This window comes from Corynebacterium sp. HMSC076C10, from assembly GCF_001812455.1.
Classification (GTDB): Bacteria; Actinomycetota; Actinomycetes; order Mycobacteriales; family Mycobacteriaceae; genus Corynebacterium; species Corynebacterium jeikeium_D.
On sequence record NZ_KV809164.1, the window covers coordinates 1 to 55570 of the forward strand.

Genomic DNA, 55570 nt, shown 5'->3' on the forward strand with positions numbered 1-55570 from the left:
CTGAAAGTCAGACACACTTTTTGCTACTTAACCCGCAGTATTGTTGCAGCGGATTTTGGTTTTTAGGGCGAGCTAGCGCACCTTACCTAACTAAGTCCCGAGCCGACGAACCTCGCAGCCAGAGACGAACCTAGCGGAACAGGCCGGTGAGCCCATGATTATCTTCGCTTGGCTGCTCTTCCTGCTCCGATTCCGATTCTGTCGGCTCGCCGGAGGTTGTCGGAGTCGTTGAAGTATCGGGCGGCGTGGAAGTATCAGAGGTCGTCGAGCTCTCCGTCTCACTTGTCTCCGTTGTGCTCTCGCTCGGAGTCGTCGGCTCAGGTTCCTGAGGCAGTGGCTCAGTGGTCGTCGGAGTAGTGGAAATCCACATTTGCTGCGATGTCGGGTTCGAGGGGGTTTGCTGCAGCACCGTCCACACTTCCTGCTCGCCGACTTGTGCGCATTCAAGATTCTGGCCGTTGGCGCTCATTCGTATTTCCCCGGTCTGGTTCGGGCACAGCTGCCCGATGCGCGGCGTACCGCCTTCTCGAACCTTTGGTCCCGTCGTTGTCGGCGAACTCGTCGTCGACACCGTAGTAAGTTGGCTTGACGACGAGGTTTGCGTCGCGGCAACCTCCTCGCTTTCGCTGTTGGCGCAGCTGGTGGCCGTGGCTGCGAAGGTGAGGAAGCAGCAGGCCAGCGCCAGCTGCCGGCGGTTCTTGCGCCGGACGGCAGTGAGTTTAGGGTGCTGTACGGCTGACAGCTGAGTTCGCGTATTCACATCCATCTCACTTTCTGGGCTTCTCGGGCCTGCGTCGCGTGGTTTAATTCTCGGCTTTCTGGGGCGGCGTCTCCTGAAAAACCACTGGGGGTGCCAGCTATAGGGGAACTTGCCGAGTTATTGGCAAGGTAGTTGCTGACACCCAATAGATAGGTTGATTCAACCGGCAACTATACAGTCAACTTTTCGATTTGCATACTGGATGCTTCTAATCGTGGCAGAACGGGTGCGGTAGGGAAAGGCAATTCGTCTGTGAAGTCATAAGTGGTTTTGATAGCGTGTGTCCCATGTATCGGCGCACCCCGAATCGATTCCCCGTAAAGAGTAATGCGGATTTGTTCGCTCGGCGCAGTGGCGCGTGGATACTGGATTCGTTCCTTGTAGGAATCTTTGTTGCCATCATTGTGGCACTTGGCAAACTTGCGTGGGAAGCAGCCATGGCGAACTGGGCGCTGCCGAGTCCGCCAGAGTTCAGGATTTTGTATGGTGTCATATTCCCAGCTGTCTTTTTCTTTGTGCGCGTGGTTGCAGAGGCTCGCGGTGAACAGACGTTTGGTAAAAGCGCATTTTTGCTACACGTTGTTCCAGCGCGGAAAGCAGACTCTGGGGCAACTCCGTTCGAAGTCGCTCAGCCAGAGGGAACATCGGAGCTCGAATCAGGAGACGATTCTTGGCACAGAGGTTGGCGGGCAGCGGTACGTAATTGTTACCTATTGTCGCTGATTTTCTTGCCTACGGGTTTTGAGCCAAACGTTGAACTGTTTTTTGGTGTCCTGATGATTTGGGTTGCTGTTTGCCGCTGGCACCCATTCGACTGGTTGGCAGGAAAACGCGTCGTTGTTGAAAGGCGTAGCGAGCGCTAACGTTCGAGCAAGCGTCAGGCCCTGGCTCTTTCCTCCTCGGCCTCAACCTCAGCGTTGAATTCTCGTTTAGAAGACTGCCACTGGTCTTCGGTCATACCGATACGCCAGTAGCCAGAAATGGAAACGTCTTTCTTCGGGATCTCAGATTCGACGAAGAGGAAGCGGCGCAATTCCTTGATCATCTCGGCGACACCGTGGATGAACCAGCTAGTTTTCTTACCTTCTGGAATGCCCGCCTCGCGCACTGCGCGGGATAGCTCTGTGCCGTGGGTTGCGCCGTTGCGGAGGACCCAATGGACTTCCACACCCTCTCGGGTTGGGAGCTCAAACTTCCGACCTTCGGACTCGATTTCGATGTATGCGGTTGCGGTCGTGCCTGCTGGGAGGTGCTTCAGTCCGGCGCTGATAGCTGGTGCTGCGGACTCATCGCCGGCGAGTACAAAGTGTCCATATTCTGCCGTAGGCCTCCATGCGCCACCTGGCCCTAAGAAGCCGAGCTTGTCTCCGATTTCGGCTACGCGTGCCCAAGGTCCAGCCAGGCCGGAATCGCCGTGGGTGACGAAGTCGACATCGAAGTCGCCGGTTTCGGAGTCCAGATTAATCAGAGTGTAGGTGCGGGTGATTGGCAGTTTATCTCGCGGTTGTTCGGCGCGAATTTGCGCAATATCGAACGGCCAGGAGTAATCAGCGTCTTCTGGCACAAACAGTAACTTGATGTAATGGTCGGTAAACTCCAGCTCCTTGCCCACAAATGCAGGCGAGTTCATGCTCAAACGAACAAGGTCTGGGGAAATCTGGCGACGTCCAGTAACTGTTGCCTCGTGTGCCTTACGGGGCTTACGCTTCGGTGCTGCTGCTTTAGCTAGGCCAGCCATAGTTGTCACTGTCCTTCAACAAGTCTTGGGCTGTTTTGTACTGGCGGAAGTCTACACGCCACGTGATTAGGTAAGCCTAACACAAGTGTTTCTGGAAATTGCTGGGTGATGCGTTCTCAGGAGGGGGCGTAGTGGCCGGTCGTGAGAAAAACAAAGAACCCTCGCGCCCTATATGTAAAAGGTCACGAGGGTATTTGTGCCCCAGAGAGGAATCGAACCTCCGACACCGGCTTTAGGAGAGCCGTGCTCTATCCACTGAGCTACTAGGGCAATCATCTTCCGGGTAAAACAGCCGTGAAAACACATTCTCGGCGGCCGGAAAATTACTTCATCACTTTAACGCATCTGCGAGCTCTAGTGGCAATTGGGTCCTCGACCTGACACGCAAACATGCAGGAAGCTCGCTATTACCCCCATGTGCTTTTGTGCTCGGCGGTGCCGCCCGGAATCTGGCTAACATGGTTTATAACGAGCGACTTTCTTGCGCTTGCGGTCGCAACAGCGCTACTTATTTTCCGGTCGCTGTTTTGGAGGAGGATGACAATATGATTAAGCCAACTTTCACGGATGTCAACGGTGTCAAGATTAAGTGCTCCATGACCACGGACTCGGACAAGCCGCACCTTTTGGTTTCGCGCATGGAAGATGATGGCTCTTTGACTCCGATTCTGGAGATGAACGTGTACGACTCCAAGTACATGGCCAACGCTTGCGAGATTTACTTGAAGCAGGCCGCTTCGGCTAACCTCCAGGGTTCGATGGCTGGCCTGTCTCCAGATGAGATGGCTGAACAGTTCGGTTACGAGGGAGATCCGACCAATCACTAGTCGAAACGACGCCGCCCGCACTCAGGCCGAGAGCCCTGTATACAGCGGATATGTCGATGTAGACGTCATCGGAATCGGCGCCGGTAGTCCGAGCCACATTACGCTCGAGGCTATCGGCGCTCTTGCTGATGTCGACGTAGTTTTTGCTCTCGACAAGGGTGATGCCAAAGCGGACTTGTTGGCTGCGCGACAGGCGATCGTCGATAAGCATGCGCCGCATGTCGAACTCGTTACCGTTCCCGACCCGCCACGTGACCGCACGCCCGATAACTACGGCGCAGTCGTCCGTGACTGGCATCAGCGCCGTGCAGAGCTGCTTGCCGACGCCTTCGTCGCTCACCTCGGACGAGAGGGCAAGCGCCGCGGTGCGTTCTTGGTCTGGGGTGACCCCTCCTTGTATGACTCAACATTGCGGATTTTGCAGCGCGTCCGCGACCTTGGGCTGGACGTGCGCTCGCGAGTTATCCCCAGTGTGACGGCGATTTCCGCGCTGACCGCAGCGCATGGAGAGTGCCTGAACCAGATTGGTAAGCCGGTATTGATTACCACTGGTCGGCGCCTGGGGGAGCGTGCGCCTGGCATGGATGCGGTGGTGATGCTCGATGGCGGTGCAGCCTGGCTCGAGCACGCGGACCCGGAGGAAGAGATTCTCTGGGGTGCATTCCTGGGAACGGAGCTGGAGACGCTCCGCCGTGGTCGCGTTGGCGACGTCGGCGAAGAGATTGCGGAGCTGAAAAAGAAGCTCCGTGCGGAGCACGGTTGGATTATGGATATCTACCTGCTGCGTTCCGGCGCCTAGGACTGAGCAGTCGCAGCGGTGCCAGTTCGGCTAGCTGACTTTCTTGCCCAAGAAGCCCTCTGCCCATCGGTGGAGGGCTTTTTCGGCGGCTTCGACGCCGTCGGCGACGGTTACCTTGGTGAGGACCTGATCGTCGTTAGGCAACACGCGTGCGGGATCGCCTGCGGGACGGACGGTGATGCTGACGTGGTCGGCATTGATGACCTCGACGGTTGCTAGTGCGAGCATCTCGACGTTCGTCTGCTCAGCAACCGCAAAGCGGTAGGCGGTGTCGTTTTCCCACTCGGTGGTGGAGTTCCGAAGGAACTCGGCGACGGAGTCAGGGGCCAATTCTGTGAGTAATTGGGTTGCGACCGGGGCGTCATCGACGCGGGAATCGTGGCGCAGGGGACGGCAGTAGAAGCGGCCGGCATTTACTTCCATGGGTTCCATACCGTCCACTCTAGACGTCCTGAACAGCGTTTAAGGGCGCCGGGGGAGGGGCTGAAAAGAATCAAGCGGGGCGGCTGCGAATCCCATCGCAACCAGCCCCGCTTAGAGCTTTAGAACTACTTCAGTTCCATCAGGACATCGCCCTTGCCGACACCCGAGCCAGCCTCGGTAGCCAGACCCGTGACAACGCCGTCCTTGTGAGCCTTGACTGGGTTTTCCATCTTCATGGCCTCAAGGACAACCACGGTGTCACCCTCGGAGACTTCCTGGCCTTCTTCGACGTTGACCTTAATGACGGTGCCCTGCATCGGAGCAACCACAGCGTCACCGGAAGCAGCCTTCTTGGAACCGCCAGCGCGCTTCTTCTTACTCTTCTTCTTGGCACCAGCGTTGCCGCCACCCAGAGCCAGGTCGCCCGGCAGGGCTACCTCGACGCGGCGACCGTCGATCTCGACGACAACCTTCTGAGCCGGGACGGTGTCGGTGTCAGCGTCGGAGTCACCGTCGTACGGAGCGATTGGGTTATCCCATTCCTCTTCAATCCACTTGGTGTAGACGTCAAACTTCTCGCCATCGCCGACAAACGCCGGGTTCTCCACAATGTGGCGGTGGAACGGAATGACCGTTGCCAGACCTTCAACCTGGTACTCGGACAGGGCACGAGCGGAGCGACGCAGAGCCTCTTCGCGGGTCTCGCCCCAAACAATCAGCTTGGCCAGCATGGAGTCGAACTGGCCGCCGATGACGTCGCCCTCCTTGATGCCGGTGTCCATGCGGACACCCGGGCCGGATGGTTCGACGTACTTGGTGATGGTGCCCGGAGCCGGCATGAAGTTGCTGCCGGCGTCCTCGCCGTTGATGCGGAACTCGAAAGCGTGACCGTGCATCTCCGGGTCTTCCTTGATGGACAGTTCCTTGCCTTCAGCAATGCGGAACTGCTCGCGGACCAGGTCGAGGCCGGTAATTTCCTCGGTGACCGGGTGCTCCACCTGCAGACGGGTGTTGACCTCGAGGAAGTTGATCAGGCCGTCAGCGCCAACCAGGTACTCAACGGTGCCGGCACCGTAGTAGCCAGCCTCGCGGCAGATGTCCTTAGCGGACTGGCGCAGGCGCTCATCCTGCTCCGGGGTCAGGAACGGAGCAGGTGCTTCCTCGACGAGCTTCTGGAAACGACGCTGTAGCGAGCAGTCACGGGTGGAGGCGACGACGACGTTGCCGTGCTTATCAGCGAGAACCTGGCACTCGACGTGGCGTGCCTTGTCCAGGTAGCGCTCTACGAAGCACTCACCGCGACCGAAGGCGGCAACGGCCTCGCGGGTAGCGGACTCGTAGAGGTCAGCGACCTCTTCCATCTTGTGTGCGACCTTCATGCCGCGGCCTCCGCCACCGAAAGCGGCCTTAATGGCGATTGGCAGACCGTGCTCCTTAGCGAATGCGACAACCTCGTCTGCATCCTTAACCGGCTCCTTGGTGCCTGGAGCCATCGGAGCGTCAGCCTTCAGCGCGATGTGACGAGCGGTGACCTTGTCTCCCAGGGCGCGGATGGACTCTGGTGACGGGCCAATCCAAATCAGGCCAGCGTTCTCAACAGCCTCAGCGAAGTCGCCGTTCTCCGACAGGAAGCCGTATCCCGGGTGGATGGCATTAGCGCCGGACTTCTTTGCGGCGTCCAGAATCTTGTCGAAGACTAGGTACGACTCAGCGGAAGTGGTGCCACCGAGAGCAAAAGCCTCATCCGCCATGGTCACGAAAGGAGCGTCCGCATCCGGCTCAGCGTAAACGGCGACGGAAGGAATGCCGGCGTCCTTCGCAGCGCGAATAACGCGAACGGCAATCTCGCCACGGTTGGCGACGAGAACCTTCGTGATTTTTTCAGTGGTCTGCTCGGACACGAAATCCTCCATTTTTCGTGGGCACCCCGAGAATTGGCCCTCGGGGCAAGGTTGCGACAGTCATTTGTAGGAATCACAAGCAGCACTGCAGTTAACTGAGTGGTGAACCGCAATGCGGTTCACCACGCGGTAGCTAACAGCGTGTGACCCAATGTCTCCATTGTGTCACAGGTGCGGTAAGCAACCTCTTTTTGCTCGCTACATAAGGGGGTAGGGATTGTGGTCTTGAGCAGCGTTCAAGTGGTCATGGGGGCAGCTGAAGTGGCTATTTTCCGCCCAAAAACCTAGGTTTGTGGTTAAAATTATCACCCAAGAGTGCAAGAGCCGCCCCCTTGATTGGGGGCGGCAGGGGGAAACTAAATCTCCGGTGTAGCGTCAGCCGCTGACGCTGGAAAAACGGTGGGGGAAGCGCCCACCGGTTGCGTCGATCGCCTACAGGCTTCCCGGCTCCGAACCGTGGGCAATGGGCATGCCAATCATATTGCCCCACTCAACCCACGAGCCGTCGTAGTTGCGAACATTCTCGTGGCCGAGCAGGTGGTGCAGTACAAACCAGGTGTGCGCGGAGCGCTCGCCGATGCGGCAGTAGACAATCGCCTCATCTTCAAATTGGACGTGCGCGTAAATCTGCTCGAGCTCTTCGCGATCGCGGAAACGCGAGTTCGGGTGAACGGACTGATTCCATGGAATGTTTACCGCGGTTGGAATGTGGCCACCACGCAGGACGCCTTCCTGTGGGTAATCGACCATGTGGGTTCGTGCACCGGCATACTCCTCCGGAGTGCGCACGTCGATAATCGGAGCCTTTCCAATGAGCTCACGTGTATCGCTGAAGTAGGCGCGCAGTGTCTTGTCGTCGCGCTCGACGACAGGGTAGTCAGTGCGTGGGTAATTGGGGACCTCGAAGCTCGTGTCTCGTTCTTCAGTCATCCAGGCATCGCGGCCACCGTTAAGCAGGCGCACGTCGGGATGCCCAAAAAGCTCGAAGACCCAGAGTGTGTAGGCGGCCCACCAGTTGGACTTGTCGCCGTAGATTACGACGGTGTCATCGCGCGAGATGCCCTTCTCGCGCATGAGCTCGGCAAAGCCTTCGGCGTCGATATAGTCGCGGCGCACGGAATCGTTAAGGTCGTGATGCCAGTCGATGCGAACCGCGCCCGGAATATGTCCAATGTCGTAGAGCAGTGAGTCCTCATCGGATTCAACAACGCGCAGACCGGGAGAGCCCAGTCGGGCAGCAAGCCAGGAGCTAGAGACGAGGCGCTCAGGGTGGGCGTACTGCTGGAACTGGGGGTGCGGGTCGTGCGGAACAGCCATCGGATACTCCCTTGGCGCAAGTTGGGTGGGTGGGACTTTCTGACGTTTATCGTCAATTGCATATCTAGTTTACGGGTCGCGTGGCGAACGGCGGAATAGTCCCCAGTGTGAGCGCTTTCCGACGGCAACAATTGCGTCCGCGGCCACCCTGGGATACGCCTCACAGTTGGGGGTAAAAGCAGTGTTTTCAGCGCGCTTGGAGTCCAGGTAGTGCCCTAAAATTTAGCTGAGAGTTAGCGCAAAAACTGTGTTGATTCGTATCACTGGAAAATGGGCTGAAATGGGCTATCTGCCTGGGTATTCGCTGCGTTACGGAGACAATTGAGTGCCGGAAGTCCATGTATTTTCTTAAAAGGAGTGCCTGTGCACAAGAACATTGTTGTATTCGAGATCGAGGGCGGCTCGGACAAGTACTTCGACGGACACCGCAAGGACACCATGCCAATCGTCAACGCTATCCGCGAAGCCGGTTGGTCCGCTGAGGTCGTCTACTACCGACCGGAGTGGAAGGACGACCTGTACGACTACGTCTCCCAGAACTTCGACGGCTACATCTCCCGCGTAAACCCGGGCAACATCCCGGGTGGCGAGAGGGGCTACTTCGAGCTTCTGACCAGTCTCTCGGTCGCTGGTTTGGTTGGTATGTCCACCCCGGGCGAGATGATGGCCTACGGCGCAAAGGACGCACTGGTCAAGCTCAAGGATACTGACCTGGTTCCGTCTGACACCGCTGCTTACTACGACGTCGAGGCATTCCACAGCACTTTCCCGACCTCCCTGTCCTACGGCGAGCGCGTCCTTAAGCAGAACCGTGGCTCCACCGGATCCGGCATCTGGCGCGTGCGCATCGCTGACGAAGAGGTTGCTAAGAACGTTGAGCCGGGCACCCCGCTGCCGCTAAACACCAAGCTGAAGTGCACCGAGGCCGTGGACAATCACACTGAGACTCGTGAGCTCGGCGAGTTCATGGATTTCTGCGACCAGTACATCATCGGCGATAACGGCATGCTCGTGGACATGCGCTTCATGCCGCGCATCACCGAAGGCGAAATTCGCATTCTGCTGGTCGGTCCGCACCCGGTCTTCGTGGTTCACAAGAAGCCGGCCGAGGGCGGCGACGCTTTCTCCGCAACCCTGTTCTCTGGCGCGAAGTACACCTACAACAAGCCGGAAGAGTGGCAGGACCTCATCGACATGTTTGCTGAGGCTCGCCCGGTCATTGCCGAGAACCTCGGTGGCGACAATATCCCGCTAATCTGGACCGCTGATTTCATGCTGGCAGACGGCGAGAACGGCGAGGACACCTACGTTCTCGGCGAGATCAACTGCTCCTGTGTTGGCTTCACCTCCGAGCTGGATATGGGTATCCAGGAGCTTGTTGCTCAGGAGGCCATCAAGCGCGTTGAGGCTGCTAACAAGTAGTCTCCACAGCTAAGAAAACCGCACCAATTTGGTGCGGTTTTTTGCTTTACGACGTCATTGCGATGCCTACCGATTCCAGAACTGGGAGACCGAATAGCCGTAGTGATACAGAGCTCGGCGCACGACAGGTAGCGACAGTCCGATCACGCTGGATGAGTCGCCATTGATGCCATCGACAAACCAGCCGCCTAGAGCCTCTAAGGTAAACGCGCCAGCGCACTTCAGTGGCTCGCCCGTCGCAGCGTAGGCACGGATGTCCTCTTCTGGGACTTCAGCGAAATCGAGGGAAGTAATCGCCACCTCAAGGTGCTCGCCCTTTGGTGTCACGACACAGTGCCCAGTAATCAGCTCAGCCGTCCGGCCACTCTGTTGGTGCCAACGCTCAATGGTCTTTTCTTCCGTGTGGGGCTTGCCCTGCAACTGCCCGTCGAGAAGCAGCATTGAATCCCCTCCAATGACAATGTCATTGGGGTAGGCCGGAGAGGCAGCGTGTGCCTTGGCCTGCGCGAGTTCCTCGACGATGCGTACCGGCGATGCGTCCGGAAGGGCTGTGATTACGGCATCCTCGTCGACGTTGGGCGCTACTGTGATGGGCTCGATGCCTGCAGAGCGCAGAATGTGCAGTCGCGAAGGGGAAGTGGAAGCCAAGACGATTCGGGGGCTGCTCATAGTTAGTGATTTTAGTGAGGGCGGAATCGTAAAGCCTAATTTTTGTGGCAAACATGCGTGGGGTTGGCCCGATTGTAAGAACAGGCAGATTTTTTAGATGGCGGCTGCCTTCTAGTGATGTAAAGTAAAGTGGACATCAAGTTAAAGAAAGTACACAGATGAGTGGGGAAGAACGTTCGAACCAGGTCAGGAGATACCGACGCTGGTTGGAGCTGAGCCAAGCGGATTTAGCCGCGAAGGTGGAGGTCTCGCGGCAAACCATTGCAAATATCGAGCGGGGAAATTACTCGCCTTCGGTGTATTTGGCGTTGCGTATCTGCAAGGTCCTGGGAAAAACAGTCGAAGAAATTTTTGGTGAGGAAGGATACTGACAATGTCCTATGCGGATGTCGTAATTGAACGCAACAGCGCCACGGTGGACGATGAGTATCAGCAGATGTTGCTGCATAAGTCCTACACGTACGGGTTCACAATGATGATGTGGGCTAATTACGTGCTTGCAACGGTACTGATTTGGCTCATTCCAGAGCCAAAGATGGTGGGCGTGACAGTGGCAATCATCTTGATGCCGCTGGTTGGACTCCTGTTTTCGCAGCGGTGGTTGCGACGTCAAGTGCCAATGCCGAAGATTAATGGTCTTACAAAAGGCGAGATTGCAGCACTCGTAGCCGTCATTGGGCTGTGGCTGATTGGTTTTATCAGAGTGCAAATGCTCTCTGAGGCAAGCGCTGGTGGGGCACTATCGGAATCGTGGGGATTCATTGCCGGCGCTGTGGTGGGTGCTGCCATCGGTCTGGCGTTTGTGTATTTCCTGTTCAAGGTGGTGTGGCCGGTAGCTCGCAACCGTGATCAGCGTCGGCTGGACCGGGAGCTCGATGACGAGTTTGATGGCGAGTCGCTGGGTGAACAGCGCTAGTAATAAGCAGTGGTCAAGGCTAAGGCAGTAACAAAAACCAAAGCGCCACCATCGGAAAACCCGATGGTGGCGCTTTGTGCTAGCGAATCGACGCAGCTAGCGTGCGGTAACGACTACGCGGTAAGCGGTAGCTGTACTAGTAGAAATGGACGTTGCGGAACGTGCCCGGTACGTGCTGGTGCGGCTGGTGGAAACCCTCTTCCAGCCGACCCCAGTTGTTGCGCGGGCCGCGGTCCTCTGGGGCACCGCCGGCTGCTGCCATACCTGCGAACAAAAGCGCGAGCGTGGCGGTTTCAGCGTCTGACGGGTTGCCCTTGAGGACGGACATGAACGGTGCAGCCGGGGCTGTAGCGGCGTCCTTGTCTTCGGTTGCTGGGGTGTTTTTGGAATCGGTCACAGCGGAATGTTCCCATGCTTCTTGGCGGGTACGTTAACAACCTTGCGATCCAGCAGACGCAGACCCTCGATGATCTGACCGCGGGTCTCGCTCGGCGGGATAACGGCGTCGATGAAGCCGCGCTCAGCAGCCATGTACGGGTTGACCAGGGTGGCCTCGTACTCTGCCTCGTACTCCTTCTGCAGTGCGACGACGTCCTTGCCCTCGGCTGCAGCAGCCTTGAGCTCCTTGCGGTAGATGAAGCCGACAGCGCCGGAAGCACCCATGACCGCAATCTGAGCGGTCGGCCATGCCAGGTTGATGTCAGCGCCCATGTCCTTGGAGCCCATCACACAGTAAGCTCCGCCATAGGCCTTACGGGTGATGACGGTAATCTTCGGGACGGTGGCCTCAGCATATGCGTACAGCAGCTTGGCGCCACGGCGGATGATGCCGTCGAACTCTTGGTTGGTGCCCGGCAGGAAGCCTGGAACGTCAACCAGCATGATGATCGGAATGTTGAAGGCGTCACAGGTGCGGACGAAGCGAGCCGCCTTCTCGGATGCCTTGATGTCGAGGCAGCCAGCGAACTGAATCGGCTGGTTGGCGACGAAACCGACCGAGCGACCTTCCACGCGACCGAAGCCGATGACCACGTTCTGTGCGTAGTCCTCCTGAATTTCCAGGAAGTCCTCGTCGTCGACCAGACGGGTGATGACGTCCTTGATGTCGTACGGCTGGTTTGGGGAGTCCGGAATCAGCGTGTCGAGCTCGAGGTCAGTCTCAGTGATGTTGTCAGCGATGGAGCCCTCGAACGGCTCAGCCTCCATGCGAGGAGCCTCAGCGCGGTTGTTGGGCGGCAGGTAGCTGACCAATTCCTGAACGAAAGTCAGAGCGTCTTCGTCATCAGCGGCGGTGTAGTGCGAAGTACCGGAGGTGCTCATGTGAGTACCAGCGCCACCCAGCTCTTCCTGTGTGACCTCTTCGCCAGTGACGGTCTTAATAACGTCCGGGCCGGTGATGAACATCTTGGAAGTGCCATCGACCATGACAATGAAGTCGGTCAGAGCCGGGGAGTAGACGTGGCCACCAGCGCAGGCGCCCATGATCAGGGAAATCTGTGGGATAACACCAGAAGCCTGGGTGTTTCGGAAGAAGATCTGGGAGTAGAGGCCGAGGGAAACAACGCCCTCTTGGATGCGGGCACCAGCACCCTCGTTGATGCCGATAATTGGGACACCGGTCTTGATGGCCAGATCCATGATCTTGACAATCTTTTCACCGTAGACTTCACCGAGCGCGCCACCGAAGATGGCGCCGTCCTGCGAGAAGACACAGACCTGGCGGCCATCGATGGTGCCGTAGCCTGTCACAACACCGTCAGTGACAGGGCGCTTGGCATCGAGGCCGAAGTTCTTGGAGCGGTGACGTGCGAGAGCGTCAACCTCCACGAACGAGCCCTCGTCCAAGAGGAACTCGATGCGCTCACGAGCGGTCATCTTGCCCTTGTCGTGGACGCGGTCAATGCTGGCCTGGCCCATTGGAGCCTGGGTCTCTGCGAGACGGGCTCGCAGATCGGCCAGCTTTCCAGCAGTAGTGGTCAAATCCGGGGTTTCACCGGTTGATGTATTTGCGGCAGTCGTCATACCAACTAGTTTACGTTTCGAAAACGGGGGGAGGTAGTTGGGGGCAATCGCTGTTAACAAAAGTAGGGGTAATGACTAGCTCGTTGTACAGCAAAAAGCCTGCTCTTACAGTGGAATATTGCCGTGCTTGCGCGCAGGCCACGGTACTTTCTTTGAAGTTAGAAGGCGCAGATTTTTTATCACCCGAGTTCGTGTCTCGGAGGGGAGGATGACTTCATCAATTAACCCCCGTTCGGCGGCGCGATAAGGCGTGAGCATGTGTTGCTCGTATCCCATTTCCAGTTCAGCAATGAGTTCTTTCACACTCTCGGGAGTGCCAAATCTATCGGCCGCTGGGTCTGCTGCGAGAGCTGCTTCGGTGGCGGTTCGAATCTCGGCACGATGGAGGAAGCGTACTGCGCCTGAGGCGCCCATCACGGCGATCTGTGCCGTCGGCCAAGCCAGATTTACATCCGCGCCGAGCCCCTTTGATCCCATCACGCAATACGCGCCGCCATAGGCTTTGCGCATGGTGACGGTGATTTTAGGAACGGTTGCTTCTGCATACGCATAGAGCAATTTAGCGCCACGGCGCAGAATTCCCTGGTGTTCTTGATTTGAACCGGGGAGAAAGCCGGGTACGTCTACGAGAAAGACGAGTGGAATGTTGAAACAATCGCAGGTTCGGACGAATCGCGCGGCCTTCTCCGCTGCATCGATATCTAGGCAGCCCGCGAATTCCATGGGCTGATTAGCGACAAACCCAACAGATTGACCGTTGAGACGGCCAAGGCCAATCACGACATTGGCTGCCCGGTTTTCCTGGATTTCCAGGAACTCCGCATCGTCGCAAAGCGCGTAGATGACTTCATGCACGTCGTACGGCGTGGATGGGCTGTCGGGAATGAGACTGTCGAGGGTGCGATCGAGGTCGGTGATTTCGTCACTGGCATCGGAATCCCAGCTGGGCGCGGGGGAGGTTGTGTTGTTGGGGAGGTAGTCCAGCAAATCGCAGACCCAGTCGAGTCCATCCTGCTCGCTAGTGGCGGTGTAGTGGGAGTTTCCGGCGATCTCCATATGGGTGTCGGCGCCGCCGAGCTCGTGTTGGCTGATTTTTTCGCCAGTGACTGTTTCGATTACGTCAGGGCCGGTGACGAACATACGGGAGTTTTCCTCCACCATGACAACGAAGTCCGTCAGTGCTGGGGAGTAGGCATTTCCGCCCGCACAGGCACCAAAAATGACTGAAATCTGCGGAATGACGCCGCTGGCGCGAACGTTGTGGTGGAACGTCTGGGCAATAAAGTCCAGTGAGACTGCGCCATCTTGGATACGGGCTCCGGCGCCTTCGTACATGCCAATAAGGGGGCGGCCGGTAGTGATGGCAAGTTCCTGAATCTTGACCATCTTTTCGCCGTAGACCTCTCCGAGTGCACCACCGAAGATTGTGCCGTCCTGAGAGAAGATGCAGACCTCACGGCCGTCTATGGTTCCCCAGCCGGTGATGATTCCGTCGGTCACGGGGCGTTTGGCTTCCATTCCAAATGCGGTAGTGCGGTGGCGGGCTAGTGCATCGAATTCGACAAAAGACCCTTCGTCCAGCAGGTAGTCAATGCGCTCGCGGGCATTCATTCGCTCAGTCAGTTTGAGCTTGTCGTAGCCTCGCGACCCCATCGGAGTCAGTGCAGCAGTGCGTCGGCGTAAAAGGTCTTCATTGAGAAAAGCGGTGGTGTGTTGCTCCGCCGCCAAACGTGAGGAAATAGTCATGTTATGGAATGTAGTGCTTGGGAAGGAAAATAGTAAAGCAGGCGAGCTGTGATGATTCTCACGCTGTCGAGCTCTTGAGAAAGGCCACGACTCAGTGAATCCGGCCATGGCGCTAGACTGCTGTGCATGACCGACCCCAGAATTGTTGCTTCCCGCAAGCCTCTTGACGCCACGCGTGTGCGCGCAGCCGCGCCGGGCTGGAGTTCCATTGAGGTTGTCGAAACCACTGGTTCGACCAATGCCGATCTTCGGCAACAGGCGGCACTGGGGCAGGCGGCAGATCTCAGTGCGCTTATCGCCTCGGAACAGACCGCAGGTCGCGGTCGACTGAGCCGTAGTTGGACGGCCCCGAAGGGTGCGTCCATTGCACTCAGCGCAGTGCTGCGCCCGGAAGGGCTCGCACCCGAGCAACTGGGTCTGTTGCCGTTAGTCGCGGGCCTCGCAGTCGTCGATACTGTGGTGGAAGTTGCAGGACTGGCGCCTGAGCGCGTTTCCCTGAAGTGGCCGAATGATGTCCTGGTTGACGGTCGTAAGCTCTGCGGAATTCTGGTGGAGGCCGCGTCGCTGACACCGCCAATTCTCATTCCGGGAATCGGCATCAACGTTTCCCTGCAGGAAGATGAGTTGCCGGTGCCACACGCCATTTCGCTATACCTGGCGGGAGCGGAAAACCTCGACCGCGATGACATCTCCGCTGGTGTGCTGCGGGCGCTGGGACGTCGTCAAGCACAGTGGCGAAAGGGCGATGCTGAGCTGCTGCGGGACTACGAGGCGGTGTGCGCGACCATCGGATCGAACGTGCGCGTGGAGTTGCCGGGAGACCGCGTGCTGGTGGGCAAGGCGGTTGGCGTGCGTGCCGACGGCGAATTGATCGTCACCGACGAAGCTGGCACAAGTCACTTTGTTGCGGCCGGTGACGTGTTCCATGTTCGCGCCACTGACGGCGGCTATGCGTCCCCGCAGGCTGATTCGGAGCGGGGGTAGTGCTGTATGGCCTTTCCCGATGATGAGTTGGACACGCGCGAGGCAATTCTGCTGGACACCAATCCAACTTTTGGTCGGCTGGTGTGGCCGCTCTTGGAACTCATGGTTATCACGGGCGTCTGCTGGTTGCTGATTGGTTTTATCGACGGCCCTGGGATTGCTCCGGGAGATCTGCAAGGTGTGCGTCAGCTGCTGCTCTTCGCGTGGCTGGGGCTTATTCTCTGGCGCGTCGTTCGTCCGGTACTAAGTTGGCTGGGGGAGCGGTTTGTGCTGACTGATAGGCGGATTATTTTGCGCCGCGGCATTCTGCGCCCGCAGGTGGTCTCGATTGATCTGCGTTCGGTGCGTGCGGTCAATCGCAAGGGCGGCGTGTTGTATCTGCACACCCGCAGTTTCGGCCCGCCGCTGGCTGTAGAAGATATTCCCAGCTCCCGCAAGGTGGCTAAGTTGGTCTCCCGGTTGGCTTAGAATTTTGGGTCATAACCTACAATCAGGGGTGTGATTGCTTCGGATACCCCTGAAAACTCCACTAATTCCACTTCTAATTCCGCTGCAGCGCTAACTGCTGCGCAGCATCCCGCGCATGCTGATGGCGTGCCGGTTGTGGCGGTGATTGGTGACGGTCAGCTGGCTCGTATGATGCAGACTGAGGCCATTGAGCTGGGACAGTCCATCCGTTTGCTCGCCGGTTCGCCGGATGCTTCCGCAGCGCAGGTGTGTGCGGACGTTATCATCGGCGACTACCACGTCTGGGAAGATGTTGAGCGCGCTGTCGCCGGTGCGCAGGCCGTGACTTTCGACCATGAGCACGTTCCCACCGAATTCCTCAACAAGCTGACCGAGATGGGCTACTCGGTTCAGCCTCAGCCGTCGGCGTTGCTGTACGCGCAGGATAAGCTGCTGATGCGCCAGCGCCTGGAGGAACTGGGCGCTCCAGTACCTGCCTACGCTGCAATTGAGTCCGCCGAGGATGCCGAAGCATTCTTCGACCGCGTTGACGGTGCCGTCTGCCTGAAGGCTCGCCGCGGCGGTTACGACGGTCACGGCGTGTGGTTCCCGAAGGACCGCGAGGATCTGCGTGCGCTTGTCGACGAACTGCTGGGCAAGGACGTGCCGCTGATGGCCGAGCGGAAGGTCGCGCTGGTTCGTGAGTTGTCGGCCATGTGTGCGCGCACGCCGTCGGGCGAGGTCAAGGCCTGGCCGGTCCTCGAGTCCGTGCAGCGTGACGGCATCTGTGTTGAGGCAATCTGCCCGGCGCCAGGGCTTGCCGACGACCTTGCGAGAGCGGCCGAAAAGCTCAGTGTGACCATCGCTTCCGAGCTGGGAGTAACCGGCGCGCTGGCAGTTGAGCTGTTCGAAACCGTCGATGCTGACGGCAATCCGGAGATTTACGTCAACGAGTTGGCTATGCGCCCACACAACACTGGGCACTGGTCGCAGGACGGCTGCGAGACCAGCCAGTTTGAGCAGCACCTGCGTGCAGTTGCTGACATGCCACTGGGTTCCACTCGCCCGACTGCGCCGGTGACGGTAATGGTCAATACGCTCGGTGGCGATGAGGCCTCGGATGTACCTATTTCACAGCGTTTTGCTGAGGTATGGCGTCGTTTCCCATCAGCGAAGATTCACTGGTACGGGAAGGATTGGCGCCCTGGACGTAAGCTGGGGCACGTCAACCTGTGCGGCTACGACGCAAGCCCGGAAGGCATCGCGGAGACCCGGCGGGTTGCCAACCTCGCTGCTGGCTACATCGTCGATGGCGTGTGGGCAGACGGCTACACCGCATAGGTGGCTGGCGCTGTATAAGAATTAGATTGCTATCTCAAGGAGACAACATTGGCTGAAGCAAACCAGGTGGCAAGCCCGAAGTTGGCCAACGTAACCGGTCCGCTGGTCGGTCTGATTATGGGGTCGGACTCGGATTGGCCGACCATGGAGCCCGCAGCGGAGGTCTTGGCTGAGTTCGGAATTCCCTTTGAGGTAGGTGTGGTCTCTGCACACCGCACTCCGGAACGCATGATTGACTACGCAAAGTCCGCCGCTGACAAGGGGCTGCGCTGCATTATCGCTGGCGCCGGTGGTGCAGCACACCTGCCGGGCATGGTTGCGTCGGCCACTCCGCTGCCGGTTATCGGCGTGCCACGCGCGTTGGAGAACCTGGAGGGTGTCGATTCCCTGCTGTCAATCGTTCAGATGCCGGGCGGCGTTCCGGTGGCAACCGTCGGTGTGGGCGGCGCTAAGAACGCTGGCCTGCTGGCTGTGCGTATTCTCTCGGCCGGTTACCCGGAGCTCATTGTGGCGATGGAGAACTACCAGGCCAACATGCGCGATCAGGTCCTGGAAAAGGACGAGCGTCTGCGCAAGAAGCTGATGGGTGAGTAGGGCGCGCAACCAGCCCCGAACTACCCGCGCATATGAACTGCGGGGTAGTGGAACGTGTCCGGGTCGGCAGTCTCCCAGGCTTCGGCCCAGTTGTGGAAGCGAGTTCCGCTCAGCAGCTCGCCTGGCTGCAGCCAGTTGTAGAGCTCCGCGTAGGTCTCACCGACCTGCTCATTGGTGCGCCGCAGCAGGTGGGACGGCCCCAGCTCAGAGAAGCTATTCAGGCCCATCGATGCCAACAGGCTAGCTGCTTCCGCGACCGTGGCATTGTGATAGTTGGCCACACGCTGACCCTTGTCGTCGACATCCAGGGCCTTCCACAGGCTCGGATCCTGGGTAGCCACACCCACCGGGCAGGTGTTTGTATGACATAGCTGAGATTGGATACAGCCGGTGGCCATCATCATGCCGCGAGCCGAGTTCACAAAGTCAGCACCGATGCACATGCGCTTCACAATATCGAAGCCAGTAATGACCTTGCCGGACGCACCGAGCTTAATGCGATCGCGCAGACCGGCACCTACGAGCGCGTTATGGACGAGAATCAGGCCGTCGGTAAGCGGCAGGCCAACGCGGTCGGAGTATTCCAGCGGTGCAGCACCGGTGCCGCCTTCAGCGCCGTCGACGATGATGAAGTCCGGGGTGATGTTCTCTTCCAGCATGGCCTTGCACACGGCGAGGAACTCAAGCTGGGAGCCAACACACAGCTTGAAACCGACCGGCTTGCCACCGTTGAGCTCACGCATGGTGCCCATAAACCGAACAAGTTCACGCGGGGTGGAGTAGACGCGGTGGTACGGAGGGCTCATCACGCCCTTGCCAACTGGTACGTGGCGAGTAGCCGCAATCTCTTCGTTGACCTTGTGACCTGGCAGCATGCCGCCGAGTCCAGGTTTTGCGCCCTGGCTAACCTTCAGATAGGTTGCCTTGACCTGCGGAATCTTAGCCTTTTCGCGGAAGAGCTCCGGGTCGAAGTCGCCATCCTCAGTACGTGCACCGAAGTATCCGGACCCCAGCTGCCAATAGAGGTCTGCGCCATACTTCAAGTGGTAAGGGCTGATAGCGCCCTCGCCGGTGTCCTGTACGAAGTTGCCCAGCTTCGCGCCCTTATTCATTGCCATGACAGCGTTAGGGGACAGAGAGCCGAAACTCATGGCTGAGATGTTGAAGATAGACGCTGAGTACGGCTGGGCGCAGTCCGGACCGCCAATATCTACGCGCGGATCCTCGATGACGTGCTGGCTCGGCGCCATCGAGTGGCGGACGTACTCGTAGCCGGGCGCATTAATCTTTCGCTCAGTACCGAATGACTTCTTCGAGGACAGCCCCTTCGCACGCTCGTAGACCACGGTACGAGTATCGCGGTCGAACGGAGCGCCGTCGAAGTTGCGCTCGATGAAATACTGCTGCATCTCAGGGCGAATGGTCTCACCCATGTAGCGCAGATGGCCGATGACCGGGAAGTTCCGCAAGATGGAGTGCTTCTTTTGAAGCATGTCATAGATAGCCACAACATCCAGGAAGAGGATGAAGGCCATCAGAATCCACCACCATGGGCTCAGATCCCATACAGCCAGTGCGCCCAAGACGTTGATGAGGGCGAGAATCGCAAGAATATATGGTCGGGTAATCACGGTTTCCAGGTTATCGCGACTACTTAGAGCGCTTCTCGACGGGACAGCTGCGACTAAATCACACGGGCTTTTTCGGCCGTAGAAATAGCAGTGACACGCTCGCTATCACCACCGCGCACGACGACGGCAGCACCTCCACGAACCCAAGCCGACAGCACATTACGTGCCCATTTATCTGCGGTGACCTGTGAAGAATCAGGCACCAGCCAGCCGTCGGAAACGACGCGGGAACCGGTCGTGAGCTGCATCTCGTCCGCGTAATCGCCAGCAGATGAAAGCAGTTCTGCAGCCGACTTCTCCCCAATAACGGGGGTTTGGTCGGAGTCCGGGCCTGCGCCTAGATATGCGTCTGGGTGGAAACGAACTTCCGGACCAAAGTCAATGACTCCCGGTGGAATATCATCACCGCATTCCACGACACCACGGCCAAAGGGATCGTCGGTAAGCACTGCGAGGTAGGCATCTGGGAACTTCTCTTCCCACGTGCTGACGTTGCTGACAGTGGTGAATACGACCAGCGGCTCCTCATCGCTAACGGTGACGCCAGCACGCTCGCAGCCCAGGATGATGCAGGCGGACTGCCAGATCAACGGCAAGTCAATCCATACTTGGTCTCCGGCGACGAGGTCGAACTCATCGTGCAGCATGTTGGCGATCTTGCTGGCCCAGTTGTCCAGGGTTTGGGCCGATAAATCGGTACGACCGCCGGTAGTTTCGTCATAACAGGTCAAACGAGGCACGGACGGGTCGGCCTCGAGAAGTGTCTTCAGAATCTCCACGCCTCCAAGGGTAACGAGATTCTCTCCAGGCCGTCGGGAAGAGTCGCCTAACTCAATAGCAGGGTGAACAACAGGACCGTCGGCAAGCAGGCGATTGTCGTAATCACGCCACAATCGCGCGCCTGCTCAAGGTTCCGGCCGAAGCGGGAGGCGAAGGTGTAGACGTTCTGGGCTGTCGGCAGGCCGGCGATAATCACAGCTGCCAGCAGCGCATGCCCGTTGAGACCGAAGACGAAATGACCGAACAGCAGAGCGAGCGCGGGGTGGAGGAAAAGCTTCAGCATAGACGCCACCACGACGGCGCGACGAGGGGAGCGGCCGGCTTCCATAAACGGCATGCCATGCAGGCTAATACCGAAGGCCAGAAGTGCCATTGGCACTGCGGCTTGCCCCAATAGCCCCACTGGATGCGCTACGAACTGAGGTACTTCGATAGCAAACGCATTAACCGCAAGCCCCACCATCGCCGCCAGAAAGATTGGGTTCTTCAGCGGTGCCATGATGACATTGCGCGGCCGGAAATGACCGCGGTTAGTGAGGATTTCCAGCACCGTCATGGAAGCGGGCGCATAGAAGGCAATCTGAAAGATAAGGGCAGGGACGACGGCGGTAGCGTCGTGAAGCACTGCGACAGCGATCGGCACGCCGAGATTAGCGACGTTGTTGTAACTCGACGACATCGCGCCGACCACAGCATCGGCGCCGCTCTGTTTGAACAGAGGCGCCACAAAAATCCGGTAGAACGCCGCCGTGCCAAGCGCCGACAGTGCCGCGACACCAAACGCCGAACCGAAGATGCTCGCCGAATCCGCCGTTGCGAGAGTGTGCGCGAGCATGCACGGCATCGCGATCCAGAACACGACCATGTTCAGGGTAAAAGATGCCCGCTTATCGACGATCTCACTGCGCCCAAACAACCAGCCAACAATGATCAGTACTGCGACGGAACCAAAGCCGGTAAATATTTCGGTGAGAGCGGGCATAAGTGCATATTTTAGACAATAAAAAACGAACCCAATCCAATCCCCTCGGTGGGGAAGGACTGAGTCCGTTTTACGCTGTTATCGCATGTATCGTCATGCGGCCAGCGCGTAAATAAGGCCTTTCGGCGGGTGTTCGAATGATCGGCTCCCGCCGACCAGCCATCTTTAGCGGCTGGTGAACGGCAGGAGTGCCATCTCGCGGGCGTTCTTCACAGCGGTAGCGACCTGGCGCTGCTGCTGCGGAGTCAGACCGGTGACGCGGCGGGAACGAATCTTGCCACGGTCAGAGATGAACTGGCGGAGCAGGTTAATGTCCTTGTAATCAACCTTCTCAACGCCTGCGGCCTTGAGCGGGTTCTTCTTCGGGCGGCGGGACTGCTCCATCCGCGCCTTCTTGTTAGAGTGATTGCGCTTCATTGGTGCTCCTCGACTTACCAGCTGGACTTACGGACGCCCGGGAGTTCGCCACGGTGGGCCATCTCACGAACGCGGACACGGGACAGACCGAACTTGCGGAGGTAGCCGCGCGGGCGACCATCTGCAGCGTCACGGTTGCGGACGCGAATCGGGGACGCGTCACGCGGCTGACGGTTCAGCTCGTACTGTGCGTCCATGCGCTCTTCGTCAGTGGAGTGCGGGGACTTGATGATGCGCTTCAGTTCAGCGCGACGTTCTGCATAACGAGCGACGATTTCCTTGCGCTGCTCGTTCTTGGCAATCTTGGACTTCTTAGCCATGAATTAGCGCTCCTCGCGGAATTCGACGTGCTTGCGGACAACCGGATCGTACTTCTTAATGGTGATACGGTCCGGGGTATTGCGCTTGTTCTTACGGGTCACGTAGGTGTAACCGGTGCCCGCAGTGGACTTCAGCTTGATGATTGGACGAATGTCATTACGTGCCATTTTTTAGATCTTCTCCCCACGTGCACGAATCTGAGCAACAACAGCCTCGATACCGTACTTGTCGATGGTCTTCAGACCCTTCGGGGACACATTCAGAGTGATGTGACGCCCCTCAGAGGCGAGGTAGAACTTCTTACGCTGCACGTTGGGGTTCCAACGGCGCGACGTGCGCCGGTGGGAGTGGGACACGGTCTTGCCGAAAGACGGCTTGCGTCCCGTAACCTGGCAAATCGCCGACATAGGGATTCCTTTGCTTCCTTGCCGCCCAATGCCGACATCACTGGTGCGCCACGCCGGACTATTGAATAACCGAGGAATCCACCTGGCCTTTTCCGGGGCGCTGCCCACTGACACTCGACGCTGAGCGCGTAAACGAATAACTAGACAACAGCGAGAGAACAGTTTACACACGAGTTGCGGGATAACCTAATCGCTGTTCCACTGTGGTTTTCTCGGTGCGACTCTCGAGTGTCGTCATAGAGTTCGTGCTTGTCGACGGGCGTTAGTGCAGGGCCCTTTTTTAATTTTCGGGCTCGAGCCTGTAATATTCCATCGAGTGTCACATGCCGGTTTATAGAAATATTGACCCGGTGCGTGTCATTGTAAGTCGTGTTCGTACCCAACTCAGGCACGATTCTCTCACTCTTAGCTGGGGGAAAGCGACCTGAAGTTCAATCCTGAGGGAAACGAGAATTAATGAAGAAGGACATCCATCCTGATTACCACCCGGTGGTTTTCAAGGACGCAGGCACGGGTCACTCTTTCCTTACCCGTTCCACCGCCACCTCCGACCGCACTGTCGAGTGGGAAGACGGTAACGAGTACCCGCTGATCGTCGTTGACGTCACCAGCGAGTCGCACCCGTTCTGGACCGGTGCTCAGCGTGTCATGGACACCGCTGGTCGCGTCGAGAAGTTCCAGCGCCGTTACGGTAACCGCATTCGCCGCGCGAAGAAGAACTAAGAATAGGAGGGGAATAAGAAAATGGCAGTACCAAAGCGTCGCATGTCGCGTGCTAACACCCGCGCTCGCCGTTCCCAGTGGAAGAGCAACAACGTCGCTCTCCAGGAAGTCAAGGTAAACGGCCGCGTCTACAACGTTCCTCGTCGCATCGCCAAGGCTGTTCAGCTCGGCCTGGTTGACGTCGAGAAGTTCTAACGCGCATCTTTTAGGATGCTGACAACGTTCCTCGCTGAACCGCAGAGCGCTTCGCGCGCCCAGAGTGCGTTCAGTGCGTAAGGAACAGTTGATAGAGAGCTTTTAAACCTCACCCCATCGCCTGTACTTGGCGATGGGGTGAGGTTTTTTGAGTTCTATGCCCCGGTTTGAGTTCTATGGCCAGGTTTTATGCGAGCTCTCTCACGAAGAATCTGTGTCACATTTACACTCGCCTTATATTTTCAAGGCACAATGGGCAGTATGAAGATTTTGGTAGTTGATGACGATCAAGCGGTACGCGAAGCGTTGCGGCGATCGTTGACTTTTAATGGCTACACGGTCGAGCTCGCCGAGGATGGCGCAGAGGCCTTGGAAAAGATTGCCAAGGATCGTCCGGATTTGGCCATTTTGGATGTCATGATGCCGAAGCTCGACGGCCTGGATGTTTGCCGTCGGCTGCGCAGCGAAGGCGATGATCTGCCGGTCATGATGTTGACTGCACGTGATTCGGTCTCCGAGCGCGTAGCTGGTCTTGATGCCGGCGCAGATGACTACCTGCCCAAGCCGTTCGCATTGGAAGAGCTGCTCGCTCGTGTCCGTTCGCTACTTCGTCGTTCTGCTTTGGAAGTGCCTGCGATGGAGGATGCCGCAACTCTGCAGTTTGAGGATCTCTCCCTGGACCCGGAAACTCGTGAAGTCTTCCGCGGTGAACGTCGCATTAGTCTCACTCGTACAGAATTTGCGCTGCTGGAATTGCTGATGAGCAACCCGCGGCGTGTGCTCTCCCGTACTGCCATTTTGGAGGATGTCTGGGGCTATGACTTCCCGACGTCCGGCAATGCGCTGGAGGTCTACATTGGCTACCTGCGTCGCAAGACGGAGGCAGAGGGAGAGCCGCGTCTGATTCACACCGTTCGTGGTGTCGGTTATGTGATGCGGGAGACCGCACCGTGATGTTGCGCCGTCGTCGTTCGACCGGCGGTGGCGTGCAATCAAATCAGCGTTCTGCCACGGAGGCCAATCCGGGGCAAGGTACCGTCGGTAAGCAAGAGAAGTCCGCGAATACTGAGACGATGGCAGGGGAATCGCTTCCCGGCCTGCCGCGGAGCTCGCGTATCCCTTCGCTGCGTTGGCGGCTGACTATTCTGACAGCGCTCATTGTGGCGATGTCGGTGGGGCTGATGACGCTGGCTGCATTTTTTACTGTGCAGGCAGCGCTATACCGCGAGGTGGACAGTAACCTCCGTAGCCAGGCGGAAAAGCTGCTGATGTCACCGTACGCTTCGGAGTTTGCCATTGGCCCCTCCTTTGAAGCGGACTCGAACAGGATTCTGAACCCCGATTTGGACGCGGTGTACTTTGCCCACGGCAGTGTGGCGGGCAAAGGCGGTGGCTCTATCTCTATTGGTGGCCCCGAACTTGCGGTGTTGCGGGGGAATCGACAGGAATCGATTCGCACCGATGAGTACAACGGCCGTCGCGTATACGCAGTCCGCTCCGAAGACGGTGCGACGCTAATCCTGTCACAGGATCTGAGCTCGACGCAGTCGGTCTTGAAAGCGCTCAGTGCAGTGCTGCTGAGTATCTCTGCTATCGGAATCCTCTTCGCAATCGGATCAGGTATTACGGTGGCAACAACGGGTCTGCGCCCGGTCACTCGGCTGCGCATTGCTGCGGAGCGAGTGACGGAAACCGACGAGCTGCGCCCAATCCCTGTGGAGGGCGATGATGAGCTTGCGCGCTTTACGCGCAGCTTCAATGAGATGTTGGCTGCACTTCAAGCGTCGCGCATTAAGCAGGCGGAGCTGGTTGCAGATGCTGGTCATGAGTTGAAGACTCCGCTGACGTCGTTACGCACAAATATTGAACTGCTGATGATGGCCTCCCGTTCGGGAGCGGCAATCTCGGATGAAGATCGCGCGGATCTGGAAGCTGACGTCATCGCACAGTTGGAAGAGTTGTCGACGTTGGTCGGTGACTTGGTTGATCTGGCACGCGAAGATGGCCCGCAACAGGTTATTGAGCATGTCGATGTCGACGAAATCATTTCCACGTCGCTGGCGCGTGTTGAGCGTCGTCGTCCGGATATTACCTTCGATGTGCAGACAGCTCCGTGGTATGTCTACGGGGATTCGGCGGGTCTTGGTCGCGCAGTTTTGAACTTGATGGACAATGCTGCAAAGTGGTCGCCAGAAAATGGCACCGTGCGGGTTCGTCTGACGCCGCTCAGCGAGGTTGTTGCTGAATTCACGGTGGCGGACTCGGGGCCAGGTATCCCGAAGGAAGATCGAGACAAGGTCTTCGAGCGTTTCTACCGTTCCATTCAGTCGCGGTCGATGCCTGGATCCGGCCTGGGCTTGGCCATTGTGAAGTCGGTCATCGTCCGCCACGGGGGTACGATTACTGCCGATGAGTCCGATGATGGCGGTGCCTTGATGCGAGTAACGCTGCCGGGCAGTCCGCACAGCGGAAAAGGTGACGACTCCGATTCAGCTCAAGAGCCTAGCTAGAAACGCATAACCCCACGTCAAAGCTGATGTAATCCCCGCTGCACGCGGCCTTTTAAGGAAGTGCGTGGCGGGGATTCGGTGTTTCATTCGGGGAATTATCGGCGAGACCGCAGACTGCTCTCAGCCAATTGTTAGACAGACAGTGCAAGGTATTACGTATGAGCAACTCTTTCAACGATTCCTCGCGGGGAGATGAGCGGGGACACTACTCCTCGCAATCTCACAACTTCAGCGAGAACCGTGCCATGGGGGATGCTGGTGAGACAAACCAGTTTTCTGTCAATGAGCGCGGCTGGGAGAATTCCCACTACAACACCATCCCGTCTCAGCCGAACGGCGCTTACGGAGGCGGTTCAGAGTGGGACGTTGCGGCCAATCAGCAGAAGACCAAGGGTGCCCAGGGGGCTAAGGGCATGGGGGCGCTGGCAGTCGCTGCCCTGATGCTGTGCTCGGCCGGTATCGGTGGCGGTGTCGGCGCATGGGTAGTTCACAACTCGCAGTCGTCGGCCCCCGCGGATAACGCGCTGGATAAGCCTGCGGAAACCCGTCAGGTAGCAGCAGCTGAGGGGTCCGTGGAGAAGGTCGCGCAGAAGGTCCTTCCCAGTGTCGTGTCCATCACCACTGCCTCGGAGCGGGGCACGGCGTCGGGGTCAGGTTCCATTCTGTCGTCCGACGGTCTGGTGCTGACGAATAATCACGTCGTCGCAGGCGCGGGTCCGGACGCACATATGGAAGTCCTGCTTTCCGACGGCACCACGCACCCGGCAACTCTGGTTGCAGGGGATGCGGCTACGGATATTGCCGTTATTCGAATTGAAGGTGTTAACGGGCTGCGCCCAATCTCGCTGGGCAACTCCTCGCAGGTTCAGGTTGGCCAGGAAGTGGTGGCCGTTGGTTCGCCGCTGGGACTGACCTCCACTGTTACGCAGGGCATTGTCTCCGCTAAGAACCGTCCGGTGACCGCCGCTGGTGAAGACGGTCAGTCCTCGGTCATTGATGCAATCCAGACCGATGCGGCGATTAATCCGGGTAACTCCGGCGGAGCGCTAGTGGACATGGAAGGCAACCTCATCGGTGTGCCCAGCGTGATTGCCTCTAACAGTGAGGCATCGGAACAGGCGGGCAGCATTGGCCTTGGTTTCGCAATTCCGGTTAATCAGGCTCGTCGCATAGCGGAAGACCTGATCGATTCCGGCAAGGCGCGGATGCCTGTCATTGGTGCCCAGATCGATTCGCGTCCGATTGCACGTGGTGCACTGGTGCGAGAAGTAACGCCAGGTGGCCCAGCTGATAAGGCGGGTCTGAAAGATGGTGACCTGATTACCAAGGTTGATGACCGCACACTTGACAACGGCGTTGCACTAATTGCGGCTATTCGGTCGCATCGGATCGGGGATTCTGTCACACTTACAGTTACAGATGAGCGAGGCGGCAACGAGCGAACGGTCGATGTCACCTTGGCAGAAGCCCAGGATTGATAGGCAGCGTGGTGGAGTGAGTACCTCACCATCTGTAGAAGAGTTTTCGAGTGAAACTTCGAGTGAAAAGCTGTGGGAGAAAGCGAGATAGAGCAGATGAGCGAAACCGTGAGTACTGAGCCAAGTGACGTCAACCTCGCTGAGATGGAGCGTCTTATCAACGACGACGGCCAGGTCCGAAATGCGTTCGTTGTCCTCGTGGGGGACCATTTCGAGAACCCGGATGGTGCGGCTTCGCTCATGGTTGAGCTGTTGGAAGAAGACGGCTACTCGGTCGATGCCGTGGTCAGCACTGGTGCAGTCAAGCGTGAGATCCGGAAGGCTCTAGATACCGCTGTTGTCGGTGGCGCAGATTTGGTCGTCACGGTGGGCGGTGTTGGAGTTGGTCCTCGTGCGAAGACTCCGGATGCCACTCGCAAGGTTCTTGATGTGCGGCTGCAGGGCATCGAGCAGGCTATTCGTAACTCCGGTATGGGAGCTGGCGCCTTGGATGCGGGGCTGTCCCGCGGTTTGGCCGGTGTGTCCGGTCAGACAGTGATTGTCAATCTCGCGGAGTCTCGCGCTGCAGTGCGCGATGGCATGGCGACAATTCTCCCGCTGGTCTCACATGTGCTTGATGACCTCTGCCGCTGGAGCGTCTAGGAATGGGCGACGCCAAACATCCCAATCAGCCCGAGCAAGAGCAAGAGCAAGCCGCGCCGCGCAGTGGCAGCCGTAGGCAGCGTCGCCGCGCAGGTGCACCGGCGAAAAACTTTGCCCAGTCGCGCAGTGCGAAAACTGCGCGCACAGTGCACTATCACGATGAATCCCCGGAGGATGCTCGTGATTTTGATGCGGACTACTGGACAAAACAGCGCCCACCCCATTGGGGATGAGCGCTGTGTAAAAAGCGTTAGTTAGCTTCTTATCGGAAGCTCGCAACTAGCAGCTAGAGGCTAGTTCAGCTCCGTCTTCGGCTTGCCGTTCTGCTCTGCCAGCAGGTCACGAATCTCAGTCAGCAGGTCAGCCTCGGTGACCTCCGGTTCAGCGGAGGTCTCCAGACGAGCCTCACGCATCGCGTTGAACTTGTTCATCGGAGCAACGATGACGAAGTAGACAACCGCTGCGACCAGCAGGAAGTTGATGACTGCGGTGATGACAGCTGCGAAGTCAAGGTAGGTCGACGGGTTGCCGCTGATGATTTCGAAGCCAAGGCCAGTGACCTCTGCGCCACCGATGGTGTTCAGCAGCGGCTCGAGCAGGCTGTCGGTGAAAGCAGTGACGATTGCGGTGAACGCAGCACCGATGACAACACCGACCGCCAGGTCGATGACGTTGCCGCGCATGATGAACTCTTTAAAGCCCTTAAGCATAGGAAATTTCCTTCTGTAGAAACGGAACAAACCAAACGAGACCTGTGAGTCATCGTGTTGCTCATGGCAGGCCCATACGATTTTGAGAAACGGGGCAGTGCGATATCAGGCAGTGCCACTCTTCTTCGCTCTAATCGTAGTTTTGAATTGCCTGGCCATTGTATCCCCGCACTAAGTTGTGGGACAAGTCAACTTTCTGCGAAAACACTGTTCAGGACCATAAAATCTTTGAACCAGTGAGATTTTGGTCACTAACCCGCGAGTAACAGTGTGAGCGGAGATGCTAGCGATGTCGCAGCCACCACCTCCGCGGCGCCGGTGGGCAGAGCGACCAAGACCACCTCATCGTCGACGATGTTGACCACCCTTGCCCCGTGTGCAAGCGGCGCCGCCACCCCGCGCTCATCCGCTGTCGACACAATATCCACGCTGTCACCAGTGCGAAGAGCGGACACAATGCCCGCATCAGTCAACGTGATGGCAATAATTTTGCTTTCCGACGTCCCCGTCAGCGACTTGGCAAGTGACGGGCCGACCATTCGCTGCTCTGTAATTATCTCTCTCGGTGACATGCCGGTGGCCAGGGTGCGTCCCCGCACAGAGGCGATGTCCGTTACGGCTCCACCGGGAACGAGCTCCCGGGGAATGTCCTTGAAAGCCACATCTTGTTCTGCCACCGATGCGCCAGCGGCAATGGATTTGGCGCTAACCACTACCCGAATATGGCCGCTGCGGGGTGTCAATGACTCCACCGCCGCCAGGCCGACTGCGCATAGGAAAACAGTGAGGGCAACCATCCGCCGAATAGTTGTGGGACGGAGCTTTCGGAATGGACGCGGAAACCGGGACGAATATTTTGGGCTCATATTAAGTTAGGCGCGAAAATCCCGGAATCGGTTCCATTAAATCTGTGAAATCCCCGCTGGCGTGATCACATAATCGGCAGGAATGTCGTGCTCATCGTAGGCAAGCTCCGTGCGCAATTCGGTGTTGAAAACTGCAACAGCGATGGCCGCAGCTCTCACCCCATCCGTATCACTGTCGCGTCGAGCGAAAACCAAGCTGCGATCGTAGTAACCAGCGCCACGCCCTAACCGCATCCCGGTTGCGGGGTCGGCCGCAACTGCCGGCAGGATAATGGCGTCGACAACACCCAGCTCAGCTGGGCCAGCAGAGTCTTCCACCGAAACAGGTTCCAAGAGTCCAAATCGCCCCTTGCTGAAGCTGCCGGTGTAGTAACCCCAGTGCAGCGGTTGTGGTGGACCGGGCGGGCAGACGGGAAGCAGAATTCGTGCTCCGGGAACCGCGTTGGCCAGAGCTTCCACAAAGCCCTGGCCGGGCTCACCACCAGTCGAACTAGAAACGCTTGCGCCGGGTTCGTCGCCAGCGGGGACATAGGCGGCAATGATGGGTTTTGCGAGGTCGCCGACGGTATTGGATAACCATTCTTGCAACCGCTGTACCAGTGCTTCGTCGTCAAGCATGCGCTCACGCTGCCCCTTGGCGGCGCGTGCGGCGAGTACCTCGTGCCGTGTGCGGGCTTTGAAATCAGACGTGGTTTCGGGAAGCGGAGCCATACCTGCAAACCTACTCTGTCAGGTAGGGGAGCGACCTCTGTCGTCAGCGCAGGAGAAAATTTCTGATTAATGCGTTGAAAAAGCGGGGTCAGCCTCCGAGCAAATGGAAGTTATATAGGTATCGTTGCCATTATGGTCTCATCGTCTAAAGAGTCTGGTTCGGACATGACTACTCCGGTTCGAACTGTCATCGTTCCTGCCGCGGGCATGGGTACGCGATTCTTGCCTGCCACCAAGACAGTGCCGAAAGAATTGCTGCCCGTAGTTGATACGCCGGGCATCGAGATGATTGCTGAAGAGGCCGCCGCCACTGGTGCGCAACGCCTGGCTATTGTCACAGCGCCGAGTAAGGATGGCGTGCTTGGGCACTTCGACCCGCGCCCGGACCTTGAGCAGACTCTCGCCGAGCGTGGCAAGGACAAGATTGCAGCGAAGGTACGCCGCGCCACCGAGGTTATCCGCGTCGAATCCGTTGTCCAGGATCGACCGCTGGGCCTGGGGCATGCGGTGCTGGTCGCAGAGCCGCTGCTCGAAGACGATGAGGACAGCGTTGCTGTCATGCTTCCCGACGATCTCGTGCTCCCAGTGGGCGTGATGGATCGGATGACGGAAGTGCGCGAGCGCTTTGGTGGTTCGGTGCTGTGTGCGCTGGAAATTCCTCATGAAGAGGTCTACAACTACGGTGTCTTCGATATTGAGGACGCCACCCCGGCGGAGTCTGGTGAGCTCGGTGCTGACGCGGCCGACGCTGATGCCTGGGACGATGTGAAGCGAGTCAAGGGCATGGTGGAAAAGCCGGACCCTGCGGATGCTCCATCCAACTTCGTTGCAGTCGGACGTTACTTGCTCGATCGCGCCATCTTCGATGCGCTGCGTCGCATCCCGCGCGGTAAGGGCGGCGAATACCAGCTCACCGATGCAATTGAGCTGCTGATTCAAGAGGGGCATCCGGTTCATGTGGTCGTTCACAAGGGGTTCCGCCATGACCTGGGAAATCCTGGTGGCTTCATTCGTGCTTGCGTAGACTTTGGACTCAGGCATCCGGACTACGGCGAGGGGCTGCGCGACTACATGCAGCAGCGTCTGGCGCAGGATGAACAGGCTTAAAGCCTTTTTATAGAGGCTTGTACTGAGAAGCTGAATAGCCATAAAGCGCACCGCGGGTTGGTGCCGAGGAAGGTAAAACATGCGTTCTGTGGAAGAACAGTTGGCGGCAATCACCGCACACGCTGTGATGCCTGATCCTGTGCGCGTTGCTATTTCGGAATCCCTCGGCATGCTGTGCGCTGAGGATGTCATCGCTGAGCAGCCGTTGCCGGGGTTCGTGCAGTCAGCAATCGATGGTTATGCGGTGCGGGCTGTCGATATCGTCGGTGAATCTGGGTCTTTACCTCCGGATGCGCGTCAGAGTGATGTTGATTTTCGCGAGGTTGAGCTACCTGTTGTCGGTGAGGTGACAGCCGGATCTCACCACCCGATGCGGCTACAGCCGAAGCAGGCCGTGCGCGTACAAACTGGTGCGCCGCTGCCATCGCTTGCCGACGCCGTCGTGCCCCTAAACTGGACCGACCGCGGTGGCCGTCGAGTTAATGTTCTCCATCCGGTCTACTCCGGTGACTTTGTGCGCAAGGTTGGCGACGACGTGCAGCCGGGTGACGTGGCGGTGTCATTGGACTCGGTAATTTCGCCGTCACAGGTCGGATTGCTGGCAGCGGTGGGGCGTTCGAAGGTTTTGGTGCACCCTAAGCCGCGTATGTCCGTGATTTCCATTGGTAATGAGTTGGTCGATGTTGACCGCACGCCGGGGCTCGGTCAGGTCTACGACGTCAACTCCTACGCGTTGGCAGCAGCCGGCCGCGATGCCGGGGCCGAGGTACACCGAGTGGGTATTGCCACCGGTGAGCCCCGTCGCATCCGGGAAATCATCGAAGGCCAGCTCATTCGCAGTGAGCTTTTGGTCATCACGGGGGCTGTCGGCGGTGCCGCGGGTGAGCAGATTCGCCGTGTGCTGGCTGAATTGGGCGAGGTTGATGTTTCCCGCATCGCTATGCATCCTGGTTCGGTCCAGGGCTTTGGTCTGCTGGGAGATGACAAGATTCCAACGTTCCTCCTGCCGTCGAATCCGGTCGGCGCATTGGTCGTTTTTGAGGTCATGGTTCGTCCCCTCATTCGGCTGGCGTTGGGTAAGCGCAATCCCCGCCGCCGCGCTGTCACCGCTCGTGCTGTCGGCCCGATTGAGTCGGCGGAGAAGCGCCGTGGCTACATCCGTGGCCAGCTCATGCGTGACCGCGAGACCGGCGAATACATGGTGCAGCCGCTGGGAGGTTCCGGCGGTGCGCAAGCCCACCTTTTGGCCGGTATGTCGGAAGCCAACAGCCTCATCGTGATTCCGGAAGACGTGCTGCACGTGCGTCCGGGAGATGTAGTTGACGTGCTGTTCATGGCGCGCCAGGCCTAACCTCACTCCACTACCGCGAGTATTGTTGCTGTGCGTACTTCTCGTCTAGTAACCAGTGGCGGCCGAGTCCGCCTGCGTGTGCCAGAGCGCTCTGATGCCTCTGCATGGCGGGCACTGCGGCTGCGTGACGAGCCCATTTTGCGCCCCGTGGAGCCAACCCTCGAGGACGACTGGGATAACGCCCACAGGGCTTCTGTTTTCCGCCGTAACCTGCGCAGTTGGCGTCGTTCAGAGGCTGCGGGAGACATGATTGTCTCCACCATTGAGGTAGACGGCCAGTTCGCCGGCATGCTCACACTCGGCGGTATTACGCCTTTCCCCGTCGCTCACGCATGGATTGGCTACTGGGTCGGCAGCGGCTTTACATGTGGAGGGGTCGCCACTGCGGCAGTGGCGTTGGCGTCGGATTATGCCAAGAGAGTTGGCGTCCACCGAATTGAAGCGACTGTGTTGGACAGCAATGTCCCGTCGATACGCGTGCTGGAAAACTGTGGGTTCGAGTTCGAAGGCGTGGCGCGGGAAGCCTTCCATATGGATGGCGCGTGGCGCGATCATCTGACCTATGCGCGGGTGGGGGAGGACAGTGCAGTGGACCTCATCGTGGCGAGTGGTCGCGCGCAATATGAAGAGGCGGAGAAATACCCACCGCAACGGCGCGCCTGAGTAGTCTGAGTAACACACGCCGATAGGGTGATGACAACTCTACTATTGGGCGAATTCGCTCTAGATACGCTGACTGCCTTCGCAAATGCCTCTGTGGAAGGGCATGTGGGTGGCGTATTTGGGCCGGGGAGAGACGGCGAAACCCCGGGCGAAATCGCAAGGAGACACAAAATATGTCAACTTCACTGTTGCTGATACTCATCGTTGTACTGTGGCTGTTTGTGCTGGCCCCGCTGGTGGTCAATACGCGCAAGCCGATTCGTCGTACTTCCGATGCGCTAGGTAAGACCCGCGTGCTGCATCGTGGTGGCGAGGAATTGGCCACGACGCGCCGCCGTCCGTCTTTTAAGGAGTCGGACGTGCGCGTAGCCGAAGAAGTCGACGATTCTCTCGAAACCGTTGACGCGCAGGTCGACGATGACTTCGATGTCAGCGACGTGCTTATCGACGACACCGTGGACGAGGCGGCCGACCCGGCCGTCGTTGACGGCGATATCGTCTACGAGCTGGAAGCGGCAGATGCAGAGGAGGAGACCCCGCAGGCGGATGATTCCGCTACCGAGGAAGCCACTGCTGAGTCTTCTGACCGCTCTGACATGGACGTGTCCGATGATGAGTCTGCAGACCAGTCGCTGCAGGCTGTCGTTAATGACGAGGATGCTGAATCTGACTCCGCCGTTGCCTCCGCCGAAGGTGACGTGGTTCGTGCAGATGAGTCCTCTTCCGATGTGAGCGTTGACGTTCGCCGTCAGTTTGTCGACGCCGATGACTTGATGTTCGAAGATGCCGTTGAATCTGACGCTGATTCCGGTGCCGCGGCTGACGCTGAGCACGCGGACGCTGAGGCTCTCTCTGAGACTGAAGAGGCAGCAGACACCGTAGACGAGCAGGCGGAACCCGACGAGACCGTCGAGGACGACAGCGACCACAGTGTCGAGTCCAACGATGACGCAGTTGCTGTCGATGACATCTTGACCGAAGATGATTACGCGTTCGCTGAGAAGCGCCGTGGTCGTGGTGGGTTCGATCCGATTTCGGATGCTCAGTACGCTGAGACTCGCTTTGCCCGCCGCCGCCGTTCGGTTGCTGGGCTGGCAGCGTTCATCGCGGTCACGGTCATCATCGCTGCTTTCGCCGGTGGTTGGACCTGGTGGATTCCACTGGTCGGTGTCGGCTTGATGACCCTGTATCTGGTCAACCTGCGCCGCACCGTGCGTGCAGAGCAGGAACTGCGAGCTCGCCGAATTCGCCGGATGAAGATGGCCCGCCTCGGCGTGCGTAACCGCGAGGATGATGAGCTGGGAATTCCACAGCGACTGCGCCGTCCGGGCGCGGTAGTGGTCGAGCTTGATGATGAGGACCCGGATTTCGCAGATCTGGCCTACACTGACCACCGCTTTGATGACGACGATTATGACGAAATGCCACAGGCTCGTGTGAGCTAGTCCTGTGAACTGAGCCGTAGAACAACCTTAAAGTTGTCTGAGCACGTCAGCGCGATTTTTTGTTAGAAACTCGGCCTGTTACGATGTCACTACCTAAGACATGACACACCGGGTGTGTTTGGCGGAAGGCTTCTCCCGAGGGGTTGGGAGAAGCCTTTTTGCATGTTTAAGTCGCTGGCCTCTCGCAGCCGCAGTGCTACCGTGTTTTGACCGTGCCGTCGGGTAGCATGTCCCTCATGGATCGACCGGTAATGCGCGATATCGCGCTCGTGATTCTCCGCCTGATACTCGGAATTATCTTCATCTGCCATGGCTGGGACAAGATTTTTATCACCGGTATCGACAAGACGACCGGTTACTTTGTCGCCGCGAATATCCCGCAGGCGCACTTGACGGTCTGGGTTGTCGCTCTAGTCGAACTGGTCGGTGGCGCGTTGCTGATTCTGGGACTCTTGGCACCGACGGTGGCGATGGTCTTCATCATTGAGATGATTGGTGCCTGGTGGTCGATGCACTTGGGCAATGGCCTGTTTATCCGCGACAACGGTGCGGAGCTTGTGATGTCGCTCATCGGTGGTCTGGTGATGATTTTCGTTTTCGGGGCTGGCCGTTTCAGTTTGGACAGGCAGTTCATCAGGTAAGACCTCATTAGGTACAACCCCCTTAAGAGTTAAAGGCGGTGGAGATTCCCCGTGGAGTGCGAGGAGATTCGCGCAGCATTGTCAGCTCGCCTCGATGGCGAGCAGGCAAGCATTGCCGATGAAGTCATCGATGCCCATCTTGGGGCCTGCGAGGAGTGCCGAGCTTGGTACGAGCGAGCGGTGCGGCTGAACCGCGCCCTTACGGTTGGGCCTGCCGATGGTATGCCGGAGATTTCCACGGATGATCTCTCGGAGCGCATTTTGGTCTCCATCGAACCGGAGCGCCGGCGGCGTGAGCGCGCATGGCTGCTCATGGCCGGCACCGCCCGCGGGGTGCTCATTGCGCTGGGCCTTTGCTGGGCGGTCTGGGGGATTGCGACACTGGTCGACGCCTCCGGCATGATGACGCTCGGACTTTCCTCGGCGCAGCCGCAGGACGGTGCAGGAATCGCAACAAGCACGGGAGCGCCTATCGACGGTTCCACTGCCACCGTTGACCCAATGGAGCTCGGAGCACGCCTTGCCATCCAACTCGCGGCAATTCGGCTTGCATTGGCAGTGGGATTGTTCTGGGCTGCTTGGCGGCCACGCGCTGCCATGGGCATGGCGCCGGTCTACGGTGCCGTCGCCACGTTCAGCATCGGTTTTGGTATTCGTGACATTCTCATCGGTGCTCAGGGAGCATCAGAGATCGCTGGCCTGGCCTTGATGTTTGTCTCCGCTTTGACACTGGCCGTTGTGTGGCTGGGCGGTTATACGCCGACGGCAATCGCACAGGCATGGCGAGCCGCCTCCGGGTTGCCGGTCACAGGCGTGCCGCCACAGCGGCACTAGCTCCAGGACGGCAACCAGAACCGCCAATCGAAGTGGTTGAGAGGCAGCGGGTAGCCGGTCAAAATCGGCAGCCAGAACACAAACGCGGCCACCACTAGTGCGGCGTGTGCGCCAACGATTACTAACCCCACCGGCTTATCGCGAGGCCACCAGTGTGAGAGATCGTCGGCAAGCAGAGCAAAGGCGATGAGTACAAATGGAATCAGCGCGGTGGCGTAGAAGAAGTACATCTGACGGTCGTAGCCGATGACCCACGGCAGCCACGAGGCGAGGAAACCGATGACCGGCAGCGCGTAGCGGCCGTCCCGGCGGCCGAGCCAGCGCCATGTGGCCCACAGGACCACGGGTACCAGCAACCACCAGATGGGCGGGGTGCCAAAGAGCATCATCCAGCCCTTGCACTCCTGGCCGCCACTGCAGGTGGTTTCGGTGGAGTAGTAGAGCATTGGGCGCCAGCTGACCAGCCACTCCCAGGGCTTGGACTCCCAAGGGTGTTTGTGGCCATTAGAGGTGGTCAGCTCGGCGTGGAACTTCAGCACGCTGTTCTGGTAGTGCAGGTAGTTCTGCACGGCCTCGGGAAGCCAGCCGGTGCCGGGGAGTCCCGTATCGCGCTCTTCGGGCGAGACATGGCGATAGACCGACGTTTCTTCGGCGAACCAAGAACGCCAACTTAAGAAGTAAACGCCCAGCGGGACCACCACCAGATCACGCAACGCCGGGGCGGTATCGCGGGCGAGTGCGCCGAGCACGGGCTTGTCCGCACCGGCATTCTTGCGTGACACCAAATCCGTGAAAACGGACCACAGGCCGAATGCGGCCATGTAGTACAGACCGGACCACTTCACCCCGGTGGCAAGCCCCAGCATGATGCCGGCGAGCAGTCGCCACCAGCGATAGCTGAGATAGGGGCCGAAACTACCGAGTTCCGTGGCGGATTCCAGGCGCTTGCGGGCATCGGCCTGGTCAATGAGAAGTGCCCACGCGGCCGCGATGATGAAAAAGGTCTGAATCATATCCAGCATGCCGACCCGAGAGGAGACAAACAGCACTCCGTCGGCAAGCGCGTAGAGACCAGCAATACCCACTGCCAACCGCGAGCCGCGAGAGATACGTCGGACGATGTCCATGAGCAGCAGGATGACCAGCGTGCCACACACCGCCGACATAGACCGCCAGCCCATTGGTGAATAACCGAAAATCCACTCGCCCAAGGCGATGACCTGCTTGGCCACTGGCGGATGCACAATCAGACCGTAGCCGGGATTGTCCTCAATGCCAGATGAGATGGGGTCGCGCGTGGACTCCAGAATCTGCCAGGCCTGTGGCACATAGTGCTTTTCGTCGAAGAGCGGGGTGCCATTGTCGGTCTTGGCAGCAAGCCCGATGAAACGCGTTAGCGCTGCGACGATTCCGAGAACCACAAAAGTGGCGGTATCCCATTTGTCCCACCGCCGCAGTGGCGGCAGCGGGGGAACCGGGGGAATCGGGCGCAGGAAACGTTTTTTCGCGCGGCGCTCGGTTTCCGGTGGTGGGGTTAAAGCGGCATCGGTCACGAATGTCAGTTTAAGCTATGGAATCATGACGCATTCGGCATCGAACTTCCAACCGCACGAGAACGAGCCCCTCAGTGAGGCTACGACGCTGGCTCCCGGCATCACTCTGGTGGCAACGCCGCTGGGCAATATAGCCGATGCCTCCGACCGCTTGCGCGGTGCGCTTATCGACGCCGATATCATCGCCGCGGAAGACACCAGGCGGGCGCGCAACCTAGCCACAGCGCTGGGCATTTCCCCCAAGGGGAAGTTTGTTTCGAACTTCGATCACAACGAAGAGAGCCGCACTGAGTCGCTGATTCAGGCGGCGAAGGCGGGACAGAAAGTCATTGTGGTGACCGATGCGGGGATGCCGGTGGTGTCAGACCCCGGCCTGGCTGTGGTGGCGGCTGCTCACGACGCGGGTGTGCCGGTGTCCTGCGTACCGGGACCGAGCGCGGTGACTACCGCATTGGCTCTCAGCGGCTTGGGTGTCGGCCACTTCTGCTTCGATGGCTTTGCACCTCGTAAACAGGGGGCGCGCCGGGCCTGGTTGGAATCACTGAAGACAGAGAAGCGAGCCTGTTGTTTCTTTGAGTCGCCGCATCGATTGGCTGCCACGTTGGCGGATGCCGCGGAGATTTTAGGTGAGGAGCGGCGCGCGTCGGTAAGCCGTGAGTTGACCAAGCGCTTTGAAGAGACTCGCCGCGCGACGCTGGGAGAACTGGCTGCGTGGGCGGAAGAAGGTGTCCGCGGAGAAATTACGGTGGTGATTGAGGGCGCGGGGCAGCAGGCGACGGAGGTATCCACGGAGGACCTAGTTGACCGCGTGGAGGAGCTCGTGGCTGATGGCATGCGGTTGAAGGATGCCGCGAAGCAGGCTGCGGCGGAGGCTGGAATGACAAAGCACCGTGATCTCTATCAGGCGGTTTTGGCTGCTCGCGAGGAAAATCGTTAGGCGATTGTTACTTTGTGCCAGGAAATGCCCAGCGCACGACAGTGAACAGGGTAAACGCCATTATTGGCAGTTTTTGCAAGCTGGGAAAAAATGAAGAAAACCTGAGAAAACCCGCATTCTAAGTTGAAATCCCAGGTCAATGGTGGACATGGTGGAGGAATGACGAATCCACCAGAACATGAAATACAACAAGAAGTAGGGGAGTCGGTCGTTGGCGAAGTCAGGGCCGACGATTCTCACGCTCCCGTGAACCTCGGGGTTACCGTCCCCGCCATTGCCGCAATTCTGGCAATTATCGTCTGGGGACTGGTGTGGCCGGACAGTTTCTCCACGTTTGCATCTAGTTCTCTGAACTGGGTCGTGGAGAACACCGGCTGGCTGTTTATCTTGGCTAGTACCGTCTTTGTCTTCTTTATTGTGTCCATCGCGATTTCCAAGTTCGGTCACATCCGCCTGGGCAAGGACGCCGAGAAACCAGAGTTTTCCACACCTAGCTGGATTGCCATGATGTTCGCCGCCGGTATGGGCATCGGTCTGATGTTCTACGGCGTTGCTGAGCCACTGACCTTCTACCGCGAAGGTGTGCCGGGTCACCAGCCAAAGGAAGTCGGTACCGCCATGGCATCGACGATGTTCCACTGGACTCTGCACCCGTGGTCGCTCTACGCCATCGTCGGCCTTGCCATTGCTTACTCGACCTACCGTCTTGGTCGTAAGCAGCTGATTTCCGCGGCGTTCATCCCGCTTATCGGTGCACGTCGCGCTGAGGGATGGTTGGGCAAGCTTATCGACGCACTTGCGATTTTTGCCACCGTCTTCGGTACGGCAGCCTCTCTCGGTGTTGGTGTGCTGCAGATTTCCGCTGGTTTGGAGATCAACGGTTTCACTGCCATCAAGGGCACAAGTTTGTGGATTGGTCTTATCCTCATTCTGGGTTGTGCCTTTTTGGCTTCTGCGCTGTCGGGTGTGGGCAAGGGCATTCAGTACATTTCGAACTTCAACATGGTTGCCGCTGGCCTGCTGGCTCTGCTGGTGTTGGTCCTCGGCCCTACCGTGGTGATTCTGAACCTGATTCCGACTTCTATTGGTAGCTACCTGAATTCCTTCTTTGAGATGGCCGCCCGCTCCAGCGCTTCCGCTGACGGTACCGCCGGCGAATGGCTCTCGTCGTGGACAATCTTCTACTGGGCCTGGTGGATCTCCTGGTCGCCGTTTGTCGGTATGTTCATCGCGCGCATTTCTCGCGGCCGTACTATCCGTGAGTTCGTCTTCACCGTCGTCGCAGTTCCGTCGATTGTCTCTGCCGTATGGTTCTCCATCTTTGGCGGCACCGCCATTACTCGTGAGCAGCAGGGTGCTTCCATCTATGGCGACGGCTCGGCTGAGAGCCAGCTGTTCAACCTGCTGGAATCCCTGCCGGGTGGCGCGATTACTTCCGTCATCGCAATGGTTCTGCTGGCTACCTTCTTCATTACCTCGGCGGACTCCGCCTCCACGGTGATGGGCACCATGAGCCAGTTCGGTCGACTCACAGCATCGCGCACGGTCACTGCTATGTGGGGTATTTTCACCGCTCTGATTGCGATTGTCCTATTGGTCACCGGCGGCAGCGATGCCCTGTCCAACCTGCAGAACATCACCATTTTGGCGGCAAGCCCGTTCGTCATTGTTATCTTGGCGCTGATGGTGGCGCTGGTTAAGGGGCTTTCCGACGATCCGATGTACCTCGATGACAAGGAACAGCGTCAGTTTGCCCTGCGCATGGCTCGCGAGCGCCGCTTGGCGGAAGCGGCCGAACAGCGCGAACGCCGCCGTGCTCGTAAATTGCGCAACTAGCTTTCCAACAGCAGCGGTGCGGCCTTGGCCTCAATCTCGGCCCATTCGCCCTCGGGCGTAGACCCGATGGTGATGCCACCGCCGATGCCAGCTTCGACCCGAACTCTCCCCGAGTTCGGGTCTTTTGCATACTCAGCGGTACGAATGGCGACATTGAGCTCAAGTGCATCCCCGTGGGCCGCACCAATCGCGCCACAGTGAGCGCCACGGGGCTCGGGTTCCCACTCGCGCAGAAGCTCAATTGCTCGCAGCTTCGGTGTACCGGTGACTGAGGCCGGTGGGAAGCAGGCATCGATCAGCTCAGCGTGGCTGAGCTGATCGGGAAGTTCCGCGGAAACTGTGGAAAACAGGTGCCACACGCCCGGTGCCGGACGCACACTGAGCAGATCCGTGACCTTCACAGTGCCAGTTTTGGCCACCTGGCCGAGGTCGTGGCGCACCAGGTCGACAATCATGATGTTCTCGGCGACATCCTTATCGCTGCGCAACAGCTCATGCGGGGGCCGGTCAGCGGGAATCGTGCCTTTGATAGGAGTTTCAGTCACGCTTGTGCCAGCGCGGATGAGGAACTCCTCAGGACTCAGCGAGGCCAGAATTGGAATTCCAGCATCGAGGTTGCCGGGCAAGAATGCCGCTCGAGCCGGCTGATACCGCGCCACGCGGGAGGAAAACCACGCGCCGGCGTGGGCTAGTGCAGCATTGTCCACATCGACGTTCGTGCCCGATCCCGCATTCAGCTCCGCGTGAAAGCGTGTAGAGATGCAGGTTTGGTACACCTCGCCCGCGGCAATTGCTTCCTTACAGTTCTCCACTGCAAGCTGGTGGCGTTCTCGGTCGCCCTGATCCCACTCCAGTGGTGTGGCCGCGGGGAGCGCGTCGTCACGCGTGTTTTCGTGCGAGTATTTGATGGTCTCCTGAAGGGCTTGGAAATCCGGATTTGAGGGGTCACCGGTGCCGGGGCCGTCGAAATGCCACGTGCCGTCGTCGGCAAGCAATGCGACGCAGGCAGCGATCCCATGCGCGCTGGTGCCGGAGTAGGGGCGGAACCCAAATAGCCACGCATTGGGGTCGGGGCTGGTGAAAAGCGCTGTCGAATCGCAGGCGGTGAGCTCGACGTTAGCGGCGAGAACCGCGCGATAACCGAACCAGGAGCCGACGAGTGCGGCGGGGCGATGACCGGCGGCGATAAGACGAGCTAGCGCAGTGGTCGCGCGCGAAGTGAAGTCAGCGGCCGAGTCGGAGGAGGTGGACCGAGTGGACATAGGACATAAGCGTAGTGACTGCGCGAGCGCGCGATGACGCTAGGGGACAGTTCTTGGAAGACTTCATGAGGGCACAGTTCATCGTGATGGTAGGTCATCTATTACCCTGTTAGATATGTCTCGCATTTTCACAGCAGTTGCGTGGCCGTACGCTAACGGTCCGCGACATATCGGCCATGTTGCAGGTTTCGGTGTCCCCTCGGACGTTTTCGCTCGCTACCAGCGAATGATTGGCAATGACGTGCTGATGGTCTCCGGTACTGATGAGCATGGCACGCCACTGCTTGTGCAGGCGGAGAAGGAAGGCGTTTCTGTCCAGGAATTGGCCGACCGTTACAACCGCCAGATTGTGCAGGACCTCGCGGGTCTGGGGCTTTCCTACGACCTGTTTACGCGCACAACCACGCGCAACCACTACGCCGTTGTCCAGGAGCTCTTCCGTGGGCTCTACGAAAACGGCTATATGGTCAAGCAGACCACGATGGGTGCGATTTCCCCGTCGACCGGTCGCACCCTGCCGGACCGTTACATCGAAGGTACCTGCCCAATTTGTGGCGCTTCCGGTGCCCGCGGCGACCAGTGCGACAACTGCGGTAACCAGCTTGACCCGGCCGATCTGATTGATCCGGTGTCGAAAATCAACGGCGAGACCCCGAAGTTCGTTGAAACTGAGCACTTCCTGCTAGACCTGCCGGCTCTGGCAGAGGCCTTGACCGAGTGGCTGCAGGAGCGCAAGGACTGGCGCCCGAACGTGCTGAAGTTCTCCCTGAACATCCTGAAGGACATCCGTCCGCGTGCAATGAGCCGTGATATTGACTGGGGTGTGCCGATTCCGCTGGAGGGCTGGTCGGAAAACGGGACGAAGAAACTCTACGTTTGGTTCGACGCCGTCGTCGGTTACCTATCCGCTTCCATCGAGTGGGCCTGGCGCATTGGTGACCCGGAAGCGTGGCGCAAGTGGTGGAATGACCCGGAGGCGCTGTCCTACTATTTCATGGGCAAGGACAACATCACCTTCCACTCCCAGATTTGGCCGGCTGAGCTGCTGGGCTACCGTGGCGAGGGCTCCCGCGGGGGCGAGGTCGGGGAGCTCGGTGAGTTGAACCTGCCGACGGAGGTCGTCTCCTCGGAGTACCTGACCATGTCGGGCTCGAAGTTCTCCTCTTCCAAGGGCGTTGTCATCTATGTGAAGGACTTCCTGGCGGAGTTTGGTCCGGATCCGCTGCGCTACTTCATCGCGATGGCAGGCCCGGAGAACCAGGACACCGACTTCACCTGGGATGAGTTCGTCCGCCGCGTGAATAACGAGCTGGCCAACTCCTGGGGCAACCTGGTCAACCGCACCGTGTCCATGGCTTTCAAGAACTTCGGTGAGGTGCCAACTCCGGGCGAACTCACTGACGCTGACCGTGAACTGCTCGACCTGGCTGAGCGTTCCTTCGCCGAGGTCGGCGACGCGCTTGCGCTGTCCCGCTTCCGCGCCGGTATCACCGCCGCCATGCACTTGGTCGGAGAGGCCAACGCCTACATTGCTGCGCAGGAGCCGTGGAAGCTGGCGAAGGACGAGTCCCAGCGCGAGCGTCTCGCTACCGTGCTGTGGACAGCACTGCAGGTAGTCAGCGACGCCAATGTGCTGCTGACCCCGTACCTGCCGGAAAGCTCGCAGAAGGTCTTCGAGACCCTGGGCGGCGAGGGGATCTGGGCCGCAATGCCAGAAGTCCAGGAAGTCCAGGACGACATGCCGGTCGAACCGGTCGGCGCTGACCTGCCGGCAGAGGGTAGGAGCTACCCAATCATCACCGGTGACTACGTCAATCAGAAGGCCGCCTGGCGTCGCTTCGACATTGAGCCGGGTACGGCGCTGGCCAAGCCGAAGCCGATTTTCACCAAGCTCGACTCTGAGTTGGCTGAGCACGGCCCCGAGTGGGCACAGGTGAAGTAGGGGCTCAGTAGAGGTATGGGAAAGCGCAAACGCAAGATTGCAGAACCCGCGGAGTATCTCACTCCGCTGTTTGACGCCCACACGCATCTCGCGTCCTGTGGGGCGCAAACTCCGGAAGAGATTGCGGCGCTCATGGACCGGGCCGCCGCAGCGGGCGTCGTCGGAGTCTGCACGGTCGGCGATGGCATGCCGGAAACCGAACTGGCCTTTGCCGCTGCGCACGCGCACCCCAACGTCTGGGCCGCCGCCGCCATCCATCCGACGCGCGCGCACGAGCTTGACGACGACGCCAAGGCCCGCTTAACCGAAATGGCTGCCGACCCCAGGGTTGTGGCCGTGGGGGAGACGGGATTGGATTGGTACTGGCTGGATTCCCTCGACGGCTGCGCGTCGAAGAGCGAACAGCTGGCTGCGTTGCAGTGGCATATGGAGCTCGCAGCAACCGTCGGCAAGCCGTTGATGATTCATAACCGCGACGCCGATGAAGACCTGATGGCGGCGTTGGACGGCTACGACAATACGGTCATTTTGCACTGTTTCTCTTCGCCCATCGAGGTTGCCCGCGAAGCCATTGCACGCGGTTACCTGCTGAGTTTTACCGGCAACGTGACCTTCAAACGCAATGATTACCTGCGGCAGGCTGTGGCTGAGGCGCCGGCGGAGCAGCTGCTGGTGGAAACCGATGCCCCGTACATGACCGCGGAGCCTTTCCGAGGTGCGCGCAACGAGTCCACTTTTATCGGTCATCAGGCGCGTGCGATGGCCGCAGCCCGAGAAATCGGGGCGGAGGAGATGGCACAGATTTTGACGGATAACGCACGTCGGGTGTACGGCATTTAAGCACGTGCTGGCGTATTGCCGCCCCTGAGCTGTGGAAATGCAGCCGGGGCGGTTTGTTGTATTTCCCGTCACTTTTATCGATATATTTTAGACAACACTGAATCTTTACCGTACTGTTACAAACTGTATTTCTTTCATTTGCTAGCTGCCCCATCCTCCGAAAGGCTGTGACGAACCCCGTGAGTGCTGCGAAGAAGCGTCATCTCAATCGTGCTAATGACGGAGTCTCCACTTCGTCCAAGATTGCCGCAGGCGGTCTGGTCGCTGCTGTTGCTCTGGGTGGTACTGTCGCAGCATCCAACTATGACACCATCACCGTCGAAATCGACGGTAAGGTTGAGCAAATCGCAACCTGGTCCAAGGATGACAAGGCCATTCTGCAGAAGGCTGGTGTCGAAACCACCGGTGGCGACCTGGTTCAGCGTCAGGGCGATCTCACGGACGGCGGCAAGCTGGTCTACCGCTCTGCCAAGCCAGTCACGATGATTGTCGATGGCAAGCCGCAGGAGCACAAGACCAATGCCATCACTACCGATGAGCTGATTGAAGGTCTGAAGAAGCAGGGGCTCATCTCCGATAAGGACAAGGTCGAGGTCGAAAAGGGCGAGATTTCCGCTAAGGGAGTCGAACTCGACGTCGTTCGTGCCAAGAATATTGTGCTTCACGACGATGCCAAGGACATCGACCTGACCGTCCCGGCTATGACCGTCGGAGATGTGCTGGCTCAGCGTGGCATTGAACTGCGTGAAGATGACACCGTCGAGCCGGGTCTGGATGCTCCGGTCACCGAGGGGATGCGCATCGCTCTGTCTCGTCTGATTGATAAGACCATCACCGAGACTGAGGAGATTCCAGCTCACGAGAACATCATTGAAGATGATTCGATGTTCGAAGATGAGCGCATCGTTGAGCAGGAAGGTGAACCGGGCCAGGTAGAGCGTCAGGTCAAGGTCACCTCTCGCGATGGTGAAGAGCTCGGACGCGAGGTCCTGGAAGAAAAGGAGCTAAAGGCTCCGGGTATCTCCACTATTCGCCAGGGCACTAAGTCCCGCATTGCAGCTCCGGCTGCCGGCTACGGCGTGTGGGATCAGCTGGCTCAGTGTGAGTCCGGCGGCGACTGGGCTATCGATACCGGTAACGGTTTCTCCGGTGGTCTGCAGTTCACCGATTCCACTTGGGCAGCTTACGGCGGTACTGAGTATGCACCGCGTGCATCGCAGGCTTCCCGCGAGCAGCAGATTGCTGTCGCTGAGCGTGTCCAGGCTGGTCAGGGTTGGGGCGCATGGCCCGCTTGTACCGCTTCCATGGGGCTTCGTTAAAGCTAGGTCCGTCTAGCCATAACGAGCTAAGCCTATTTTTTGTGTTGACCCCGTAGTATCTAACTGTGACTAAAGCAGAAGTTTCTTTCTTGGGGCCGGTCGAAGTACGCGACTTGGCGGCGCAGTTGGATATTGTCCCGACGAAGAAATTGGGGCAGAACTTCGTCCACGACGCCAACACCGTGCGTCGAATTGTCGCTGCGGCGGACTTGCCGGAGGATTCCTACCCTGTTGAGGTTGGCCCCGGCTTGGGCTCGCTGACCCTCGGGCTGCTCGAACACTGCGGCCGCGCGGCGGCTGTTGAAATCGATTCGCGGCTGGCGGCGCGTCTGCCCCAGACAGTCACTGAGCGCGCCGAGGGCTGCGCACTTGAGCTCATTGAGAAAGACGCGCTGAAGGTCAGCCGCGAGGACTTTCAGACTGCCCCAGATGCGCTGGTGGCCAATCTGCCATACAACGTTTCTGTACCGGTGCTCCTGCACATGCTTGCCGAGCTGCCCACCATCCGTCGCGTGCTCGTGATGGTGCAGTCTGAGGTCGCTGACCGGCTGGCGGCTCAGCCGGGCTCCAAGATCTACGGTGTCCCCAGTGTCAAGGCCGCCTACTACGGCACAGTGCGTCGCGCCGGTGCCATTGGTCCGCACGTCTTCTGGCCGGTCCCCAAGGTTGATTCCGGGCTCGTTCGCATTGACTGCTACGCTCGCTCCGACGCTCCAGAGAACTCCAAGACCGCCGATGCCCCCGAGGCCCCGTGGGAAATCTCGCCGCAGTTCCGCGCACGCCTTTTCCCGCTTATCGACGCTGCTTTTGCGCAACGCCGCAAGACCCTCCGGGCGGCCCTATCGGGGATTTACGGATCTGGCGCCGCAGCCGAAGAGGCGCTTATAGCAGCGGGGATTGACCCAAAGCAGCGAGGAGAGAAGCTCGAAATTGCCGATTTCGTTCGCCTCGCTGAGGTCTCACGAGACCAGCGCTTTTAACAAAGGACAGGCGATCTTTCCCCCATGCACCGTGACGGCAACCCCAGCAGGGCCGAAATCGGCCGGCGCGAACCGCGCGGCGTGGCTTGGACTAAGTTCTGGCCTGACGACGACGGCTGGGTGTGCAACTGCATAGTTTTCCGCGGTGACCGCTTGCTGCTTCTGCTGCGTGAATACGAGGGCTTCCTCGGGGGCCAGTGGGATCTGCCCGGTGGCAAGCTCGACACAGGGGAGGAGCCCGCGGAGGCCGCTGTGCGCGAACTGCGTGAAGAGGCCGGCCTGCGCGCAGCGGAGGTCAGCGAATTTGCCCACTATTCCAATCCGGATATGGGCGGGGAGAACTTCCGCTTCCACACGGTGACTTTTCTAGTACGCGAGGCTAACGACGCGCAGGCTGTCCAGCTCAGTGGCGAGCATCCGGAATTTAAATGGGTAACCCAAGAGCAGTTCGATGAGCTGCCGGTGGCCTGGTATGTCCGGCGTGTGCTTGGCAACGTCGAATGGGGCACAATAAATACTCATCATGGCGAATCTGATTAATTGCGAGAATATTTCTAAGTCCTTCGGGCTCAAGACTCTGCTCGACGGCGTCAGCCTCGGCGTTCAAGAGGGCGACCGCATCGGTGTTGTCGGTTTGAACGGTGGCGGCAAGTCCACACTGCTGAAGATTCTGGCAGGCGTGGAGCCGGCGGACTCCGGACGTATTTCGCGAGCCAACGACATGGCCATGGCGCATGTTACCCAGGGCGCGGAGCTCGACCCGAACTCCACCGTGTTTGAATGCGTCATCGCACCGCTCGGCCTCGCTGAACACGAGTGGGCGGGTAACGCTTCCATCCGCGAGGTCCTCGATGGCATCGGTATCAATGACCTCGGTATGGATACCAAGGTCGCCAATCTCTCCGGTGGTGAGCGCCGTCGCGTAAACCTGGCGGCCGCACTGGTCCGCGATCTGGATCTGCTCATTCTCGACGAGCCAACGAACCACCTCGATATTGAGGGTGTGCAGTGGTTGGCCGATCATGTTCTTTCGCGCCGAGCAGCCCTGGTCGTCGTCACGCACGATCGTTGGTTCCTGGATACCGTTGCCACGAAGACGTGGGAAGTCCACGACGGCACTGTCGATTTCTACGACGGAGGTTACAACGACTGGACGTTCGCACGTGCCGAGCGTGCGCGCCAGGCCGATGCCGCCGAGCAGCGTCGTCAGAACCTCGCGCGCAAGGAACTCGCGTGGTTGCGCCGTGGTGCGCCGGCCCGCACCTCGAAGCCTCGCTACCGCATCGAAGCCGCCGAGGCGCTCATAGCTGATGTGCCAGCACCGCGCGATTCTGTGGAGCTGATGGCGTTTTCGCAGCGTCGTCAGGGCAAGGTGGTCGTGGAGCTGGAGCATGCGTCCCTGGAAACGCCCGACGGTAGAGAATTGCTTAACGACGTCACGTGGCGCCTGGCCCCCGGCGAGCGCATCGGCCTGGTCGGTGTTAACGGCTCGGGTAAGACGACTTTGTTGCGTGCGTTGGCGGGAGACTACCCCCTAAGCGATGGCAAGCGAATTGAGGGCAAGACGGTGCGCCTGGGCTGGCTGCGACAGGAGCTCGATGATCTGCCGCTGGATATGCGTGTGCTCGACGCTGTGGAGGACGTCGCGACCTATATTGACCTGGGCAAGAAGCAGATTAGCGCCTCGCAACTGGCTGAGCGATTGGGATTTTCCCCGAAACGGCAACGCACTCCAATCGCAGACCTTTCCGGTGGTGAGCGCCGTCGCTTGCAACTCACGCGTGTGTTGATGAGTGAGCCGAACTTCCTGCTGCTCGACGAGCCGACCAATGACCTGGACATTGACACGCTGCAGGAATTGGAAGACCTGCTGGACAATTGGCCGGGCACGCTGGTGGTCATCTCGCACGACCGCTACCTGATTGAGCGTATTGCCGACTCGACCTGGGCCCTTTTCGGCGATGGTGAGCTGACGAACCTGCCAGGTGGGATTGGTCAATACCTCCAGCGCCGCGCACAGCTGGCTGACAGGGGTGCACGCGTCACTGCCACGCGAACTCGTGAAGATGATGCTGCCGAAGAGACATCGAAGCTCTCAGCCGCGGAAGCTCATGCTGTTCAAAAGAAGATGAGTGCCCTGGAGCGGAAGATGGCGAAGCTCAGCCAGCAGGAAAGTGAACTGCATACGCAGATGGCGGAAGCGAGTGCTGATGTAGCCAACTTGGACACACAAAAGCTGGCGGACCTCGATCGCCGTGCTGCGGAGGTGGTTGAGCAGAAGGCAGAGCTGGAGATGGAGTGGCTGGAGCTAGGGGAGCAGCTCGAGGGCTAGCATCTTACTTCAGCTACTAGCCGAACATTTTAGGTATGAGCCGGGTACTCGTGGTCAGCGTGCCCGGTTCTTTCAATTTGCACCGTGGCGTGTTCAATCCCGTGGACGTCGTGAAGCAGTGCCTGCGCGCGGTCGAGCAATGCGTGCTCGTCGCCGTTGGGGAGCGTGTCGCAGCGCACGAGATGGACAGATGCCAGTAGGTCGCTGCCGTTGAGGGACCAGACGTGGAGATCGTGGACATCGACCACTCCGTCCAAGTCAGACAGGTCAGCAGTGATTCTCTCAGTGTCGACGCCCTTCGGGGTGTACTCCAGCAACACGTGGAGACAGTCGCGCACCAGAACGGCGGCTCGGGGGACGATGAAGAGCGCAATCACGATAGAGACCACCGAGTCGATGGCAGTCCAGCCGGTGTATGCGATAGCGATAGCGGAGATAATGACGGCGACCGAACCAGCGGCGTCGACAAGCACGTGCAGATACGCGCCGCGGACGTTGACGCTTTCCTTGGCAGCGCCGGCGAGCAGAAACGCCGCAATCACATTGGTGAGCAGGCCGATGACCGCGATGATGAGCATCGACGTGGTTTGAATCTCAGATTGCTCCACTGACCCGAATCGCCGGATTGCGCCCCAGAGAATCACAGCGGCAATGATGAAAACTGTCAGACCGTTGACGAGAGCAGTCAGAACCTCAACACGACGGTACCCGTACGTCGCGCGGTGATTGGCTCCGCGCTGGGCGATAGCCAAACCGGCAACTGCCATAAGCAGGCCTGCGGAGTCCGTCACCATATGGCCGGCATCTGCCAGCAGCGCCAGTGAACCCGAAACCAAGCCGCCGATGAGCTCGGCGAGAAATACGACAAGAGTTAGACCCGCAGCTGCGAGCAGGCGACGGGCAGGAGTATTCGCGGGGTCAATATGAGCGTGGTCATGGCCGTGTGAATGACCGTGTGAATGACCGTGGCCGTGTGAGTGGCCAGAGTGTTCAGTTGTGTCCATAACCCCTAATGATAACAGGGCTATTCAGCCTCCGGAAGATAGCTATCCGCCCACGCATAAATCAGGTCAGCAGCGCGCGCGGCGGACTTAGCGCGAGTGAGCAAGTGGTCTGCGCGATCCAAGCTCATCAGGGATTTTGGATAGCGAGAGACCTGGAAAATCTTCTGGGCGCTATCGATACCAACAGTCTGGTCGGTCGGGGAGTGCAGAATAAGCAGTGGCTTGCGCAGCTGGCTGAGATAAACCTCCGGGTTGTAGTCCGCCAACACTTCCAAGAACTCACGGGAGATGGGAATGCCACGACCTTCAATCTGCAGAACCTGCGTGCCGTGCTCATCGACCGTCGAAATGTCACCGGCGATGCGCACAATCGAGTGTGCCGGATCGAAGGGTGCACCGATTGTCGCTACCGCCTTGATTTTCGGCATATCGTGGCCGGCGTTCAGCGCCGCTGCGCCACCGAGCGAGTGCCCAATCAGTAGCGAGGGGGCCTCAAATTCTGCCTCCATGAACTCGTAGGCGGCCTTAAGGTCATCGATGTTGGTCTGGAACGTCGTCTCACCGAAATCACCAGTGGACTGCCCGAGGCCAGTGAAGTCGAACCGGAATGCCGCAATGCCCTTCTTCGCCAGCGCCTTGCAGGTGCGTGACGCGCCGGGCACCATCCGATTACACGTGAAGCAATGACCAAATAGTGCCCACGCGCGTGGCTTACCGTCCGGCAAATCAATCGATGCAGCTAGAGTCTCGCCTGTCGATCCCGTAAATTTTAGGTGCTTTGTTGGCATAGGTTATATCCGCGTCTCAGTGTGTGCTCAAAGTGTGTACGTTTTCGCTTAACGACGCCCGTTGTGGTGGCGACCGTACGCAATACTAAACCCGAGTACCGCAAATAGTTGAGGGATTGGCCGAAAAATTCGACCAATCCCTCAGTTGCCCAGAAGTTGTGAGTTAACGCACCGGAACTCCTGGCCCCAGTGGAATACCCGCGAGATACCACACGACAAAGAATAGGAACCAGCCCACCAGCATGCACAACGAGTACGGGATGGCCAGTGACATCAGCGTGCCGACACCCGCCGGCTTGTAGTACTTCTGCAGGAAGGTCAAGGCCAGCGCAAAGTACGGCGACATCGGTGTAATGATGTTGGTCGGGGAGTCACCAATACGGAATAGCTGCTGAGAGACCTCCGGGGAGACGTTGACGTACATCAGCATCGGCACCACGACCGGCGCCATCAGTGCCCACTGTGCAGAGCCCGAGGTAATCAGCATGTTGAGAACAGCCACCATCAGGACGAAGGCAGCAAAGAGCAACAGCGGCGGCAGATCCGCCTTGGTCAGGAATTCGGAGCCCTTGATGGCGGTCCACTGGCCGATATTGGACCACTTGAAGTAGGCCGTGAACTGCGAAACAGCGAAGAAGAGCACCATCATTGTGGTCAGTGTGCCCAGGCCACGTTCCATGAAGGCGGGCACATCTGCAGAGGAGGTGATGGTCTTGGCGCCAATGCCGTACGCAATACCGACCACGGCGAAGAAGAGGGCAATGGACACCACGACGTCGGTAAGCAGCACGGAATTCAAGATGCCGTCGCCTTCGCCGCGCAGAGGCGAACCCGGGATGAATAGGGCAGCGAACCACAGCGCCAGGAAGATGACGGCGGCGATGTTGCCGTAGCGCAGGCCATGGCGTTCGGAGGCATTTAGAACGAGCTTATCGCGGCCGCTGTTGGAGCTGCTCGACGCGGTGTCCTGCTCCTTTTTCTTAGCGTTTTCCTCAGCAGCCTCCTCCGAAGCGCCCGGCTTGGTGAACTCGGCAGCTTCGTGGTCAACATGATCTTCGTGGATGGTCTTCTCCACGTGCTTGGTGATGAACAGCTCAGTAACAGCCGTAATAATCAGAGCCAGCACAATCGACGAGGCCATGGTGAAGAAGTAGTTGGCCAGCGGCGAAACTACGTATTCCGGATCTACGAAGTGCGCAGCATGCGTGGAGATGCCTGCCAGCAGCACATCGGTAATGTTGAGCACCAGTGATGAATTGAACCCGGCCGACGAGGCGGCAAAGGCGACCATCGCACCGACAATAGGGTTACGACCAACGGCGGCAAATGAGGCGGCGCCCAGCGGAATGAGAATCACGTAGACGGCATCAGAAGCGATCGAACCAGTCACGCCGGCCAGTGCAACGATGAATGTCAGCAGGACAGGGGAGTGCACCTTGGAAATTGCCGCGCGAATTGCCGAGCCGATGTAACCGGAGTACTCCGCAATGGCGACACCGAGCATGCACACCAGAATCAGGCCAACTGGTGCGAAGTCCGTGAAGTTCGTTACCGCCTCAGAAACCATCTTTTGCAGATACTCAGCGGTAGCGAGGCTTTCCACCTCGATGATGTCACCCGACGCGGGATCCTTGGCCTGCATACCCGCAGCCTCACCGAGCCACGAAGAAACGATGACTACACCGGCAAGAATTACAAACAGCCAAAACGGGTTTGGCAGTGCGTTGCCAATGCGTTCCAGTGTTGCTAGGAACCCCTTTGGCTTCGGGGGCGCTTTGTCCGGTTCCAACGTTTTTGACTGTCCCATATTTAAATCCCTCTGTGTTAGACGTTGGTAAAAGGTTAGGGGAAAGTAAGTTGCGTCACAACGTAAAAGGCCAGAGGCATATATATGTTGGCTGCAAGGAGGCGCACAAGGGAAAGTTAAGGGAATAGCTAGGAAATAGCTGTAGTGCACCTTCTTCGACTAGAGTTAAGTAGGTTATGGGCAAGAAGAAGTCGAAGAAAGAAAAGGTCAGCGCCAACAACGCGGTGGTGGCCACCAATCGTCGTGCCCGCCATGACTACAACATTCTTGACACCTACGAATGCGGTGTCGTTCTCGTGGGCACTGAGGTCAAGGCGCTGCGCGAGGGCAAAGCATCGCTTAACGACGCCTTCGCGACCATCGATGACGGAGAAGTGTGGCTGCGCGGGCTGCATATCCCGGAGTACTCCTACGGTTCGTGGACTAATCACTCGCCGCGTCGTTCGCGCAAGCTGTTGTTGCACCGCAAGGAGATTGACACCCTGTGGGGCAAGGTCCGCGATGGTAACAACACGCTTGTACCCCTGAAGCTGTATTTCACCAACGGTCGCTTGAAGGTCGAGCTCGCACTCGCCCGCGGTAAGCAGGACTATGACAAGCGTCAGGACATCAAGCGCCGCACGGAGGAGCGCGAAGCTACTCGTGCGCTGGGTCGCCGTGTGAAAGGCATCAAGGGGTAGTGGGCTTTACGAAGAGGTCTGTTGACTTTCCTCGTCGTAAAGCGTTATCCTTGAACATCCTTTGAGTGCTACGCACTTTCCCGTGCTCGAAGGCATTGTATGGGGCTGACATGGTTTCGACACCGTACAGTGAGCCAGGGGAAGCGTGCCGGTGCAGGCTAGAGACCACCGTTAAGCGTCGTAGCAACTGATTAAGCGCCGAGAACACTCAGCGCGACTACGCTCTCGCTGCCTAATTAAGCGACTAGCGTGTCTGTCAGACCGGGCTTGCCCTTTGGTCCGGACCCTGGCATCGACTTAAAAGGGCTCGCCCGATGGGTGTGCCGTAAGGCTCATCGGGGATCTTCTTGCTTGCGGCTGGGCCCGTCATTCGGACATGTTTGCCTGAGCCGAAGGGTCGAGTAGAGGCGATTGTGCGAACTGCGCACGGAGAAGCCCTGGCGAGTTGGCGGTGGACCCGAGTTCAATTCTCGGCAGCTCCACAAATGGAAATCCCCGGTCATTACGACCGGGGATTTTTCGTTGTACTTGAAGACGTCTGAGCGACGTTGAGAAGTCTTAGAAGGTGCTCTTGTAGACGTTGGCGATAGTGGTGCCAGCAACTGCCGAACCGTGGAAGGTCGGGTGGTTGGTCATGTTGTAGGAAGCAATATCGGTATCCAGAATTGCGGAGACCTGACGCTCACCGTCCGGACCGCACATTGCGACGTCGATGTTGGTGACCTCCTTCATGTTGACGAAACCGATACCGGATTCAGCGGCAGCACGCATCTGGCGGTTCTGCAGAGCCATCTCAAAGTGGTGCATACCGGCAGCCGGAATGTGCGGTGCAAAACCTGCGGCGTTAACCGGGCAAGCGTAGTGAGTCGGGTCATTAGAGGTGAAAGCCGGGTAACCAATCAGCATGACGCGAGCAGTTGGGTTAGCGGCCTTGATCTTCTCCACAGCGGCCACAACGTTGGTGGTGTACAGGTCATCCTGAACCGGCATTGGCAGCACAGCGCCCTGCATCGCGTCATTGGCGCCAACGTAAATGGTCACCAGCTGGGTAGCCGGGCCGAGGGAGCCCTGAGCGATGGCGTTGTCAACCTGGCCCATCAGGGACTTCTGCGGCTGAGTCGGCATGAAAGCGGTAGTGCCGTTGCAGGAGTAGTCGTGCAGTTCAAGGCCAGTCTCACGAGCAACGTGAGAGCCGATGTTCGAGACCGAAATCGGGCAGCCACCACGGCCCGGTACGGCTGGATCGGACTGGCCCGGGTTAGCAGCGAAGGAATCGCCGAAGGCAACGTAGTTACCAGTAGGAAGAGCGTTGGCAACACCGCCGGTCAGGAGGGAGGCTGCCAGCGCAGAAGCTGCAGCTGCCGAGGCTGCTGCACGGCGAACAACGTTGTTCTTCATAATTAAAACCTCTTAGTTGAAAACCTATAGAAGGAAAAACTCGCGCTACACTCGCGATTTCTTCGCCACAGACCGTCCCTGTAAGAACCCAGTCCGACAGAACCAAGTCCGACAGAACCCTGAGCGGATACTTAGAGACGCGCCTTTATCACTTTGTTATACAACTAGGTTCTAAGCCCGATGTCAACCGGAATAAGCTAGTTATATGGATATTCGGCGCTTTCAATGCCTCTTTTTTGTCTCTTATCGCTGGTAGGTGGATTTATGAGGCGCTTCCGAACGTGGAATACAACGCAGCGATGACACCATCGGCTACCCCAGAACCATCTTTTAGCTCAATCTCATCTTCAGCAAAGGGTCCACGCTCATCCAGTTCCGCCTCTGTGGGGCGAGGCTGAATCAGCGTTAGGTGTGGACCTTCACTGATAACGCCACTGAAAAGACGTGCCTGACGAGCCGCCTCACCATCCGCCTGTGCCCGCACCTCGTCCAGGGACGCGCCCTCAAAGCTGTCTGCCTGCTCCGGGGCGATGACCATAATTTCCTGCGCTAACACGGCACCGACGACACCT

At 58.6% G+C, this 55570-nt stretch carries 57 protein-coding genes, 1 tRNA gene and 1 other RNA gene (1 of these 59 cut by a window edge); 32 read left to right on the forward strand and 27 right to left on the reverse strand.

Annotation, left to right across the window (positions count from 1 at the left end; translation table 11 throughout):
- Positions 1–130: 130 nt before the first annotated feature.
- A complete protein-coding gene (locus HMPREF2857_RS10375; RefSeq protein ID WP_070644199.1) occupies positions 131–766 on the reverse strand; it encodes a hypothetical protein in 636 nt (211 codons plus the stop codon).
- Positions 767–1047: 281 nt separating this feature from the next.
- Here HMPREF2857_RS10375 and HMPREF2857_RS10380 point away from each other — a divergent pair, with 281 nt between their 5' ends.
- Entirely contained in the window at positions 1048–1623 is a 576-nt protein-coding gene (locus HMPREF2857_RS10380; RefSeq protein ID WP_016423294.1) for an RDD family protein, read from the forward strand.
- 14 nt (positions 1624–1637) lie between these two features.
- On the opposite strand, the gene HMPREF2857_RS10385 is transcribed toward HMPREF2857_RS10380, so the two are convergent.
- Positions 1638–2498 (reverse strand): siderophore-interacting protein, encoded by an 861-nt coding sequence (locus HMPREF2857_RS10385; protein ID WP_070644203.1) that lies wholly within the window; start codon positions 2496–2498, stop codon positions 1638–1640.
- A 197-nt stretch (positions 2499–2695) separates the two neighbouring features.
- A tRNA-Arg gene (locus tag HMPREF2857_RS10390) sits at positions 2696–2768 on the reverse strand.
- Positions 2769–3043: 275 nt separating this feature from the next.
- On the opposite strand from HMPREF2857_RS10390, the gene HMPREF2857_RS10395 reads away from it, so the two are divergent.
- Together HMPREF2857_RS10395 and cobF are read left to right on the forward strand one after the other, a co-directional pair.
- Complete coding sequence (locus HMPREF2857_RS10395; protein ID WP_016423292.1) at positions 3044–3325, forward strand: cg0963 family protein; 282 nt, start codon at positions 3044–3046, stop codon at positions 3323–3325.
- Positions 3276–4124: a precorrin-6A synthase (deacetylating) gene (gene cobF / locus HMPREF2857_RS10400; RefSeq protein WP_016423291.1), complete on the forward strand. Its 849-nt coding sequence runs from the start codon at positions 3276–3278 to the stop codon at positions 4122–4124. The genes HMPREF2857_RS10395 and cobF overlap by 50 nt, the downstream gene beginning before the upstream one ends.
- A gap of 30 nt (positions 4125–4154) precedes the next feature.
- Here the strand turns inward: cobF and HMPREF2857_RS10405 are convergent, their stop codons facing one another.
- The 3 genes from HMPREF2857_RS10405 to HMPREF2857_RS10415 form a co-directional block, all read right to left on the reverse strand.
- Positions 4155–4556, reverse strand: coding sequence for a hypothetical protein (locus HMPREF2857_RS10405; RefSeq protein WP_042388876.1), 402 nt, complete (start codon positions 4554–4556; stop codon positions 4155–4157).
- A 116-nt stretch (positions 4557–4672) separates the two neighbouring features.
- Positions 4673–6460 carry an acetyl/propionyl/methylcrotonyl-CoA carboxylase subunit alpha gene (locus HMPREF2857_RS10410; protein ID WP_070602780.1) on the reverse strand — a complete coding sequence of 596 codons (1788 nt, stop codon included), beginning with the start codon at positions 6458–6460 and terminating at the stop codon, positions 4673–4675.
- Positions 6461–6880: 420 nt separating this feature from the next.
- Complete coding sequence (locus HMPREF2857_RS10415; RefSeq protein ID WP_069359651.1) at positions 6881–7765, reverse strand: sulfurtransferase; 885 nt, start codon at positions 7763–7765, stop codon at positions 6881–6883.
- 363 nt (positions 7766–8128) lie between these two features.
- Between HMPREF2857_RS10415 and HMPREF2857_RS10420 the strand changes: the two genes are divergently transcribed.
- On the forward strand, positions 8129–9187 hold the full coding sequence (locus HMPREF2857_RS10420; RefSeq protein WP_016423287.1) for a Cj0069 family protein: 1059 nt from the start codon (positions 8129–8131) through the stop codon (positions 9185–9187).
- A 66-nt stretch (positions 9188–9253) separates the two neighbouring features.
- On the opposite strand, the gene HMPREF2857_RS10425 is transcribed toward HMPREF2857_RS10420, so the two are convergent.
- Positions 9254–9856 (reverse strand): Maf family protein, encoded by a 603-nt coding sequence (locus HMPREF2857_RS10425; protein WP_070644206.1) that lies wholly within the window; start codon positions 9854–9856, stop codon positions 9254–9256.
- Between the two features lie 158 nt (positions 9857–10014).
- Here HMPREF2857_RS10425 and HMPREF2857_RS10430 point away from each other — a divergent pair, with 158 nt between their 5' ends.
- Together HMPREF2857_RS10430 and HMPREF2857_RS10435 are read left to right on the forward strand one after the other, a co-directional pair.
- Positions 10015–10227: a helix-turn-helix transcriptional regulator gene (locus HMPREF2857_RS10430; RefSeq protein WP_048733637.1), complete on the forward strand. Its 213-nt coding sequence runs from the start codon at positions 10015–10017 to the stop codon at positions 10225–10227.
- Between the two features lie 2 nt (positions 10228–10229).
- Positions 10230–10772 carry a hypothetical protein gene (locus HMPREF2857_RS10435; RefSeq protein WP_049193052.1) on the forward strand — a complete coding sequence of 181 codons (543 nt, stop codon included), beginning with the start codon at positions 10230–10232 and terminating at the stop codon, positions 10770–10772.
- 136 nt (positions 10773–10908) lie between these two features.
- Here HMPREF2857_RS10435 and HMPREF2857_RS10440 read toward each other — a convergent pair whose 3' ends face one another.
- From HMPREF2857_RS10440 to HMPREF2857_RS10450, 3 genes are all read right to left on the reverse strand, one after another.
- Positions 10909–11169 (reverse strand): acyl-CoA carboxylase epsilon subunit, encoded by a 261-nt coding sequence (locus tag HMPREF2857_RS10440; protein WP_016423284.1) that lies wholly within the window; start codon positions 11167–11169, stop codon positions 10909–10911.
- Entirely contained in the window at positions 11166–12794 is a 1629-nt protein-coding gene (locus HMPREF2857_RS10445; protein WP_070644209.1) for an acyl-CoA carboxylase subunit beta, read from the reverse strand. The genes HMPREF2857_RS10440 and HMPREF2857_RS10445 overlap by 4 nt, the downstream gene beginning before the upstream one ends.
- Positions 12795–12899: 105 nt before the next feature.
- Positions 12900–14540 carry an acyl-CoA carboxylase subunit beta gene (locus HMPREF2857_RS10450; protein WP_070595343.1) on the reverse strand — a complete coding sequence of 547 codons (1641 nt, stop codon included), beginning with the start codon at positions 14538–14540 and terminating at the stop codon, positions 12900–12902.
- A 126-nt stretch (positions 14541–14666) separates the two neighbouring features.
- Here HMPREF2857_RS10450 and HMPREF2857_RS10455 point away from each other — a divergent pair, with 126 nt between their 5' ends.
- The 4 genes from HMPREF2857_RS10455 to purE all read left to right on the forward strand — a co-directional run bounded on the left by HMPREF2857_RS10455 (position 14667) and on the right by purE (position 17906).
- Positions 14667–15524: a biotin--[acetyl-CoA-carboxylase] ligase gene (locus HMPREF2857_RS10455; protein WP_048733626.1), complete on the forward strand. Its 858-nt coding sequence runs from the start codon at positions 14667–14669 to the stop codon at positions 15522–15524.
- A 6-nt stretch (positions 15525–15530) separates the two neighbouring features.
- The gene (locus tag HMPREF2857_RS10460) at positions 15531–15992 is read left to right on the forward strand and encodes a YdbT family protein (RefSeq protein ID WP_070644211.1); all 462 of its coding nucleotides are present in this window, start codon (positions 15531–15533) and stop codon (positions 15990–15992) included.
- A gap of 30 nt (positions 15993–16022) precedes the next feature.
- Positions 16023–17312: a 5-(carboxyamino)imidazole ribonucleotide synthase gene (locus HMPREF2857_RS10465; protein ID WP_083310564.1), complete on the forward strand. Its 1290-nt coding sequence runs from the start codon at positions 16023–16025 to the stop codon at positions 17310–17312.
- Positions 17313–17429: 117 nt separating this feature from the next.
- Positions 17430–17906 (forward strand): 5-(carboxyamino)imidazole ribonucleotide mutase, encoded by a 477-nt coding sequence (purE, locus tag HMPREF2857_RS10470; RefSeq protein ID WP_049171375.1) that lies wholly within the window; start codon positions 17430–17432, stop codon positions 17904–17906.
- 20 nt (positions 17907–17926) lie between these two features.
- Here purE and HMPREF2857_RS10475 read toward each other — a convergent pair whose 3' ends face one another.
- The 7 genes from HMPREF2857_RS10475 to rpmB all read right to left on the reverse strand — a co-directional run bounded on the left by HMPREF2857_RS10475 (position 17927) and on the right by rpmB (position 22444).
- The gene (locus HMPREF2857_RS10475) at positions 17927–19537 is read right to left on the reverse strand and encodes an FMN-binding glutamate synthase family protein (RefSeq protein ID WP_048733621.1); all 1611 of its coding nucleotides are present in this window, start codon (positions 19535–19537) and stop codon (positions 17927–17929) included.
- 53 nt (positions 19538–19590) lie between these two features.
- A complete protein-coding gene (locus tag HMPREF2857_RS10480; protein ID WP_016423276.1) occupies positions 19591–20316 on the reverse strand; it encodes a TIGR03089 family protein in 726 nt (241 codons plus the stop codon).
- 47 nt (positions 20317–20363) lie between these two features.
- The gene (locus HMPREF2857_RS10485) at positions 20364–21299 is read right to left on the reverse strand and encodes an AEC family transporter (RefSeq protein ID WP_070644214.1); all 936 of its coding nucleotides are present in this window, start codon (positions 21297–21299) and stop codon (positions 20364–20366) included.
- 165 nt (positions 21300–21464) lie between these two features.
- Positions 21465–21716 (reverse strand): 30S ribosomal protein S18, encoded by a 252-nt coding sequence (gene rpsR / locus HMPREF2857_RS10490; protein WP_005511410.1) that lies wholly within the window; start codon positions 21714–21716, stop codon positions 21465–21467.
- A gap of 14 nt (positions 21717–21730) precedes the next feature.
- Positions 21731–22036 (reverse strand): 30S ribosomal protein S14, encoded by a 306-nt coding sequence (gene rpsN, locus HMPREF2857_RS10495; RefSeq protein WP_005511414.1) that lies wholly within the window; start codon positions 22034–22036, stop codon positions 21731–21733.
- Positions 22037–22039: 3 nt separating this feature from the next.
- Positions 22040–22204, reverse strand: a complete 165-nt coding sequence (gene rpmG / locus HMPREF2857_RS10500; protein WP_005511413.1) for a 50S ribosomal protein L33 — start codon at positions 22202–22204, stop codon at positions 22040–22042.
- Between the two features lie 3 nt (positions 22205–22207).
- Entirely contained in the window at positions 22208–22444 is a 237-nt protein-coding gene (gene rpmB / locus HMPREF2857_RS10505) for a 50S ribosomal protein L28 (protein WP_016423274.1), read from the reverse strand.
- Positions 22445–22900: 456 nt separating this feature from the next.
- Between rpmB and HMPREF2857_RS10510 the strand changes: the two genes are divergently transcribed.
- The 6 genes from HMPREF2857_RS10510 (at position 22901) to HMPREF2857_RS10535 (ending at position 27992) form a co-directional block, all read left to right on the forward strand.
- A complete protein-coding gene (locus tag HMPREF2857_RS10510; RefSeq protein ID WP_005511390.1) occupies positions 22901–23167 on the forward strand; it encodes a type B 50S ribosomal protein L31 in 267 nt (88 codons plus the stop codon).
- Positions 23168–23188: 21 nt separating this feature from the next.
- Positions 23189–23362 (forward strand): 50S ribosomal protein L32, encoded by a 174-nt coding sequence (gene rpmF, locus HMPREF2857_RS10515; RefSeq protein WP_005511439.1) that lies wholly within the window; start codon positions 23189–23191, stop codon positions 23360–23362.
- Positions 23363–23623: 261 nt separating this feature from the next.
- On the forward strand, positions 23624–24316 hold the full coding sequence (locus HMPREF2857_RS10520) for a response regulator transcription factor (protein WP_005511429.1): 693 nt from the start codon (positions 23624–23626) through the stop codon (positions 24314–24316).
- Positions 24316–25872, forward strand: coding sequence for a sensor histidine kinase (locus HMPREF2857_RS10525; RefSeq protein WP_070429951.1), 1557 nt, complete (start codon positions 24316–24318; stop codon positions 25870–25872). Before HMPREF2857_RS10520 ends, HMPREF2857_RS10525 begins: the two co-directional genes overlap by 1 nt.
- A 158-nt stretch (positions 25873–26030) precedes the next feature.
- Positions 26031–27350, forward strand: coding sequence for a S1C family serine protease (locus HMPREF2857_RS10530; protein ID WP_016423271.1), 1320 nt, complete (start codon positions 26031–26033; stop codon positions 27348–27350).
- Between the two features lie 72 nt (positions 27351–27422).
- A complete protein-coding gene (locus HMPREF2857_RS10535; protein ID WP_126108175.1) occupies positions 27423–27992 on the forward strand; it encodes a MogA/MoaB family molybdenum cofactor biosynthesis protein in 570 nt (189 codons plus the stop codon).
- 293 nt (positions 27993–28285) lie between these two features.
- Here the strand turns inward: HMPREF2857_RS10535 and mscL are convergent, their stop codons facing one another.
- The 3 genes from mscL to HMPREF2857_RS10555 all read right to left on the reverse strand — a co-directional run bounded on the left by mscL (position 28286) and on the right by HMPREF2857_RS10555 (position 30279).
- Complete coding sequence (mscL, locus tag HMPREF2857_RS10545; RefSeq protein ID WP_016423268.1) at positions 28286–28702, reverse strand: large-conductance mechanosensitive channel protein MscL; 417 nt, start codon at positions 28700–28702, stop codon at positions 28286–28288.
- 251 nt (positions 28703–28953) lie between these two features.
- Positions 28954–29499, reverse strand: coding sequence for an SAF domain-containing protein (locus HMPREF2857_RS10550; RefSeq protein ID WP_224433571.1), 546 nt, complete (start codon positions 29497–29499; stop codon positions 28954–28956).
- 105 nt (positions 29500–29604) lie between these two features.
- A complete protein-coding gene (locus HMPREF2857_RS10555) occupies positions 29605–30279 on the reverse strand; it encodes a 5-formyltetrahydrofolate cyclo-ligase (RefSeq protein WP_070644219.1) in 675 nt (224 codons plus the stop codon).
- Positions 30280–30411: 132 nt separating this feature from the next.
- Here HMPREF2857_RS10555 and HMPREF2857_RS10560 point away from each other — a divergent pair, with 132 nt between their 5' ends.
- From HMPREF2857_RS10560 to HMPREF2857_RS10585, 6 genes are all read left to right on the forward strand, one after another.
- Complete coding sequence (locus HMPREF2857_RS10560; protein ID WP_016423265.1) at positions 30412–31386, forward strand: UTP--glucose-1-phosphate uridylyltransferase; 975 nt, start codon at positions 30412–30414, stop codon at positions 31384–31386.
- Between the two features lie 79 nt (positions 31387–31465).
- Positions 31466–32737, forward strand: coding sequence for a molybdotransferase-like divisome protein Glp (gene glp / locus HMPREF2857_RS10565; RefSeq protein WP_005511382.1), 1272 nt, complete (start codon positions 31466–31468; stop codon positions 32735–32737).
- Positions 32738–32767: 30 nt separating this feature from the next.
- A complete protein-coding gene (locus tag HMPREF2857_RS10570; protein WP_070549888.1) occupies positions 32768–33400 on the forward strand; it encodes a GNAT family N-acetyltransferase in 633 nt (210 codons plus the stop codon).
- A 173-nt stretch (positions 33401–33573) separates the two neighbouring features.
- Complete coding sequence (gene glpR / locus HMPREF2857_RS10575; protein WP_049189706.1) at positions 33574–34845, forward strand: divisome protein SepX/GlpR; 1272 nt, start codon at positions 33574–33576, stop codon at positions 34843–34845.
- Between the two features lie 236 nt (positions 34846–35081).
- Positions 35082–35486 carry a DoxX family protein gene (locus HMPREF2857_RS10580; RefSeq protein ID WP_038629133.1) on the forward strand — a complete coding sequence of 135 codons (405 nt, stop codon included), beginning with the start codon at positions 35082–35084 and terminating at the stop codon, positions 35484–35486.
- 51 nt (positions 35487–35537) lie between these two features.
- A complete protein-coding gene (locus tag HMPREF2857_RS10585; RefSeq protein WP_070644222.1) occupies positions 35538–36320 on the forward strand; it encodes a zf-HC2 domain-containing protein in 783 nt (260 codons plus the stop codon).
- Here the strand turns inward: HMPREF2857_RS10585 and HMPREF2857_RS10590 are convergent.
- A complete protein-coding gene (locus HMPREF2857_RS10590; RefSeq protein WP_371441574.1) occupies positions 36317–37813 on the reverse strand; it encodes a dolichyl-phosphate-mannose--protein mannosyltransferase in 1497 nt (498 codons plus the stop codon). The two genes, HMPREF2857_RS10585 and HMPREF2857_RS10590, sit on opposite strands and share 4 nt — an antisense overlap.
- Before the next feature lie 85 nt (positions 37814–37898).
- Here HMPREF2857_RS10590 and rsmI point away from each other — a divergent pair, with 85 nt between their 5' ends.
- Both rsmI and HMPREF2857_RS10600 read left to right on the forward strand, forming a co-directional pair.
- A complete protein-coding gene (rsmI, locus tag HMPREF2857_RS10595) occupies positions 37899–38810 on the forward strand; it encodes a 16S rRNA (cytidine(1402)-2'-O)-methyltransferase (RefSeq protein ID WP_016423259.1) in 912 nt (303 codons plus the stop codon).
- A 159-nt stretch (positions 38811–38969) separates the two neighbouring features.
- A complete protein-coding gene (locus tag HMPREF2857_RS10600; protein ID WP_016423258.1) occupies positions 38970–40646 on the forward strand; it encodes a BCCT family transporter in 1677 nt (558 codons plus the stop codon).
- Here HMPREF2857_RS10600 and HMPREF2857_RS10605 read toward each other — a convergent pair.
- The gene (locus HMPREF2857_RS10605) at positions 40643–41908 is read right to left on the reverse strand and encodes an aminodeoxychorismate synthase component I (protein WP_016423257.1); all 1266 of its coding nucleotides are present in this window, start codon (positions 41906–41908) and stop codon (positions 40643–40645) included. The two genes, HMPREF2857_RS10600 and HMPREF2857_RS10605, sit on opposite strands and share 4 nt — an antisense overlap.
- Before the next feature lie 115 nt (positions 41909–42023).
- Here HMPREF2857_RS10605 and metG point away from each other — a divergent pair, with 115 nt between their 5' ends.
- The 6 genes from metG to HMPREF2857_RS10635 all read left to right on the forward strand — a co-directional run bounded on the left by metG (position 42024) and on the right by HMPREF2857_RS10635 (position 49321).
- Complete coding sequence (metG, locus tag HMPREF2857_RS10610; RefSeq protein ID WP_049171277.1) at positions 42024–43850, forward strand: methionine--tRNA ligase; 1827 nt, start codon at positions 42024–42026, stop codon at positions 43848–43850.
- A 15-nt stretch (positions 43851–43865) separates the two neighbouring features.
- Positions 43866–44690 (forward strand): TatD family hydrolase, encoded by an 825-nt coding sequence (locus HMPREF2857_RS10615; protein WP_049171274.1) that lies wholly within the window; start codon positions 43866–43868, stop codon positions 44688–44690.
- Positions 44691–44857: 167 nt separating this feature from the next.
- Complete coding sequence (locus tag HMPREF2857_RS11390; RefSeq protein WP_272715417.1) at positions 44858–46009, forward strand: resuscitation-promoting factor; 1152 nt, start codon at positions 44858–44860, stop codon at positions 46007–46009.
- Between the two features lie 65 nt (positions 46010–46074).
- Positions 46075–46989, forward strand: a complete 915-nt coding sequence (gene rsmA, locus HMPREF2857_RS10625; RefSeq protein WP_070644229.1) for a 16S rRNA (adenine(1518)-N(6)/adenine(1519)-N(6))-dimethyltransferase RsmA — start codon at positions 46075–46077, stop codon at positions 46987–46989.
- A gap of 81 nt (positions 46990–47070) precedes the next feature.
- Entirely contained in the window at positions 47071–47529 is a 459-nt protein-coding gene (locus HMPREF2857_RS10630) for an NUDIX hydrolase (protein WP_305764044.1), read from the forward strand.
- Positions 47513–49321 (forward strand): ABC-F family ATP-binding cassette domain-containing protein, encoded by a 1809-nt coding sequence (locus HMPREF2857_RS10635; RefSeq protein WP_070644233.1) that lies wholly within the window; start codon positions 47513–47515, stop codon positions 49319–49321. The genes HMPREF2857_RS10630 and HMPREF2857_RS10635 overlap by 17 nt, the downstream gene beginning before the upstream one ends.
- Positions 49322–49350: 29 nt before the next feature.
- Here the strand turns inward: HMPREF2857_RS10635 and HMPREF2857_RS10640 are convergent, their stop codons facing one another.
- The 3 genes from HMPREF2857_RS10640 to HMPREF2857_RS10650 all read right to left on the reverse strand — a co-directional run bounded on the left by HMPREF2857_RS10640 (position 49351) and on the right by HMPREF2857_RS10650 (position 52920).
- Complete coding sequence (locus HMPREF2857_RS10640) at positions 49351–50325, reverse strand: cation diffusion facilitator family transporter (protein ID WP_016423250.1); 975 nt, start codon at positions 50323–50325, stop codon at positions 49351–49353.
- 20 nt (positions 50326–50345) lie between these two features.
- The gene (locus tag HMPREF2857_RS10645; RefSeq protein ID WP_016423249.1) at positions 50346–51113 is read right to left on the reverse strand and encodes an alpha/beta hydrolase family protein; all 768 of its coding nucleotides are present in this window, start codon (positions 51111–51113) and stop codon (positions 50346–50348) included.
- 163 nt (positions 51114–51276) lie between these two features.
- Positions 51277–52920 carry an AbgT family transporter gene (locus HMPREF2857_RS10650; protein ID WP_083310565.1) on the reverse strand — a complete coding sequence of 548 codons (1644 nt, stop codon included), beginning with the start codon at positions 52918–52920 and terminating at the stop codon, positions 51277–51279.
- A 176-nt stretch (positions 52921–53096) separates the two neighbouring features.
- Between HMPREF2857_RS10650 and smpB the strand changes: the two genes are divergently transcribed.
- Positions 53097–53600 (forward strand): SsrA-binding protein SmpB, encoded by a 504-nt coding sequence (smpB, locus tag HMPREF2857_RS10655; RefSeq protein ID WP_005511394.1) that lies wholly within the window; start codon positions 53097–53099, stop codon positions 53598–53600.
- Between the two features lie 101 nt (positions 53601–53701).
- Positions 53702–54085: a transfer-messenger RNA gene (gene ssrA, locus HMPREF2857_RS10660) on the forward strand.
- Positions 54086–54158: 73 nt separating this feature from the next.
- Here ssrA and HMPREF2857_RS10665 read toward each other — a convergent pair.
- Both HMPREF2857_RS10665 and HMPREF2857_RS10670 read right to left on the reverse strand, forming a co-directional pair.
- Positions 54159–54998: a GDSL-type esterase/lipase family protein gene (locus HMPREF2857_RS10665; RefSeq protein WP_049189695.1), complete on the reverse strand. Its 840-nt coding sequence runs from the start codon at positions 54996–54998 to the stop codon at positions 54159–54161.
- 262 nt (positions 54999–55260) lie between these two features.
- Positions 55261–55570, reverse strand: partial view of a PPA1309 family protein gene (locus tag HMPREF2857_RS10670; protein WP_016423245.1) — the 3' portion only. Its footprint extends 272 nt past the window's final position; 310 of the gene's 582 nt are visible here — the last part of the coding sequence; its start codon lies beyond the right edge, outside the window; its stop codon occupies positions 55261–55263.

Coding starts and splice junctions, on each gene's coding strand:
- HMPREF2857_RS10375 (WP_070644199.1), bottom strand. CDS start 766: ATGGATGTGAATACGCGAACTCAGCTGTCAGCCGTACAGCACCCTAAA.
- HMPREF2857_RS10380 (WP_016423294.1), top strand. CDS start 1,048: ATGTATCGGCGCACCCCGAATCGATTCCCCGTAAAGAGTAATGCGGAT.
- HMPREF2857_RS10385 (WP_070644203.1), bottom strand. CDS start 2,498: ATGGCTGGCCTAGCTAAAGCAGCAGCACCGAAGCGTAAGCCCCGTAAG.
- HMPREF2857_RS10395 (WP_016423292.1), top strand. CDS start 3,044: ATGATTAAGCCAACTTTCACGGATGTCAACGGTGTCAAGATTAAGTGC.
- cobF (WP_016423291.1), top strand. CDS start 3,276: ATGAGATGGCTGAACAGTTCGGTTACGAGGGAGATCCGACCAATCACT.
- HMPREF2857_RS10405 (WP_042388876.1), bottom strand. CDS start 4,556: ATGGAACCCATGGAAGTAAATGCCGGCCGCTTCTACTGCCGTCCCCTG.
- HMPREF2857_RS10410 (WP_070602780.1), bottom strand. CDS start 6,460: ATGGAGGATTTCGTGTCCGAGCAGACCACTGAAAAAATCACGAAGGTT.
- HMPREF2857_RS10415 (WP_069359651.1), bottom strand. CDS start 7,765: ATGGCTGTTCCGCACGACCCGCACCCCCAGTTCCAGCAGTACGCCCAC.
- HMPREF2857_RS10425 (WP_070644206.1), bottom strand. CDS start 9,856: ATGAGCAGCCCCCGAATCGTCTTGGCTTCCACTTCCCCTTCGCGACTG.
- HMPREF2857_RS10430 (WP_048733637.1), top strand. CDS start 10,015: ATGAGTGGGGAAGAACGTTCGAACCAGGTCAGGAGATACCGACGCTGG.
- HMPREF2857_RS10435 (WP_049193052.1), top strand. CDS start 10,230: ATGTCCTATGCGGATGTCGTAATTGAACGCAACAGCGCCACGGTGGAC.
- HMPREF2857_RS10445 (WP_070644209.1), bottom strand. CDS start 12,794: ATGACGACTGCCGCAAATACATCAACCGGTGAAACCCCGGATTTGACC.
- HMPREF2857_RS10450 (WP_070595343.1), bottom strand. CDS start 14,540: ATGACTATTTCCTCACGTTTGGCGGCGGAGCAACACACCACCGCTTTT.
- HMPREF2857_RS10455 (WP_048733626.1), top strand. CDS start 14,667: ATGACCGACCCCAGAATTGTTGCTTCCCGCAAGCCTCTTGACGCCACG.
- HMPREF2857_RS10460 (WP_070644211.1), top strand. CDS start 15,531: ATGGCCTTTCCCGATGATGAGTTGGACACGCGCGAGGCAATTCTGCTG.
- purE (WP_049171375.1), top strand. CDS start 17,430: ATGGGGTCGGACTCGGATTGGCCGACCATGGAGCCCGCAGCGGAGGTC.
- HMPREF2857_RS10485 (WP_070644214.1), bottom strand. CDS start 21,299: ATGCCCGCTCTCACCGAAATATTTACCGGCTTTGGTTCCGTCGCAGTA.
- rpsR (WP_005511410.1), bottom strand. CDS start 21,716: ATGAAGCGCAATCACTCTAACAAGAAGGCGCGGATGGAGCAGTCCCGC.
- rpsN (WP_005511414.1), bottom strand. CDS start 22,036: ATGGCTAAGAAGTCCAAGATTGCCAAGAACGAGCAGCGCAAGGAAATC.
- rpmG (WP_005511413.1), bottom strand. CDS start 22,204: ATGGCACGTAATGACATTCGTCCAATCATCAAGCTGAAGTCCACTGCG.
- rpmB (WP_016423274.1), bottom strand. CDS start 22,444: ATGTCGGCGATTTGCCAGGTTACGGGACGCAAGCCGTCTTTCGGCAAG.
- HMPREF2857_RS10510 (WP_005511390.1), top strand. CDS start 22,901: ATGAAGAAGGACATCCATCCTGATTACCACCCGGTGGTTTTCAAGGAC.
- rpmF (WP_005511439.1), top strand. CDS start 23,189: ATGGCAGTACCAAAGCGTCGCATGTCGCGTGCTAACACCCGCGCTCGC.
- HMPREF2857_RS10520 (WP_005511429.1), top strand. CDS start 23,624: ATGAAGATTTTGGTAGTTGATGACGATCAAGCGGTACGCGAAGCGTTG.
- HMPREF2857_RS10525 (WP_070429951.1), top strand. CDS start 24,316: ATGTTGCGCCGTCGTCGTTCGACCGGCGGTGGCGTGCAATCAAATCAG.
- HMPREF2857_RS10530 (WP_016423271.1), top strand. CDS start 26,031: ATGAGCAACTCTTTCAACGATTCCTCGCGGGGAGATGAGCGGGGACAC.
- mscL (WP_016423268.1), bottom strand. CDS start 28,702: ATGCTTAAGGGCTTTAAAGAGTTCATCATGCGCGGCAACGTCATCGAC.
- HMPREF2857_RS10550 (WP_224433571.1), bottom strand. CDS start 29,499: ATGGTTGCCCTCACTGTTTTCCTATGCGCAGTCGGCCTGGCGGCGGTG.
- HMPREF2857_RS10555 (WP_070644219.1), bottom strand. CDS start 30,279: ATGGCTCCGCTTCCCGAAACCACGTCTGATTTCAAAGCCCGCACACGG.
- HMPREF2857_RS10560 (WP_016423265.1), top strand. CDS start 30,412: ATGGTCTCATCGTCTAAAGAGTCTGGTTCGGACATGACTACTCCGGTT.
- glp (WP_005511382.1), top strand. CDS start 31,466: ATGCGTTCTGTGGAAGAACAGTTGGCGGCAATCACCGCACACGCTGTG.
- glpR (WP_049189706.1), top strand. CDS start 33,574: ATGTCAACTTCACTGTTGCTGATACTCATCGTTGTACTGTGGCTGTTT.
- HMPREF2857_RS10580 (WP_038629133.1), top strand. CDS start 35,082: ATGGATCGACCGGTAATGCGCGATATCGCGCTCGTGATTCTCCGCCTG.
- rsmI (WP_016423259.1), top strand. CDS start 37,899: ATGACGCATTCGGCATCGAACTTCCAACCGCACGAGAACGAGCCCCTC.
- HMPREF2857_RS10600 (WP_016423258.1), top strand. CDS start 38,970: ATGACGAATCCACCAGAACATGAAATACAACAAGAAGTAGGGGAGTCG.
- HMPREF2857_RS10605 (WP_016423257.1), bottom strand. CDS start 41,908: ATGTCCACTCGGTCCACCTCCTCCGACTCGGCCGCTGACTTCACTTCG.
- metG (WP_049171277.1), top strand. CDS start 42,024: ATGTCTCGCATTTTCACAGCAGTTGCGTGGCCGTACGCTAACGGTCCG.
- HMPREF2857_RS10615 (WP_049171274.1), top strand. CDS start 43,866: ATGGGAAAGCGCAAACGCAAGATTGCAGAACCCGCGGAGTATCTCACT.
- HMPREF2857_RS10635 (WP_070644233.1), top strand. CDS start 47,513: ATGGCGAATCTGATTAATTGCGAGAATATTTCTAAGTCCTTCGGGCTC.
- HMPREF2857_RS10640 (WP_016423250.1), bottom strand. CDS start 50,325: ATGGACACAACTGAACACTCTGGCCACTCACACGGCCACGGTCATTCA.
- HMPREF2857_RS10645 (WP_016423249.1), bottom strand. CDS start 51,113: ATGCCAACAAAGCACCTAAAATTTACGGGATCGACAGGCGAGACTCTA.
- HMPREF2857_RS10650 (WP_083310565.1), bottom strand. CDS start 52,920: ATGGGACAGTCAAAAACGTTGGAACCGGACAAAGCGCCCCCGAAGCCA.
- smpB (WP_005511394.1), top strand. CDS start 53,097: ATGGGCAAGAAGAAGTCGAAGAAAGAAAAGGTCAGCGCCAACAACGCG.
- HMPREF2857_RS10665 (WP_049189695.1), bottom strand. CDS start 54,998: ATGAAGAACAACGTTGTTCGCCGTGCAGCAGCCTCGGCAGCTGCAGCT.